General features: G+C 56.9%; 52 protein-coding genes and 1 pseudogene (2 of these 53 only partly in view). 22 read left to right on the top strand and 31 right to left on the bottom strand.

The genetic code is table 11. The annotated features are described in order from the left end of the window. On the top strand, positions 1 to 477 hold the 3' portion of the coding sequence (locus tag ACA043_RS15395) for a nucleotidyltransferase domain-containing protein (RefSeq protein WP_489880445.1). The gene continues 129 nt to the left of window position 1, outside the view; 477 of the gene's 606 nt are visible here — the last part of the coding sequence; the start codon falls outside the window, past its left edge; it ends in the stop codon at positions 475 to 477. Here ACA043_RS15395 and proP read toward each other — a convergent pair. The 5 genes from proP to ACA043_RS15370 form a co-directional block, all read right to left on the bottom strand. Further along, entirely contained in the window at positions 467 to 1,972 is a 1,506-nt protein-coding gene (gene proP / locus ACA043_RS15390; protein WP_187679830.1) for a glycine betaine/L-proline transporter ProP, read from the bottom strand. The genes ACA043_RS15395 and proP overlap by 11 nt on opposite strands. 330 nt (positions 1,973 to 2,302) lie before the next feature. Then, positions 2,303 to 2,662: a DUF6124 family protein gene (locus ACA043_RS15385; RefSeq protein WP_497657329.1), complete on the bottom strand. Its 360-nt coding sequence runs from the start codon at positions 2,660 to 2,662 to the stop codon at positions 2,303 to 2,305. 366 nt (positions 2,663 to 3,028) lie between these two features. Continuing rightward, complete coding sequence (locus tag ACA043_RS15380; RefSeq protein WP_489880446.1) at positions 3,029 to 3,589, bottom strand: hypothetical protein; 561 nt, start codon at positions 3,587 to 3,589, stop codon at positions 3,029 to 3,031. 63 nt (positions 3,590 to 3,652) lie between these two features. Then, positions 3,653 to 4,312: a DUF3313 domain-containing protein gene (locus ACA043_RS15375; protein WP_497657328.1), complete on the bottom strand. Its 660-nt coding sequence runs from the start codon at positions 4,310 to 4,312 to the stop codon at positions 3,653 to 3,655. Beyond that, the gene (locus ACA043_RS15370; protein ID WP_187679835.1) at positions 4,312 to 4,626 is read right to left on the bottom strand and encodes a hypothetical protein; all 315 of its coding nucleotides are present in this window, start codon (positions 4,624 to 4,626) and stop codon (positions 4,312 to 4,314) included. The genes ACA043_RS15375 and ACA043_RS15370 overlap by 1 nt, the downstream gene beginning before the upstream one ends. A gap of 164 nt (positions 4,627 to 4,790) precedes the next feature. Here ACA043_RS15370 and ACA043_RS15365 point away from each other — a divergent pair, with 164 nt between their 5' ends. The 5 genes from ACA043_RS15365 (at position 4,791) to ACA043_RS15345 (ending at position 10,136) form a co-directional block, all read left to right on the top strand. Then, a complete protein-coding gene (locus ACA043_RS15365) occupies positions 4,791 to 5,498 on the top strand; it encodes a response regulator (RefSeq protein WP_497657327.1) in 708 nt (235 codons plus the stop codon). Continuing rightward, a complete protein-coding gene (locus ACA043_RS15360; RefSeq protein WP_497657326.1) occupies positions 5,495 to 6,829 on the top strand; it encodes an ATP-binding protein in 1,335 nt (444 codons plus the stop codon). The genes ACA043_RS15365 and ACA043_RS15360 overlap by 4 nt, the downstream gene beginning before the upstream one ends. Before the next feature lie 75 nt (positions 6,830 to 6,904). Then, entirely contained in the window at positions 6,905 to 8,194 is a 1,290-nt protein-coding gene (locus tag ACA043_RS15355) for an NAD(P)/FAD-dependent oxidoreductase (protein ID WP_489880450.1), read from the top strand. Positions 8,195 to 8,209: 15 nt separating this feature from the next. Next, a complete protein-coding gene (locus tag ACA043_RS15350; protein ID WP_489880451.1) occupies positions 8,210 to 8,767 on the top strand; it encodes a helix-turn-helix domain-containing protein in 558 nt (185 codons plus the stop codon). 22 nt (positions 8,768 to 8,789) lie between these two features. Continuing rightward, positions 8,790 to 10,136: a glutamine synthetase family protein gene (locus ACA043_RS15345; protein ID WP_489880452.1), complete on the top strand. Its 1,347-nt coding sequence runs from the start codon at positions 8,790 to 8,792 to the stop codon at positions 10,134 to 10,136. A 25-nt stretch (positions 10,137 to 10,161) separates the two neighbouring features. Here the strand turns inward: ACA043_RS15345 and ACA043_RS15340 are convergent, their stop codons facing one another. Beyond that, entirely contained in the window at positions 10,162 to 10,914 is a 753-nt protein-coding gene (locus tag ACA043_RS15340) for a methyltransferase domain-containing protein (protein ID WP_489880453.1), read from the bottom strand. Between the two features lie 134 nt (positions 10,915 to 11,048). Then, the gene (locus ACA043_RS15335) at positions 11,049 to 11,726 is read right to left on the bottom strand and encodes a glutathione S-transferase family protein (protein ID WP_489880454.1); all 678 of its coding nucleotides are present in this window, start codon (positions 11,724 to 11,726) and stop codon (positions 11,049 to 11,051) included. Positions 11,727 to 11,879: 153 nt separating this feature from the next. Between ACA043_RS15335 and ACA043_RS15330 the strand changes: the two genes are divergently transcribed. Beyond that, the gene (locus ACA043_RS15330; protein WP_489880455.1) at positions 11,880 to 12,890 is read left to right on the top strand and encodes an AraC family transcriptional regulator; all 1,011 of its coding nucleotides are present in this window, start codon (positions 11,880 to 11,882) and stop codon (positions 12,888 to 12,890) included. A gap of 38 nt (positions 12,891 to 12,928) precedes the next feature. Here the strand turns inward: ACA043_RS15330 and alaE are convergent, their stop codons facing one another. Next, on the bottom strand, positions 12,929 to 13,327 hold the full coding sequence (gene alaE, locus ACA043_RS15325; protein ID WP_489880563.1) for an L-alanine exporter AlaE: 399 nt from the start codon (positions 13,325 to 13,327) through the stop codon (positions 12,929 to 12,931). A 32-nt stretch (positions 13,328 to 13,359) separates the two neighbouring features. On the opposite strand from alaE, the pseudogene ACA043_RS15320 reads away from it, so the two are divergent. The 3 genes and pseudogenes from ACA043_RS15320 to ACA043_RS15310 all read left to right on the top strand — a co-directional run. After that, positions 13,360 to 13,731, top strand: a pseudogene (locus ACA043_RS15320) (isochorismatase family protein); the annotation flags it as partial. A gap of 182 nt (positions 13,732 to 13,913) precedes the next feature. Further along, positions 13,914 to 15,773 carry an ABC transporter ATP-binding protein gene (locus ACA043_RS15315; RefSeq protein WP_489880456.1) on the top strand — a complete coding sequence of 620 codons (1,860 nt, stop codon included), beginning with the start codon at positions 13,914 to 13,916 and terminating at the stop codon, positions 15,771 to 15,773. Between the two features lie 250 nt (positions 15,774 to 16,023). Continuing rightward, positions 16,024 to 16,215, top strand: coding sequence for a hypothetical protein (locus ACA043_RS15310; RefSeq protein WP_187679845.1), 192 nt, complete (start codon positions 16,024 to 16,026; stop codon positions 16,213 to 16,215). Positions 16,216 to 16,321: 106 nt separating this feature from the next. On the opposite strand, the gene ACA043_RS15305 is transcribed toward ACA043_RS15310, so the two are convergent. Further along, positions 16,322 to 17,608: a carbohydrate porin gene (locus ACA043_RS15305; protein WP_497657325.1), complete on the bottom strand. Its 1,287-nt coding sequence runs from the start codon at positions 17,606 to 17,608 to the stop codon at positions 16,322 to 16,324. A 103-nt stretch (positions 17,609 to 17,711) separates the two neighbouring features. Then, positions 17,712 to 20,117, bottom strand: coding sequence for a glucose/quinate/shikimate family membrane-bound PQQ-dependent dehydrogenase (locus ACA043_RS15300; RefSeq protein ID WP_497657324.1), 2,406 nt, complete (start codon positions 20,115 to 20,117; stop codon positions 17,712 to 17,714). Between the two features lie 355 nt (positions 20,118 to 20,472). Here ACA043_RS15300 and solA point away from each other — a divergent pair, with 355 nt between their 5' ends. Together solA and ACA043_RS15290 are read left to right on the top strand one after the other, a co-directional pair. After that, positions 20,473 to 21,645, top strand: a complete 1,173-nt coding sequence (gene solA, locus ACA043_RS15295) for an N-methyl-L-tryptophan oxidase (RefSeq protein WP_497657323.1) — start codon at positions 20,473 to 20,475, stop codon at positions 21,643 to 21,645. A 211-nt stretch (positions 21,646 to 21,856) separates the two neighbouring features. After that, positions 21,857 to 22,789 (top strand): GGDEF domain-containing protein, encoded by a 933-nt coding sequence (locus ACA043_RS15290; RefSeq protein ID WP_497657322.1) that lies wholly within the window; start codon positions 21,857 to 21,859, stop codon positions 22,787 to 22,789. Positions 22,790 to 22,900: 111 nt separating this feature from the next. Here the strand turns inward: ACA043_RS15290 and msrA are convergent, their stop codons facing one another. The 17 genes from msrA to rfaH form a co-directional block, all read right to left on the bottom strand. After that, positions 22,901 to 23,407: a peptide-methionine (S)-S-oxide reductase MsrA gene (msrA, locus tag ACA043_RS15285; protein ID WP_187679850.1), complete on the bottom strand. Its 507-nt coding sequence runs from the start codon at positions 23,405 to 23,407 to the stop codon at positions 22,901 to 22,903. A gap of 107 nt (positions 23,408 to 23,514) precedes the next feature. Next, positions 23,515 to 24,417: a bestrophin family protein gene (locus tag ACA043_RS15280; protein ID WP_187679851.1), complete on the bottom strand. Its 903-nt coding sequence runs from the start codon at positions 24,415 to 24,417 to the stop codon at positions 23,515 to 23,517. Positions 24,418 to 24,453: 36 nt separating this feature from the next. Further along, entirely contained in the window at positions 24,454 to 25,566 is a 1,113-nt protein-coding gene (locus ACA043_RS15275; RefSeq protein WP_497657321.1) for an acyltransferase family protein, read from the bottom strand. Positions 25,567 to 25,691: 125 nt separating this feature from the next. Beyond that, a complete protein-coding gene (locus tag ACA043_RS15270) occupies positions 25,692 to 27,167 on the bottom strand; it encodes a family 16 glycosylhydrolase (protein WP_497657320.1) in 1,476 nt (491 codons plus the stop codon). Next, complete coding sequence (gene galE / locus ACA043_RS15265) at positions 27,164 to 28,219, bottom strand: UDP-glucose 4-epimerase GalE (RefSeq protein WP_305443825.1); 1,056 nt, start codon at positions 28,217 to 28,219, stop codon at positions 27,164 to 27,166. The genes ACA043_RS15270 and galE overlap by 4 nt, the downstream gene beginning before the upstream one ends. A gap of 30 nt (positions 28,220 to 28,249) precedes the next feature. Next, a complete protein-coding gene (locus ACA043_RS15260) occupies positions 28,250 to 29,668 on the bottom strand; it encodes an oligosaccharide flippase family protein (protein WP_497657319.1) in 1,419 nt (472 codons plus the stop codon). A 13-nt stretch (positions 29,669 to 29,681) separates the two neighbouring features. Further along, entirely contained in the window at positions 29,682 to 30,635 is a 954-nt protein-coding gene (locus ACA043_RS15255; protein WP_497657318.1) for a glycosyltransferase family 2 protein, read from the bottom strand. A 17-nt stretch (positions 30,636 to 30,652) separates the two neighbouring features. Beyond that, positions 30,653 to 31,966 (bottom strand): O-antigen ligase family protein, encoded by a 1,314-nt coding sequence (locus ACA043_RS15250; protein WP_187679857.1) that lies wholly within the window; start codon positions 31,964 to 31,966, stop codon positions 30,653 to 30,655. Beyond that, positions 31,963 to 33,075, bottom strand: coding sequence for a glycosyltransferase (locus tag ACA043_RS15245; RefSeq protein ID WP_401264111.1), 1,113 nt, complete (start codon positions 33,073 to 33,075; stop codon positions 31,963 to 31,965). The genes ACA043_RS15250 and ACA043_RS15245 overlap by 4 nt, the downstream gene beginning before the upstream one ends. Next, a complete protein-coding gene (locus ACA043_RS15240) occupies positions 33,072 to 34,154 on the bottom strand; it encodes a glycosyltransferase (protein ID WP_489880467.1) in 1,083 nt (360 codons plus the stop codon). The genes ACA043_RS15245 and ACA043_RS15240 overlap by 4 nt, the downstream gene beginning before the upstream one ends. Positions 34,155 to 34,156: 2 nt before the next feature. After that, positions 34,157 to 34,861, bottom strand: a complete 705-nt coding sequence (locus tag ACA043_RS15235; protein ID WP_187679860.1) for a WecB/TagA/CpsF family glycosyltransferase — start codon at positions 34,859 to 34,861, stop codon at positions 34,157 to 34,159. A 13-nt stretch (positions 34,862 to 34,874) separates the two neighbouring features. Continuing rightward, positions 34,875 to 36,215, bottom strand: a complete 1,341-nt coding sequence (locus ACA043_RS15230) for a UDP-glucose dehydrogenase family protein (RefSeq protein WP_497657317.1) — start codon at positions 36,213 to 36,215, stop codon at positions 34,875 to 34,877. Positions 36,216 to 36,284: 69 nt separating this feature from the next. Beyond that, the gene (locus ACA043_RS15225) at positions 36,285 to 37,676 is read right to left on the bottom strand and encodes an undecaprenyl-phosphate glucose phosphotransferase (RefSeq protein ID WP_497657316.1); all 1,392 of its coding nucleotides are present in this window, start codon (positions 37,674 to 37,676) and stop codon (positions 36,285 to 36,287) included. Between the two features lie 144 nt (positions 37,677 to 37,820). Beyond that, positions 37,821 to 40,130, bottom strand: coding sequence for a GumC family protein (locus tag ACA043_RS15220; protein ID WP_497657315.1), 2,310 nt, complete (start codon positions 40,128 to 40,130; stop codon positions 37,821 to 37,823). A 2-nt stretch (positions 40,131 to 40,132) separates the two neighbouring features. Continuing rightward, complete coding sequence (locus tag ACA043_RS15215; RefSeq protein ID WP_489880471.1) at positions 40,133 to 40,666, bottom strand: polysaccharide biosynthesis/export family protein; 534 nt, start codon at positions 40,664 to 40,666, stop codon at positions 40,133 to 40,135. 12 nt (positions 40,667 to 40,678) lie between these two features. Continuing rightward, positions 40,679 to 41,782, bottom strand: coding sequence for an outer membrane beta-barrel protein (locus tag ACA043_RS15210; protein WP_497659651.1), 1,104 nt, complete (start codon positions 41,780 to 41,782; stop codon positions 40,679 to 40,681). 96 nt (positions 41,783 to 41,878) lie between these two features. Next, positions 41,879 to 42,412: a transcription/translation regulatory transformer protein RfaH gene (gene rfaH, locus ACA043_RS15205; RefSeq protein ID WP_497657314.1), complete on the bottom strand. Its 534-nt coding sequence runs from the start codon at positions 42,410 to 42,412 to the stop codon at positions 41,879 to 41,881. A gap of 607 nt (positions 42,413 to 43,019) precedes the next feature. On the opposite strand from rfaH, the gene ACA043_RS15200 reads away from it, so the two are divergent. Further along, entirely contained in the window at positions 43,020 to 43,997 is a 978-nt protein-coding gene (locus ACA043_RS15200; RefSeq protein WP_497657313.1) for an NAD-dependent epimerase, read from the top strand. Positions 43,998 to 44,577: 580 nt separating this feature from the next. Here ACA043_RS15200 and ACA043_RS15195 read toward each other — a convergent pair. Together ACA043_RS15195 and ACA043_RS15190 are read right to left on the bottom strand one after the other, a co-directional pair. Then, entirely contained in the window at positions 44,578 to 45,138 is a 561-nt protein-coding gene (locus tag ACA043_RS15195) for a fasciclin domain-containing protein (protein ID WP_489880564.1), read from the bottom strand. Between the two features lie 421 nt (positions 45,139 to 45,559). After that, on the bottom strand, positions 45,560 to 46,336 hold the full coding sequence (locus tag ACA043_RS15190) for an alpha/beta fold hydrolase (RefSeq protein ID WP_497657312.1): 777 nt from the start codon (positions 46,334 to 46,336) through the stop codon (positions 45,560 to 45,562). A gap of 536 nt (positions 46,337 to 46,872) precedes the next feature. Here ACA043_RS15190 and ACA043_RS15185 point away from each other — a divergent pair. Together ACA043_RS15185 and gorA are read left to right on the top strand one after the other, a co-directional pair. Further along, on the top strand, positions 46,873 to 47,343 hold the full coding sequence (locus tag ACA043_RS15185; RefSeq protein ID WP_489880475.1) for a chemotaxis protein: 471 nt from the start codon (positions 46,873 to 46,875) through the stop codon (positions 47,341 to 47,343). A 618-nt stretch (positions 47,344 to 47,961) separates the two neighbouring features. Beyond that, positions 47,962 to 49,323, top strand: a complete 1,362-nt coding sequence (gorA, locus tag ACA043_RS15180; protein ID WP_187680556.1) for a glutathione-disulfide reductase — start codon at positions 47,962 to 47,964, stop codon at positions 49,321 to 49,323. Positions 49,324 to 49,348: 25 nt separating this feature from the next. Here gorA and ACA043_RS15175 read toward each other — a convergent pair whose 3' ends face one another. Continuing rightward, a complete protein-coding gene (locus ACA043_RS15175) occupies positions 49,349 to 50,281 on the bottom strand; it encodes an alpha/beta fold hydrolase (RefSeq protein WP_489880477.1) in 933 nt (310 codons plus the stop codon). A 334-nt stretch (positions 50,282 to 50,615) separates the two neighbouring features. On the opposite strand from ACA043_RS15175, the gene cynR reads away from it, so the two are divergent. The 4 genes from cynR (at position 50,616) to ACA043_RS15155 (ending at position 54,295) form a co-directional block, all read left to right on the top strand. Next, on the top strand, positions 50,616 to 51,500 hold the full coding sequence (gene cynR, locus ACA043_RS15170) for a transcriptional regulator CynR (protein WP_497657311.1): 885 nt from the start codon (positions 50,616 to 50,618) through the stop codon (positions 51,498 to 51,500). Between the two features lie 135 nt (positions 51,501 to 51,635). Continuing rightward, a complete protein-coding gene (locus ACA043_RS15165; protein WP_187680557.1) occupies positions 51,636 to 52,265 on the top strand; it encodes a glutathione S-transferase family protein in 630 nt (209 codons plus the stop codon). A 198-nt stretch (positions 52,266 to 52,463) separates the two neighbouring features. Continuing rightward, complete coding sequence (locus ACA043_RS15160; protein WP_187680558.1) at positions 52,464 to 53,384, top strand: LysR family transcriptional regulator; 921 nt, start codon at positions 52,464 to 52,466, stop codon at positions 53,382 to 53,384. Next, the gene (locus ACA043_RS15155; RefSeq protein ID WP_401264150.1) at positions 53,384 to 54,295 is read left to right on the top strand and encodes a LysR family transcriptional regulator; all 912 of its coding nucleotides are present in this window, start codon (positions 53,384 to 53,386) and stop codon (positions 54,293 to 54,295) included. Before ACA043_RS15160 ends, ACA043_RS15155 begins: the two co-directional genes overlap by 1 nt. A gap of 37 nt (positions 54,296 to 54,332) precedes the next feature. On the opposite strand, the gene ACA043_RS15150 is transcribed toward ACA043_RS15155, so the two are convergent. Further along, the gene (locus tag ACA043_RS15150; RefSeq protein WP_401264152.1) at positions 54,333 to 55,109 is read right to left on the bottom strand and encodes an alpha/beta fold hydrolase; all 777 of its coding nucleotides are present in this window, start codon (positions 55,107 to 55,109) and stop codon (positions 54,333 to 54,335) included. Between the two features lie 219 nt (positions 55,110 to 55,328). Here ACA043_RS15150 and ACA043_RS15145 point away from each other — a divergent pair, with 219 nt between their 5' ends. The 3 genes from ACA043_RS15145 to ACA043_RS15135 form a co-directional block, all read left to right on the top strand. After that, positions 55,329 to 55,997 (top strand): DJ-1/PfpI family protein, encoded by a 669-nt coding sequence (locus tag ACA043_RS15145; RefSeq protein ID WP_497613953.1) that lies wholly within the window; start codon positions 55,329 to 55,331, stop codon positions 55,995 to 55,997. 41 nt (positions 55,998 to 56,038) lie between these two features. Further along, positions 56,039 to 56,236 (top strand): hypothetical protein, encoded by a 198-nt coding sequence (locus ACA043_RS15140; RefSeq protein WP_401264154.1) that lies wholly within the window; start codon positions 56,039 to 56,041, stop codon positions 56,234 to 56,236. A 67-nt stretch (positions 56,237 to 56,303) separates the two neighbouring features. Next, on the top strand, positions 56,304 to 57,018 hold the 5' end (the start) of the coding sequence (locus ACA043_RS15135) for a 2Fe-2S iron-sulfur cluster-binding protein (protein ID WP_497657310.1). 1,358 nt of this gene lie beyond the right edge of the window; 715 of the gene's 2,073 nt are visible here — the first part of the coding sequence; the start codon lies at positions 56,304 to 56,306; its stop codon lies beyond the right edge, outside the window.

Here is a 57,018-nt window from a genome sequence, read left to right as displayed (position 1 = left end):
ACCCGGGCTCACGGTGATCTGGAATTCACCGTCCTGCGTGATGATTTTTCCCGCTTCAGGCAAGCGTTGGAGGCTCTTCAGTTCTACACCGTCAGGGACGGAACTCTGGAATTTCTGCCGGCAGATCGTATGCCCGGCGAGGAGGTTTTTCAGGTTTGGGGATTTGATACCGTCGCCAATGCCTGGCGAGTGGACGTGATGCTTGAATCCGGTACTTCGGACACTTGGGTCTATAAAAGAGATGCCTCGATTGTCTACCCACGTACCGAAATGGTGGGCCTGAGTGCCGCAGGAATTCCTTATTTAAAACCTGCGGCAATCTTGCTGTTCAAGGCCAAATACACCCGACCCAAAGATCAGATCGACTTCAGCCAGGCATTGCCGAACTTGTCCTTCGAAGACCGGCAATGGCTGTCTCGACACCTGGCGCTACTGCACCCGGATCACCCGTGGATTAACGATTGTCTTACTCGTTAATCCGCGGATGCTGCTGCACCAGATTCTTGCGCTTGGCTTCCAGCTCGGCTATCTCGGCGTCGATGTCTTCGATCTTCTGCTCGATGTTGTCGTGATGTTCCTGCAGCAGCTCCTTCGCTTCCTCAAGATCGGAAGCCGCCGGAGCCGCGCCGCGCAGTGGTTTGTTCGCGGTTTCTTTCATGGTCACGCCAGTGACCAGGCCGACCACGGCAATCACCATCAGGTAATACGCCGGCATGTACAGGTCGTTGGTGCTTTCCACCAGCCAGGCCACGACGGTCGGGGTCAGACCCGCGATCAGTACCGAAACGTTGAAAGCTGCCGCCAGCGCGCTGTAGCGAATGTGGGTGGGGAACATCGCCGGCAGGGTCGAGGCCATCACGCCGATGAAGAAGTTCAGCAGCACCGCCAGCATCAGCAGGCCGGCGAAAATCAGGCCGATCTTGCCGCTGTTGATCAGCATGAACGCCGGAATGGCGAGGATAAACAGGCCGATACTGCCGACAACAATGAAAGGCTTGCGGCCGATTTTGTCGCTGACAAAGCCAATCAGCGGCTGCACAAACAACATGCCAACCATGATCGCGATGATGATCAGCACCCCACGGTTTTCGCTGTAGTGCAGGTTATGCGACAGATAACTCGGCATGTAGGTGAGCAGCATGTAGTACGTGACGTTGGTCACGGCCACCACGCCAATGCAAGTCATCAGGCTGCGCCAGTGTTTGGTGGCGACTTCCTTGAACGACACTTTCGGGCCGCCGGCCAGACCTTCGCGGTCGCCTTGTTCGAGTTGTTCCACGTGCTGCTGGAAAGCCGGGGTTTCTTCGAGGGCGTGACGCAGATACAGACCGATCATGCCCAGCGGCAGGGCGAGGAAGAACGGCAGACGCCAGCCCCATTCCTCGAACTTGGCTTCGCCCAGCGTGGTGGAGATCAACACCACGACACCGGCACCGAGCACAAAACCGGCAATCGAGCCGAAGTCCAGCCAGCTACCGAGAAACCCGCGTTTGCGGTCGGGTGCATATTCGGCGACGAAGATCGAGGCGCCGGTGTATTCGCCACCGACCGAGAAGCCTTGGGCCATTTTCGCCAGCAACAACAGGATCGGCGCCCAGATGCCAATCGAGGCATAGGACGGAATCAAGCCGATGGCGAAGGTGCTCAGCGACATGATGACGATGGTCGCGGCGAGGACTTTCTGCCGCCCGTATTTGTCACCCAATGCACCGAAGAACAGTCCGCCCAAAGGCCGGATCAGGAAGGGCACGGAGAACGTCGCCAATGCGGCGATCATTTGCGTGCCGGGATCTGCACCGGGGAAAAACACCTTGCCGAGGACATAGGCAACAAAGCCGTAGACCCCAAAGTCGAACCATTCCATGGCATTGCCGAGCGCCGCCGCCGTGATGGCTTTGCGCATCTTCGCGTCGTCGACGATGGTGATGTCTTTCAGGCCGATCGGTTTAACGCTGTTTTTACGTGATTTCATCCGGGTTTTCTCTGTTGCTGATCCATTTGCCGCTTCGATGCCATCTCTTTGATGGCGCGTGCTCTTTGGCTCAGATACATGCGGACACGAAATAATTCACCGCTAACTGCTTTTTTCCCTACCGGAACTGCCGAAAACGACAAAACCCGCCGTCCCGATTGAACGGGGCGGCGGGTTTTTTTCATGTCTGAAGACAGGCGGGACTGTGCGGTCGCCTTCGCGAGCAGGCTCGCTCCCACATTGGAGCGCGGTCAACGGTGGGAGCGAGCCTGCTCGCGAAGGGGCCGGAGTTGACACCGAAAAGCTCAGCTCCTGTTCACCACATCGAGGTCAGCCCGGCAACTCCAGATTATCCAGCACCCGATTCACCGCCAGTTCTCCCAACATGATCAGTTGCGCAATGCCCTGCAACGTCCTGCGCTGCGGCGCGGGTTCGAGATGAGCGAAGTCATTGGCGATGGTTCTTGCCGAAGCCAGAGTTCCGCAGGCATCGGCCAGCAACTCCTCGTTTTTGAAGTCCGCGGTCACGGCGTACATCCTGCGGGTTTTACGTGGCGGCGGCGTGGAACCGGGTGGGCAGAGGTAGTGATCGAGCGCGCGGTCGGCGGCTTCGTTGAGCTTTTTCGAATCGAGGGATTCGTAGGGGGAAGTGGGGTCGGTTTCGGGCGGGTTAGGTGTTGGTTTGATCATGGTGAAGCTCCTTGAGAAAAATGGAGCCGTCAGCTATCGCTGCTAAACGAAGAGGTGGCGGCTGTACGCGGGTTAGCAGACCAGGCTCAAGGATCCCGGCGCACCGAAGTGCCCCACGCAAAGCCGCCATAACGTAATAGCGGAACCTGCGTGCCTTGAGAATTGCCGGGCTGCTAAACCCGATCACTGAGAAATCAGCGACGGCTCAACAATAGGCCCCATCCCCAAGGCGCACAAGCCGGCGGATTCTGGCGTAGCTGTAGGCAATTACGCAAGGTTGCGTAGCCTCGGACGCGTGTCTGAAGGTGTCTTTTAAACGCGGCTGTTTAAGGTCGCGATCTTTTGATCTTTCTTCTGAAACAACGCCTAATTCGTCAGCGAAACGACGATGTCCAGCGCACAGATCGGCAGGTAAATCAGGGTAATGGTCGTATAAGTCTTGCGTGATTTCGCCGCGAATGCGCAGAGCGGAAGAATGATCATCAACACATCCAACACCCCCCACAGCGCAATCGGCGAGGCTTGAAACAGAAAGACATTGACGATCAGCCCGAGCAACAGATAAGTCGACAACGAGAGCAGGGCGTAGCGACCATCCTGCTCGAAATAGACCCGCAGGCCGTTCTGCTCATCCTCACTGCGGCTCGGCAGCAACAGCGCCGACGAGACAAACAGCGACAGCGCCAATACCACCAGCAACAAAAACTCTGCGAACGAAAATGTCGACTTGATCTGCGGCAGCGAATTGACCGCCCACCAGAAGTCCAGTTGGGTGGCGAACAACGTAATGGCCCAGACCAACGCCACCCAATCCGGCGCGGCCGCCCGGCGGATACGAAACACCGTCAACGCGCCAAGCAGCAGCCGAGTGACGGACAGCCCCAGAATCATCGAGAGCACCGTTGCAACGATAGGGAAGTTGCTCATCATCAGTCGTGGCCCGTGTTATGCAGATAGCTGCACATCACGGTAGACGAGAAAACGGGCGCACTAACGCCCAATTGCCAAATACGATTGCCCCAAATCGCTGGCCCAACCCTCCAGCACCACCTTCACGTCATCGGCCGTCAGCACCTGTTTGTCGTTCTCCAGCGGCATGCCGGTGCCCTTGCGCACGACCTCTGCGACGACTTCCCCGGTCGAGCCGTCCTCGAACGACACTTCCGTGAAAATTTCACTGTCCTGATCGCGGATCCCGACGGCGGTGCTTACCCCGGCCGCGACCAGCGTGACCGGCAGCCATTCATAAAACCGCAAGCCTTGGGTGCTGGCACTGACCCGGGTGATAGCCGGCCTGACGATCAGCGTATTCGGACCGGGTAATGACACCAGTTGCAGCACCTTGCCCAATTCGTGCCTGAGGGCCGCATCGTAATAGTCAGTCACACCGGAGAGCGTGCTCATTGGAATCCGGGCGGTCGGCTCTACGCTGGGGTAAAACTGGCTTGGTGCAAGATAGGCCTGGGTGTAACGCGCCCTGGCCAATGCCGGGCTGACCCAGACCATTACATCCTGTCCCGACGGCGACTTGCGCTCCTTCAATACGCTGTAGTCGTGCAGAAACCCGGTATGTTCGACCTTTTGGCTGCTGCACGCCGACAGGCTCAGGGATGCCGTACACAACACCGTCATCAGGCAATGGCTTCTCATCAATGGGATTCCTTATGCTTTGGCGGGGTGTCTTGCGAACACTCGATGTGCAACTGGCCGTGGCTCATGATCCAGTGGATGAGCTCGGCGGTCGGAATCGAATGGGCATACTCCACCCATTGCGCGTTGGCCGGGCTGTACTGTTCGAAATAGCGGCGCAGGACAATGCGGCTCTGATCGCTGGCCAGCCCGAGGCAGAACTCCTGAAAGAGGATCGGCGTATCCTCCGTGGGCGCCGTGGTGCGTTGGCTGAGGATCAACGGATACTTGGCGTTATGGCCGTCGGCGGTGTAGCGGCTATGTAAAACCTTCATGAAAAGCCCCCTGAGTTGGAAGGCGTGCAGGATGCCCCAGGGATTTTGCCGGACGATGTCAGGTTGATGTCCGTGGTGAAGGAATGTTGCTCGATTGAAATAAATGACCTGAGCGTCGGAATGGTTTTAGATGCGCTCTTTTCTGGTCTGAGGAGCCTGTGACCGTGAGCAGACTGCTGTTCGTTGACGACGATGTGGAAATTCTCTCCCTGCTGAAGAAGTTCTTCGTCCAGCACGCCTACGAAGTCGACGTCGCCGCCGATGGCGAGGCGATGTGGGCGGCAATCGCGCGGCAGCGCCCGGACACGATCATTCTTGACGTGATGATGCCCGGTGAAGGTGGGCTGAGCCTGTGCCAGAAAGTGCGTGCGCAGATGGGCATTCCGATCATCATGCTGACGGCGATGGCCGAGCTGAGTGATCGCATTGTCGGTCTGGAACTCGGCGCGGACGACTACCTGACCAAACCGTTCGCCCCTCAGGAATTACTGGCCCGCGTGCGCGCCTTGCAGCGGCGTGCCGGTGAACAAAAGACGCAACTCGAACCGTCAAGGCCGGTGATCGCCTTCGCCGGTTGGCATCTGGATATCACCTGCCGCGAATTGCGCTCCCCGGAAAACGTGATGATCCCGTTGTCCGGCGGCGAGTTCGATTTGCTGGTGGTGTTTCTTGATCATCCGCAGCGCATCCTCACCCGTGAGCAACTGATCGACTTGACCCACGGCCAGGGTCACGACGCTTTCGACCGCAGCATCGACGTGCAGGTCAGCCGGTTGCGGCGCAAGATCGAGCCAGACTGCAAGCGACCGGACTTGATCAGAACCGTGCGCAACGGCGGCTATATGTTCAGCGCCAAGGTCACGCGTTCATGATCCGTCAATTCCTGCGGCGCGACCCGCTGAGTCGGCGAATCGCGCTGACCATTGTCGCGGCCATGCTTGCGGCGCTGGCGCTCAATTTCCTGTTCGTGGAGGTTGCGGGAACCTGGGCTCGACCGCCCATTGAACGCACCGGGTTGCTGGAGCAGATTGCCGCTACCGTCAAGGTGATCGAGGCCGCACCGGCACCGTTGCGCACGCAACTGGCGCTAGCGGCAAACGGCCTGACACAGGAGGTGATGTGGAGTGCGCAACGCGACGAACTCGGATTGCCCCCGGGAGGTACGCCGCTCATGGCAGACAAGACATCGGTGTTGCATCAGTTGTTGGGCGATGATCGACAGATTCGGGTGTTCAACCCCGCTGACTGGCCGAGCGGCAGTCAGCAGGGCCGATATGCGGCGCTGATTCAACTGCCGGATGCCAGCTGGTTGTTGTTCTCTTCGCGAGAGCGCTCCTGGGGACTGGACATTGGCACACGCATCGCGATCATCATCGCCCTGGGCCTGATCGCCACGGTGCTGGTGGCCTGGCTTGCCACACGCCAACTGGCCAAACCTCTGCAGCGTTTCGCCAGCGCCGCCCGACGCTTTGGCGGCGACCTGCGCGCACCGCCGATCAAGATTGAAGGCCCGGACGAGATTCGTCAGGCGATCATCGCCTTCAACACCATGCAGGCGCAGATCCAGCACTACATCGGCGAGCGCACGCACATGCTCGCATCCATTTCCCACGATTTGCGCGCGCCGCTGACGCGCATGCGCCTGCGCAGTGAGTTCATGGAAGACCTCGATCATCAGGGCAAACTGATTCGCGACATCGAAGAGATGCAATCGATGATCAACGCCGCGTTGGCGTTTTTTCGCGAAGACACTCACCGCGAGCAAACTACCGCGTTCGACCTGTCCGAGTTGCTGCAAACTATCGTTGACGACTACCGCGACCAACACATCGGCGTCGACTTCAACGGCCCCGCGCATCTGGTGTACAAAGGCCGCCCGCTGGGTATCAAGCGGGTGATCGTCAACTTGCTGGAAAACGCGGTGAAGTATGCACACAACCCGCGCGTCGCCTTGAGCTGCACTGATTACTCGATACACATCGAAGTCCACGATGAGGGGCCGGGTATTCCTGAAGAGGCGCTGGAGCAAGTGTTCGACCCGTTTTTCCGCCTCGAAGCCTCACGCAACCGCGACACCGGCGGGGTCGGCCTCGGACTGTCGGCGGCGCGGGCCATCGTGCGTGAGCAGGGTGGCGAGTTGACGCTGAGTAATCGCGAGGGGACAGGGCTGGTGGCAAGGGTGGAACTACCCTCTATCCGTTAGGCGGGGGTTGTCGGCATGAAATTAACTCTGTAGATTTTCATGAAATTATAAAAAGATAATTTCATGAGGCCGTGAATGTTTCAGCAATCCCAGCGCCATGTCGACAGTTACTACGCCCACAGTTGCGCCGATATTCTGAGCCATCGACCCGCGCTGGAAGGGCAGCACGACACCGACGTGGTGATCATCGGCGCCGGCTTCAGTGGCCTGCACACCGCGTTGCGCGTGGCGCTAGCCGGCAAACGCGTGACGCTGCTGGAGGCCAGTCGAGTGGCGTGGGCAGCCTCGGGGCGTAATGGTGGGCAGGCGATTCTGGGTTGGTCGTGTGACATGCCGCCGCTGGAGGCCGCGCTGGGGCATGAGCGGGCAAGGCGATTGTGGGACGGCATGCGTTGGGCGGCTCGGGAATTGCGTGAATTACCGGGGCGCCATGGCTTCGACTGCGATCATCGGCCGGGGCATTTATGGACGTCGGTGATGCCGCGTCGCGTGAGCCTGTTGACCGAGTGGCAACATGAGGCCAGCCATAAGTGGGGCCACGATGCATTGCAATTCATCCCACGCGAAGAACTGCCGCAATGGGTGGCCAGCGAGCGTTATCAGGCCGGTCTCTATGACCCGGAAGGCGCGCACCTTAACCCGTTGAAACTTGCCTTGGGTCTCGCGGCTGCCATCGAGCGGGCCGGCGGGTGTATCCATGAACAAACCAAAGCGCTGAGTTATCAGGAGGAGGGCGCAGGTTTTCGGGTGCACACTGAATGCGGCTCGATTAAAGCCGATGTACTGGTACTCGCCTGCAATGCCTATCTCGATGAACTCGACCCCAAACTCGCCAGTTGCATCTTGCCGGTCGGCACCTATCAAGTCGCCACCGCGCCGCTCACTCTGGAGCAAGCCACCGCACTGTTGCCGAGCAACGTCTGTGTCACTGACAACCAATTCGTCCTCGATTACTTCCGTCGTACGCCGGACAACCGCTTGCTGTTCGGCGGCGGCTGCACTTACTTGGGCGGCATGCCCAAGGACATCGCGGCGGCCACGAGGCCGTTTCTCGAACGAGTATTCCCGCAGCTCAAAGGTGTCGCGGTGGAATTTGCCTGGGGCGGTCATATCGATCTGACCCTGAACCGCACGCCGGATGTTGGCGGCGAGGGCAATCGTTATTGGCTGCAGGGTTATTCGGGGCATGGCGTGCTGCCGACACTGGCCGCCGCCCGCGCGGTGTCAGACGCAATCCTCGGCGATGCGGATGAATTGGCGTTGTATCAGGGCTTGAGTAATGGCAGTTTCCCCGGCGGCAAATACCTCGCGGCGCCGCTGGAAGCCATTGGCAAGGCCTGGTATCGATTGCGCGACAGCATCTGATTTGGAATCCCTGTCATGAACAAGCAAGAAGAAATCGCCGCGCTGGCGATCCTGATCCACGACCTGCGCAAGCACAAGAAGTGGACCCTGAAGGAACTGGCCGACAAGATCGGCCGCTCCGTGGGTTTCCTCTCGCAAGTCGAGCGTGGCCTGTCGCGGCCGACGGTGGCGGACCTGACGGCAATCAGCGAAACCTTTGGCGTGCCGACCACCTATTTCTACAGCCTGCCTAAAGCCAAAGAGTTGCCGTGGGTCACCCGGCCGGACGAGCGCCGCACGCTGTATTACGCCAACGGCATTACCGACATTCTGGTGTCGCCGCAGATCCGCGCCTCATTCTCCATGCTCGACAGTCACCTTGAACCCGGCGCCAGCAGCGGCGATCGGCACCTGAGCGACAGCTCGGAGCAGGGCGGTTACGTGCTCGAAGGCGAACTGACCCTGTGGCTGGGCGATGACCAAGAACCGGCGACGTTAAAGGCCGGCGACAGCTTCCAGTTCGACAGCCACACCCGTTGCCGCTACGGCAACCTCACCGACCAGCTCACCCGCGTGCTGTGGGTCTACACCTGATAACAATAAAAGGATGAACACGATGGACGCTGTCTGCGCAGACTTGCTGGCTGAAGTGCGTGCGTTTCGCCAACGCTACCCCGAGGTGCGTTATGTCGACCTGATCTCCCTGGACATCCCCGGGCACTTCTACGGCAAGCGCTATCCCGTGGACATGCTCGAAAAAGTTGCCGCTGGCAGCGCGCTGAAACTGCCGCAAAACTGCGTATTACTCGGCGTGCAGGGCGGCTTGTTCAAGATTGGCGATTACTGCTTCAACGACGGCGACCCGGACGCGGTGCGCCGACTGGTGCCGGGCACGCTGAAACCAGTGACCTGGGAAGCGCAGCCGCTTGGGCAGATGCTGATCACTTCCGACGGCACGGAAAAACCGATCGAATTCGAACCCCGTGAAGTCCTCGCTCAAGTGCTGAACCGACTTGCACGCAAAGGCATTCACCCGGTCGTAGCGTTTGAACTGGAGTTCTACCTGTTCGACAAAAAACTGCGCGACGGCCTGCCGCAATTCCCCCGCGACGACCTGACCGACGACGCCGATGACCAACCGAACATGCACATCGAGCGCCTGTCACGCTTCGCGCCGGTGCTTGATGAAATGGTCGAAGCAACACGCGCCCAAGGCATCGACGCCACCGTCATCACCGCTGAACTCGGCCCCGGCCAGTTCGAAATCAATTTCGACCACCTCGACGACGGCTTGCGCGCTGCCGACTGGGCGGCGCTATTCTGTCGCAGCACCCGTGGCGTCGCGCTTAAACACGGCTATCGCGCCAGTTTCATGGCCAAGCCGTACTTGCAGCATCCGGGCAGCGGCATGCATGTGCATGTCAGCCTTTATGACGCGGCCGGCAATAATCTGTTGGCGGCGAATCAACAGCAACCACTGCGCCATGCAGTTGCGGGGTGTCTGGAGCTGTTGCCGCACAGCATGCCGATCTTCGCCCCGAATCAGAATGCGATGCGGCGATTGGGCGGTACGGTGAACACCGCCACCAAAGCAAGCTGGGGCTTTGAGGATCGTGATGCGTGTTTGCGCATTCCCGAGTCGGACGAGAAGAACCTGCGCATTGAGTACCGACTGGCCGGCGCGGATGCCAATCCGTATCTGGTGTTGGCGGCGATTCTAGTGGGACTTGAGCATGGACTTGAATCCGGCAAAGTACCGATCCCGCCGCTCAATGATGATCGCAACAGCGGGATTGGTTTTCCAACGGAGATGTTTGAAGCGGTGAGGGCGATGCAGCATCAGGCGCAGTTGCGCGAGGGGTTGGGCGCAGAGTTTGTCGACGTGTATTGCGAGAATAAACGCCAGGATCATCTAGCGTTCATGCAGGAGATCAGTGCGCGGGAGTATCGGTGGTATTTGTGATGGGGTGGCATTGGCGGGGGGTAAGTTATGCTTTTCGCGCCCAGCTTCCGAACATCACATCACCGATGTAGACGCCAGAAGAGGCTGAACGCTCCTGATCCAGACGCTCTTGCAGCGTTTCAATGTCGACCTCTTCTGCACTGGCCACCCCTAATGCAGTGATTCGCGGCAAGCAGGCTCGAACAATGTAACCAAGGCCGTAGGGAGTATCCGGTGTTTGTATAAGACATTCGGCCCGAACGCTTTCGACGGTCAAGCCTGCCTTGGTAAAAATGCCATGCAGGTTGAAACCCATGTGTAGGTCGGCCCCTTCACGAGCAATCATTTCTTGTATCCAGGATTGCGCTCTTTTATGCAGAGGGAAAGGGTCCAGGCTTGCAGGCACCATCGTCGTATCGTGTTCTTGAAAGACCACGATGCCATTGGGGCGCAAATACTTCGACAGCGCACGGATCGTTGCCACCGCATCCTTCTGATACATCAGCACGCGCCGTCCGACGATGGCGTCAAACGTACCGATAGAGTCCTGCAGCTCTAGAAGCTCGCACTGGAGAAATGTCAGTGAAGGGTGGTTTTGTGCTGCGGCGCGCTGGCGTGCAGTGGCGATGGCTTGGGCGTCATGATCAACTCCGATGACCTCTGCGTCTGTTCCCACCAGATCGCACAACAGAAAAGAAACATCACCCGAACCACAGCCCACGTCCAGGATTCGCATGCCTTTTTCAATTCCCGCGTCGATCAGCAAACGCGTGGTGAAGTCGGGTAGGTTGGTCGACATTACTAAGCCTCGCTGAGTTTTCCGGGAAGTCTATTGCATACTCTTCGGCCATCATGCCGCTCGGGTCGATAGCTGCCCGCTGCGATTGACTGCTACCGACCATTGACGCCTTTGGGAAGGCTCCATGTTGTGTATCAGCCCATGGCGCCCAGCAGCGCTTCATCCTTCGCCACCGCACGTTTGTAGGCATCGCGGCTCATTAGCTTCTCGGCGTAAGCGAGAAACGCTGCTCTGTGTGGCAAGGTGCCCAAGCCAAGCCCCCAGCCGATGTGGGAACCAACATAAACGTCGGCAGCGCAGAAGCGCTCTCCGGCAATGAACGGATTAGCCAACACGGCGCGTTCGAGTTGGTCCACGGTGCGCTCGTAGCTTCCATAGCCAAAGAAGAACTCCTGATCCGGCGTTGGGTTGAAGCCGGCGCGGTGGTTGGTCACGGCCTGCTCCAGGGGGCCTGCAGCGAAAAACATCCATCGGTAGTAGGCCGCCCGCTCCGCTGCTGCAGGAGCCAGGTTCGCTTCGGGGAACGCATCAGCCAGATACGCACAGATGGCGGCCGTTTCTGTTATGGTTTGCCCGTTATGCACGAGTGCGGGGATCTTCCCCATCGGGTTCACATCGCGAAAAAAAACTACGCGTGGATCATCAGGGTCGGCCACCGTCGGCGCTGCCAGCGCAGCACCTCCCCAACGGTCAGACTCGCTGGTCGACTGGTAATCCAAGATGACCGATTCATACGTGCAGCCGATTTCTTCGAGCATCCAGCGCACCATGCGGCCGCGAGAGTTGGGATTGGTATAGAACGTCATTGTCATCGTGAGCTCCTCTTGGCTCGGTTCGTTGACGACAATGGTAAGAGCGACGCTGCATAACCCCTTGGGCGGTTTGCGCCAGAATACTTGCTTAACGCGCCATTAATGGAGCGTTGCGTTACGCGCTGCCGCTCACTTGCGGCTCGGAGCATATAAATGTCCCACCTTCATACCAGCACCGAGCGGTGTAAATTGCCCAGAGTATTCTGGCAATCGATAGAGCAACTGGGACTCGATCCCGCGTTGATTCAACAGCACGCTCAGTTGCCCCATGACCTTCACCTGAACGAATCTGCCTTTGTCAGCACGCATCAGCTCTTTGCCGTCTGGAACGCCATCGAGGCGATTTCTGCAGACCCTGCCTTTGCGATAAAAATGGTCCGTGATACCCCCAGTGCGAAACACAAACTGGCGTTCCTCGCGGCGTTATATGCGGCTGATTTTCGCGACGGACTTGCGAGGTTGTCTCGCTTCCAGCGCTTATGCAGTCCCGACAAAATTTGCATCGACGAGCACAAGGGCAATGTGTCATTCACGATTATGTGGCCCTCTGGCACGGGGCCGGCGCCTTATCTCTCGGTGGAGGCGTGTTTTGCTTTGGTACTGGAATTGGGTCGACGAGGCACCGGCAAACACATTGAGCCCATTGCATTGAGTCTGAGACGGCCAAGGCAAAAACTGGAAACCCATTCAAGTTACTTCGGTTGCCCCATTCACTACGGCGCAACCCGTGACGAGTTGACTGTAAGCGCCACCGACATCGATCTACCGTTTCTTGAGCACAATCCGGAAGTGCTGCACATGATGACGCCCGGCCTTAGTGCCGCAATCCGAGAGATCGAAGCGCCCCTTGGATTCTGTGAGCAGGTCATTGAAGTGCTGAAACGAGGGCTGGCGGCGGGGCGGCCAAGTTTGCAGTATCTTGCCCAAGAGCTATTGCAGAGCGAGCGGACGCTGCAACGACGATTAGCCTCAGAGGGTACGACATTCAGCGCGCTGCTCAACGAGGCCCGGCGCCAAGTCGGATTTCACCTGCTTGCTGATACGACCCTTGAACTGAAAGAGGTGGCGTATCTGCTCGGTTACGAGGACGTCAACTCTTACTACCGGGCTTTCCGGCAGTGGGAGAAGGTTTCACCGAGTGAGTGGCGACGCCTCAATACGTGAAGTATGCCGCCAGGGGGCGATAACCCGATGCCGCTCCCTCAACTATTCAACGACATCGGCTTATCGCCACCCGGCGGCAAGCCAAACAGCTTGCGCACCACGTTCAGAAACGCCCCATAAGGCCGTCCCAGAAACAACATCATCAACGCCGCGCCGAGTGTGCCGCGCACCAGGCCGTCTCCCGACGCGCCACTGAAGGCAATGATCGCTGCATAGATGGGCACCTGAAAACTGACGAGGGCAATACTGTCCCACAGCAACTTCGAAACCCGACGCTCACTGGCTCGCGTCATTAACCAGTCCCGCCAAAGGCCGTAAGGTCTCGCGACTGGAACCATCAGGACCGCACCCAGAAGGCGAGCATGAAGGACCTGATCCCACGTCATGCCGGCAATGAAGCGTTCATTACGTTCACTACACCACTGCTTCGTCTTGATCCGACACCGCCAGGTGTGGAGAGTCGCCGAAGTACTCGATCAACAGTTGGGAGGACACCGAGTTCAAGCAGGCGGTCAAGGCGCTCGGGCGCAGGAAGCTCATCATGACCGCGCTTTGGACCGAAGCCTGCCTGGCATTCCCGGTACTCGACGCAATCCAGGAAGGCTATGAAGTCTATGTGCCGGTCGATGCGGTTGGCGGCACGTCGCTCGCCGCGCACGAGGCGGCGCTGCGCAGGATGGAACAGGCGGGCGCGAAGCTCATCAGCCGGGTGCAGATGTACTGCGAACTGCAGCGCGACTGGGCGCGAGAAGTGACCGTGCCAGGCTTCTTGGGTGTGTTCGAGAACTTTGACGGGTTCAACGCTGAAAAAGCTCTGGAGGAGGCGGCCAAGAAAGCCTGATTAGCCCGCAATTGATGAAGGTGGCGTTCGCAACAGCGGGCGTCATCTTCATTTGCAATTTAAGGAACGGACCACACTCAGAAGCGTGGCATGCCCCATTTAAACGCACACTTTTTCACAAAGACCTCTCCGCAACCATTCAATGGCAGAATCCCCTCAACTTGAAAGTTTTGGAGATCACCATGCTTCGTGCGTTTGAACGAAGACTCGACCCTTTTCCTCCTGACGAGGTTCCACCGCCACCCAACGGTCTGGCGCGTTTTCTGTGGGCCTGCACACGGGGCGCCCGCGGTTACATCCTTGTGCTGGCGCTGCTGAGTGCCGGTGTTTCGATTTATGAAGCCTGGCTGTTTTCCTTCCTCGGCCAAGTCGTGGATCTGCTCTCGACCTGGCAGGCCGGCGGTGAAGCCGCTGCGCAGGAGAGCCGCGTGCTGTGGGGCATGGGCATCGTCATGGGCACCAGTGTCGGGCTGGTGGCGCTGCGCACGATGGTGCAGCACCAGATATTGGCGATTAACCTGCCGTTGCGGCTGCGCTGGGACTTCCATCGGCTAATGCTGCGGCAAAGCCTTTCGTTTTTCTCCGATGAGTTTTCCGGCCGGGTCACGACTAAGGTGATGCAGACGGCACTGGCAGTGCGCGACGTGCTGTTCACCATGATCGAGATCATCCCCGGGATCGGTGTGTATTTCATCGCGATCATCGCGCTGGCCGGCGGCTTCGCTTTGAAACTGATGCTGCCGTTCATTGGCTGGGCGGTGTTGTTCGCGCTGGCCATGTGGTACTTCGTGCCACGCTTGGGCAAAGTCGGGCAGGAGCAGGCCAATGCGCGCTCGATGATGACCGGGCGTATTTCGGATGCCTACACCAACATCACGACGGTAAAGCTGTTCTCCCACTCCAATCGTGAAGCGCACTTCGCCCGCGCTGCGATGGAAGATTTCAAACTCACCGGTTTTCGCCAGATGCGTCTGGTCAGCATGTTCGAGATCGTCAATCAGGCACTGGTGGTGGGGCTGATCATGTCGGCCGGTGGTTACGCCCTGTGGCTATGGCACCAGGGTGATGTCGGCGCCGGTGCCGTGGCGGCGATCACCGCCATGGCGTTGCGGATCAATGGCATGTCGAACTGGATCATGTGGCAAATGACCTCGCTGTTCGAAAGCATCGGCACCGTTCAGGATGGCATGGCGACCCTGACCCAAGGGGCCAAGGTGCAGGATGCGCCGGATGCCGGTGAGCTGGTGACCAAAGGCGGCGCGGTCACCTTCGACAAAGTGCATTTCAACTACAACGGCGAACGTCAGGTGCTCGATGGCCTGAACCTGAACATCCGCCCGGGCGAAAAAATCGGTCTGGTCGGTCGTTCCGGTGCCGGCAAATCCACGCTGATCAACTTGCTGCTGCGCTTCTATGACGTCGACAGCGGCGAGATTCGCATCGACGGGCAAAACATCGCGCACGTTACGCAAGACAGCCTGCGCAGCGCCATCGGCATGGTCACGCAGGATACTTCGCTACTGCACCGTTCCATTCGCGACAACATCGCCTACGGCCGTCCCGATGCAACCGACGCGCAAATCCGCAGCGCCGCCGCCAGCGCCCAGGCCGATGAATTCATCAGCCAACTCAGCGACCGGCAAGGCCATAGCGGCTACGACACGCTGGTAGGTGAGCGGGGCATCAAGCTGTCGGGCGGCCAGCGCCAACGGGTTGCGATTGCCCGGGTGATGCTCAAGAATGCGCCGATCCTGCTGCTGGACGAGGCCACCAGCGCGCTGGACTCGGAAGTCGAAGTGGCAATTCAGGAAAGCCTCGATGACATGATGCAAGGCAAGACCGTGATCGCGATCGCCCATCGGCTGTCGACCATTGCGGCCATGGACCGGCTGATCGTCATGGACGAAGGCCGCATTATTGAACAGGGCACTCACAGCGAATTGCTTGAGAGAAACGGCGTCTATGCGCGGCTTTGGCAGCATCAGAGCGGCGGGTTTCTGGGAGAGGACAAGGGCGTGGTCGAGGCGATGGATCAGGTGTGAGCGGGAAGGGCGCACGGAGAGTTCAATCCTGGCGCCCGTTAATTTCGCACGTGCATTCAGCGTTTAGGCGAGCGCGTCTAAAAGCGGTTCATATTTTTTTGAGGTGGCCATATTTGCCGCACGCCAGGGGTGAGTGCACGGAGGGACGCCAGAAAGCAGTTCACCATTCGTCCAATAGCCGGCACTCGCCACGCCTGATCGCCTCTCAACCTTAAGCACGGACTTCCCGCGCCTTGGTAGGAGAGCCAGCATGGAAATCGATGAAAAAGCCCCAGGCAACACGTCTCAGCAGGAAGTGACGCGCACTACGGACAATGAAACCGGCCATGATCCGCGCCGAGATGAGTCTTCGAACCCGTTGCCGGCGGACGATGAAGCGGCGGTCGATGAAGACATGAGCGATGTGGATGCGAACAACTCGGTGTCGAGTGAGCATCCTTAGCCAAGTTAAAACGAAGGCAAAAGAAACCCGGCGTTCAGGCCGGGTTTTTTATTGGCCCTCAGCCTGACCCTCGCCCAGAGAGAGAGGGGACTGATAGGGGGAATGCTCAGAGCGCAGCCTTCACCTGCAGGCCAAACAACAGCGCATTGTCGATATCCTGCCCGGAAAACGCCCCCGGCTCGATGATGTATTGCAGATTCGGGCGCAGGGTCAGCCAAGGCGTGGCCTGATAACCGTAACCGAGTTCGATCAACTGTTCGGCGCTGTCCAGGTTCGGGAACGCCGTGCCATTGTTCAGCGCAGCGTCTTGCAGCACGTCGCGACTGCGCGGGTTGGGCACGGCGCGGCCGTAGCCCAGGGCCACGGTGTCACGCGGGCGACCTTCGAACGGTTTGTACAGAACCACGCCAGTGCCGTACCACTTGCTGAATGGCGAAGCCGCTTCGCTGGCAGCCGAGTATTGGCCGAAGACATGCAGGCTGCGGCCTTCGGACGATTTCGAGCTCCACACAGCTTGGTCGACCAACAAGTAGTGACCACCACGCCCGGACACTTCCTTATCGCTGCCGATGCGTTTTACGTCAGAGCTGTCGTAGTAGTAGCCGACCTTGTACTCGCCGGGCAGCTTACCCGCGTGCTTGTAGACCAGCTCGATCGGCACCACGGTGCCAGTGGTGTGTTTCGGGCCCAGGTGCCAGGCGCGGCTGGAGTTGCCGTTACTGTCCGGGTCGACGTTGAACGCCGCCACGCGCAATTGCCAGGACGGCGACAGGTCGTATTTCACACGCACGCCGAGATGGGCGTTGGGATAGTTGGTCCAGCCGCTGCCGCCGGACATGTTCAGCGGGTGCCCGCAGAAGCCGGCGTTCATGAAGTTACAGAGGATGCCGCTGTCGAGGCCGCCGAGGTCGTTGCCCATGGCCATGTAACCGAGCTTGACGTTCAGCGCCGGAGTGAACAGCGTGCGCTCGTAGCTGAGTTCGGTCAGGCGGGTGTAGAGACCGCCGTAGTTTTCCTGAATCGGCAGACGGTTGCCGACCAGATCCTCGGAAGCGCTGTTGCCGCGCCGGTCGTTGATGCTCAGTTGCACCTTGCCGGCGTTGTCGACGCCATACAGTTTGCTCAGATCGAATTGCACACCGAGCTTGATGTTTTGCGAGTAACGGGCCGAACGATGCAGGCCACCGTCGGCGTTGTAAGCCGTTTCGCCGGTGTAGTCGCCGGTGAACTTAATGCCGTCTTCGTCCATCTGGTGGCGCAGCCCACCCCAATCACCGGTCAGGGTGTTGCGGGTCATCAGGTTCGAATCGGCATCGGCGAAAGCGGGCAGGGCAGCACTGCAGGTCAGGCCCAACAGCAAGCCGGCATGAGAAAAGCGAACAGGCAAAAGCATGTGAATCTTCCAGCTGAAATTTTAGCGATAGCGCAAAGCAGCGCGGCACCCTAAGGTGCCGCGCTATAAATGAAATGCCCATGTTCACCATGGGCATGGCGGCTTACGGCAAGGCGTAAGCCATCACGTAGTCGCCACGATCGGTCGACTGACGAGCGCCACCGGCGGTGATGACGATGTATTGCTTGCCGGTTTTTGGCGAAACATAAGTCATCGGGCCGCCCTGGCTGCCGACCGGCAGACGGGACTTCCAGACTTCCTCACCGTTGCCGCTGTTGAACGCGCGCAGGTAGAAGTCCTGGGTGCCGGCGATAAAGATCAAGCCACCTTGAGTCGACAGGGTGCCGCCCAGAGTTGGCAGACCAATCTTGATCGGCAGGTGCATGCGGATACCCAGCGGACCGGTGTCTTCAACGGTGCCGACCGGAACCTGCCAGGCGACTTTTTGCGTCTTCATGTCGATGGCGGTCAGTGTGCCGAACGGCGGCGCCTGGCAAGGAATGCCGGCGACCGACAGGAAGCGGTTTTTGTTCACCGCGTAAGGTGTGCCTTTGAGGGGTACGGCGCCCATGCCGGTGTTCAATGCTTCGCCACCGGAAGTGGCCTGGCCCTTGTTCTGCGACGGGATCATCTGAATCCACAGACCCAGACGCATGTCGTTGACGAAGATGAAACCGTGCACCGGATCAGTCGAGATGCTGCCCCAGTTCATGCCGCCCAGCGAGCCCGGGAAGCTCAGGGATTTGTCGGTGCCCGGCGCGGTGTACAAGCCGTCATAACGCATCGACTTGAAGTCGATACGGCACAGCAATTGGTCGTAAGGCGTCGCGCCCCACATGTCCGATTCGGTCAGGTGCTGGGCACCGATCTGCGGCATGCCCACCGATTTTGGCTGGGTTGGCGAGTAAGGCTCGTCAGGAATGTTCGCCGCTTTGACCGGCACTTCTTTCACGTCAGTCAACGGTTTGCCGGTGGCGCGATCCAGTACGTAGATCTGCCCGGCCTTGGTACCGATCACCAGCGCCGGTACCGATTTACCGTCCTTGGTGAAGTCAATCAGGCTCGGCTGCATCGGCAGGTCGAAGTCCCAGAGATCGTTGTGAACGGTCTGGAACACCCACTTTTCTTCGCCGCTATTGGCGTCCAGCGCCAGGATAGAAGCGCCGTAGGTGTGATCCAGTTTGCTGCGCTCGACACCATAAATGTCGGTAGAAGAGCTGCCCATCGGCAGGAACACGGTGTTGGTCGCCGCGTCGTAAGACATGGGCGCCCAGCTGTTCGGCGTACTGCGCACATAGGTGCTGCCGTCTGCCGGTGCCTTCTTATCCTGCGGATTACCCGGGTCGAACGCCCAACGCATGGCGCCGGTCATCACATCAAAACCACGAATCACGCCGCCCGGCATATCGGCTTGCACGTTGTCGGCAACCCGGCCGCCAACCACAACGGTGGTGCCTGCCATCAACGGTGCGGACGACAATTGATAGTAGCTGTCCGGGACATCACCCAGACCGGCCTTCAGGTCCACTTGACCGTTGTTGCCAAAGCCCTGGCAGAAATCACCGGTGTCGGCATCGACGGCGATCAGGCGCGCATCAATCGTGTTGGTCAGCAAGCGGCGCTGGCAGTTGGCGGCCGGCGCTGGCTGGGCCTCTGCGACTGGCGAGCTGCTCGGCTTGGCGACTGCGGCAGTGGCGTCGAAATAGGCCATGCCACGGCAACGCTGCCAGACTTTCGACTGCGCGTTGATGGCGTTTTTCCACAGTTCCTTACCAGTGTCGGCATCCAGCGCGATCAGGTTGTTGTGCGGGGTACAGATGAACACTTTGTTGCCGACCTGCAGCGGGGTGAGTTGGTCTTCGGCACCGTTGCCGTCGCTCACGGCGACATCACCGGTGTGATAGGTCCACGCCACTTTCAACTTGTCGACGTTGTTACGGTTGATCTGGTCCAGCGCGGCGAAACGGCTGCCGCCTTCAGTATTGCCGTAGTGAGCCCAGTCTTTCTGGGCTTTCTCCGGCTCGACCGGCGTAAGGCCCGGGCCAGTGCCCGTAGCAGCAACAGTCGGATGAGCGACGAACATGTTGCCAGCGGCTACGGCCAGACCGACCGCCAGTACCGCAGCAAGGGCATAAGCACCACGCCCCGGAACGCCACCGCTGGCACGTTTCAACAACGGGTAAACCAGCGTGACGGCCAGACCCACTGCGCTGAACATGAACAGGCGCGAGAACACCGGCCAGAACACCAGCCCTGCGTCGCTCACTGCCCAGATCGCTGTCCCCACCAGGAACGCCGCGAACAACCACGCACCGGCCGGTTTGAAGCGAGCAATCAGCAGGCCGGAGACTGTCATCACCAGACCACCCACCAGGAAGTACCAGGAGCCTCCCAGGCTGACCAATTTCACGCCGCCAGCAGCAAGCGTCAAGCCGAGCAGGGCGATGATCACGCCCAGCCCGACCAGAATGAATTTTGATATGCCCGAGAGGCGTTGACTCTGCTTCACGTTGAATGTCCCGTTGAAATGAGGCGAGCAGTATATAGATAGGTAACTACCTAGTTAAATCACTATTTCTGAGTGAAGCGTAGTTCTCTGCTCGAGCACGCGCCAAGAAGGGCAGCCGGGCGTTCCGCATAGGGTCGATGCAATTATCCATAGGTCGGTGAAAGCGTTGTTTATGTCAGAAGGATCGTCAGTTTTGACAGTTCTAAAATTGCGATCAGAAATCTTTGATTTGCCGACGTACCGCAGCTAACGAAGCGGCTCGGCCACACGATCATGCATATGCATATGCTCATTTAATCTTTGATTCGCGATCGGTTTACCGCTCAACTGGCGCTTTTTTGATAGGTGGCTAATGATGTCGGAGCGGTGTGACGTAGTGGTATTGGGCCTGGGCGCCATGGGCGCCGCCACCGTGTATCAGTTGGCGAAGGCCGGTGTGAATGTCGTCGGCATTGACCGCCATCACCCGCCGCACAACCTTGGCTCCAGCCATGGCGATACGCGCATCACTCGGCTTTCGGTCGGAGAGGGGGCGCAATACGTACCGATCGTGCGCAATTCCCACCGGATCTGGCGCGAACTTGAAGTGCTGACGGGGGAGTCTCTGTTCGAGCAATCAGGTCTGCTGGTACTGACCTCAAGCCCCGAGTTCGACCCCAACGACAAAACCGACTTCACCCTGCGCACCATCGGTTTGGCGCAGGCCTACGGTATCGAGCACGAAGTCTTGTCCGCCGCACAGATTCGCCAGCGTTTCCCGCAATTCGCCCACGTGCATGACTCGGCCATCGGCTATTTCGAGCCCGGTGGAGGGTTTGTGCGACCCGAGCGCTGCATCGACGTGCAACTCAAACTGGCCGAACGACACGGCGCGACCCAGTACAAAGGCGAGACGGTCACCGGGATCACATCGGACGAGCAGGGCGTCACTGTCAACACCGACCAGCGCACGCTGCAGGCCAAAAAACTGGTGATCAATGCAGGCAACTGGAGTGGCGAATTGCTCGGCAAACCGTTTGAAAATCTGCTGAGTGTCTACCGGCAAAAGCTGTTTTGGTTCGAACTGGAGGAGCACGCCGGGCTGGTCGGCCACTCGCCGACATTCATCCTCACCCACGGCCGTGGCGACGACAAAATCAACTACGGCTTCCCCGCATTGTCCGGCGAAGGCTGCATGAAGATCGCCACCGCCCAGTACCACACCGCCTTGTTGCCGCAAACGATCGACCGCACCGTCTCGACTGCTGAAGAGCAGGACATGTATGCACACCAGGTACACGGCCGCATCGCCGGCGTGACTTCCAAAGTGATCAAGTCTGCGGTCTGCGCCTACACGGTAACGCCGGATCGCCACTTCATCATCGACCAGCATCCGTCACTGCAACACACCTTGTTCGTGTCGGCCTGCTCCGGCCACGGCTTCAAACATTCCGCCGCACTGGGCGAGGCGTTTGCGCAGTGGTGCATGCGCGGTTCGACCGACCTGGACCTCTCGTCTTTCTCCCTGAAACGCTTTGAAGGCTGCTGAACCCGCTACTGTGGCTTCAAGATGAGCCGATGGATCGTCAGGTGACACATCACGATGTGATGTCAGTTCAGCCGGGTATTTACTTGAGTCAAAATGGGCTATTTCCAAAGCAATAAAGCGCCAAGATGGTTTTCAACTACACTGAAGAAGCAAAAACTATTTTAATAATCTTGGCTGCGGGTTGTTTATTCATGCTGGCGGTGAGGCCTATATGGACATTGAAATCCTTAAACAGGCTGTCATGGATTCGCGCGATGGAATCACCATCTCCGACAACTGCAGAGATGACAATCCGTTGATTTTTGTCAATCCCGCCTTTGAACGCATGACCGGCTATTCTCTCGAAGAATCCATAAATTTTAACTGTAGATACTTACAGGGAGATGATCGTGAACAACCTGAATTAGAGGTCGTTCACCACGCCATTGCAAACGGGGAGTATTGTCTGGTTGTGTTGCGAAACTATCGGAAGGACGGAACAATGTTCTGGAATGAATTGAGCATATCGCCAATTCATGACGAGGCGGGAGCGGTCAGCAATTTTATAGGGATACAAAAAGATGTCACATCGCGAGTTATTTTGCAGCAGCAACTCAGTGACGAAATTCATTCCCTCGAAAAAACAAAATCGCATCTCGAGCAGCTATCGATAAAAGACGGGCTTACCGGGGTTTATAATCGGCGCTTCTTTGATAGTCAGTTTGAGATTCAATACAAGATCGCTTGTCGGAACAGTGAGGCGCTCACGCTGATCATGATTGATGTTGATGACTTCAAGTCATTCAATGACATATATGGGCATCAAGCAGGTGATGAAGCATTGATAGGTGTGGCGAATGGTTTGAGTAAGTCATTCCAGAGGGGCTCTGATTTTGTTGCCAGGTACGGGGGCGAAGAGTTTGTGATTTTATCCAGCGGCATGACGATGGATCAGTCATCTGTTTACGTGAACTCTCTGTGTCAGCGTGTGCGCGACTTGAGAATTGCGCACTCCTCTTCGCGCACGGGCTATTTAACGATAAGCATCGGATTTTCTGTTCATCAATTCACCCCGACAAACACGTCCAACTTACTGCTTACGCAAGCTGATAAAGCACTTTATCTAGCGAAAGAGCGAGGAAGGAATCAGTGTGTAGGTTTTTAGGCGCGCTTTTCGGCCTCTTAATCATCGCCAACCCGACATGTCTGTCATGATCTTCCTTGAAAAATCTGCCTCACCTCAACGTCTCACTCGTCGAGGTGGGCAACCCTGCTCTCAGCCCCGCTTTGGCAACTTCCAGTTCGGGCGAATGAAGTGGCAGGTGTAGCCATTCGGAATACGTTCCAGGTAATCCTGGTGCTCAGGTTCCGCTTCCCAGAACGGTCCCGCCGGTTCGATTTCGGTGACGACTCGGCCTGGCCACAGCTTTGAAGCGTCGACGTCGGCGGCGGTGTCTTCGGCGATGTCGCGTTGCTGTTCGTTCAGGTAATAGATCGCCGAGCGGTAGCTGGGGCCGAGGTCGTTGCCCTGACGGTTGGGCGTGCTCGGGTCATGGATCTGGAAGAAGAACTCAAGGATCTGCCGATAGCTGATCACCGCCGGGTCGAAGACGATCTCGATGGCTTCGGCGTGGTTGCCATGGTTGCGATAAGTGGCGTTCGGCACCTCGCCGCCGGTGTAGCCGACGCGCGTTTGCAGCACGCCGGGATAGCGCCGCAGCAGGTCCTGCATGCCCCAGAAGCAGCCGCCAGCGAGGATGGCAGTTTCGGTTTGGCTGGTCATGGTCTGTGCTTCCTCTCGGGAATTTTGGGTGTAGCCATTGTTATGCGGGCGTGTCCGGCAATTCCAAGTCTGGACGATACAAATAAGTCTGCTGATCACTCGCCACTTCAAGCGTGCTCTTCAAACCTGCGCACATCACCCAAAGAATCACGCTGCATCGATTGCAGGTTTTTCTCGATGGTTTCGCACAGGGCTTCCATCTGGATCTGGTGTTCGCTGTGGCGAAACGGGCTTTGCAAGTCGGTGCCGATGCGCTCAATGGCCAATAGCATAAAGCCCACCACCGTGGAAGCCAGTGGGGTGAACCAGCCCAGGGATTCCACCAGACCTACGGGCACGATCAGGCAGAACAGCGAAATAAACAGCCGCGGGAAATACACATAGGGGTAGGGCAGCGGGGTATTGGCGATGCGTTCCATGCCGCCCTGGCTGTTGGAGAGTTCCACCAGCGTCGACTCCAGCCTTGCCAGGCGAATGCTGTCCAGGCGTCCGGCCTTGTATTCCCGGGCGAGCAGGGCGGCGGAACCGGTGAGGATGTCGTTGGCAAAGTTGTTGGTGGTGCCGCTGCGGGCGAATTCATCAGCGGGAATGAACGCCCGGACTTCCTCCGGACAAGGCTGACCCTGCAGATGCGCCGCGAGGCAGTTCACATACGCCACATGGCGGCGCAACAGGGTCGACTTGACCGGATTGACTTCGCTGTCGGGGTCATCCAGCAACGTCAGGACCTGGCGGGCAAAACTGCGCGAGTTATTGATCATCGTGCCCCACAGCGTCCGCGCTTCCCACCAACGGTTGTAGGCGCTGCTGTTACGAAAACTGATCAGCACCACCAGCGCCGAACCCAGCAACGTCAGGGGCATCAGCGGCAGGTTCATCTTGGCGTTCAGAAACAGCATGAAGTCCACGGTGACGGCGATGTCCCAGAGCAACAGCCAGAACAAGGCCCAACCGACATAGCCCATGGTCTTGATGATCAGACGGTATTTTTTGACGATGGCAGCTTTCAAACGGAAACCTCGTGGCGAGCGGTAAGCATTGATGCCTTAGCTCGGACGGTGTTTTCGGGGTAAAGGTTCGGTCAGTCGCGCAGGTTCTTCACTGGCTGGCTTATCAGCTCTGACACGATTGAGGGAGAAGGAAAGGAATCTTTTCATGAATCTGGCAATCGGCGTTTCTACTTTTTTGTGGATGAGCCACGACGCACCAATCATCAGGATGAGGGTTCCCCACAGCAGCAGATGCGGATTCACAGCCGGATAAGCAATGTTGAAAATCATGAACCCGATCATTTGATGTAATAGGTAAAGCGGGTAAGTCAGTGCCCCTAATGCGGTCCAGTTCAACCTGCCTATGGCCGCTGTTTTGTTGGTCACAATCAAAAGAAACGTCATGAAAAACAGGAAAATCACGCCGCAGATAATCAGAGGGTCGTATTCGGTCGAATACTTGCTTTCGATCGATTCGGCCCATGCTATGGCGGTGAAACAGGCCAATGCCAATGTCCCCAGCAAGAGGAGAATCCGGGCAATTGTGAATCCTTTCGCCCATATGAGGTAGAACGTGGCACCTGCGATGAAATACGCCGCGTAGTCGGTGATCAAGATCGAACGCAGTTTTTCAAATACGAGTATTTCTGCTGTAGCAGAGACCAGTAGCCAAAGCACGAGGCAGGGTTCGATTTTCTCTATTTTCTTCAAGCCCAACAGTATGGAGATCATCAGGTAGAACTTGATTTCCACAAACAGCGACCAGTAAACGCCGTCTATTTGCTCGACACCCATCAAGTCGCCAAGCAATGTCATGTTGATAAGGTATTGATAAAGAGTGGCCGTAAATCGTGGCTGGCCGATGGCGAGGATAAAAAGAAAAGTCAGGGTGCAGCACACCCAGAACGCCGGGCAGAGCCGAACGATGCGGGAGATGAAAAAAACTTTGAGGTTATTGCTCGACGCGGTCATCAGAATGACGAATCCGCTGATCATGAAAAAAAGTTCGACGCCCAAATAACCGTACTTGGCGGGCTCAGCCAATAACGGGTAAGGCATTACAGACATGTCGCCCTTTGCATAGCCGCGAAAAGCATAGTGAAAAAACACTACGGCGATCGCAGCAAGGAATCGCAGCAAATCCAATTCCTTCAATCGTCGGTCGTTCATGTATAGGCGCTCCAGACTTGTTAGCGCTGATTGAAAACTGACGACTCTGGCGAGTGAAATTCGACCCAAGGCGAAAGCTGTTACAGCAAGGGCTGCTTATGGACTATCCAGGCTCCGTGAGACGGTTATGGACTGCGTTGCCACATGTAGAAGTAGTCAACTTCGAAGGTGGACGGCAGGTCAGCATCGTCGACCACCCCGAACCATTTCCACATGGCCTCACTGTCAAAGTTCACCTCCATCGGGAAGAAGAAGTAGTTGTTCTTCGACTCCCTGACCAGCACGCCATCGACGTACCAACGCAGGGTGTCGGGCTGCCAGTCGAAGCCGTAGATATGGAACGCATCCGCCAGGCGCCACGGACTGACCCAGATGCTGCCATTGTCGATATGTTCAGTGCTTTGTGGCGTCGCCCAGAGGTGGGCATTCATGTGATACGAGCGGTCCAGGGCCGCGTCTTTGGTCTTGCCGGCGATTTCAAAGATGTCGATCTCGGTGGCGTTGTCGAGCATGCCTGTCCAGGCGAGCCAGAATGCGCTGGAACCTGCGGAGTTCATGGGTTTGGCACGGGCTTCGTAGTATCCGTAAAAACCGCGTTCAATTGTCCGCACCATCGCTGAGGTGTAGTCCTTGAAGCCGAGTTTGACGTACTTCTGCGGCAAGGTTTCCTTGCGGAAAACAATGTTCAGATTGCCATTGCTGACGGAGGCATTGTTCGGCGTGTAAAGCGCCGGTTTGCGTCCGAGCGACTCGTTCCCGATGGCGTTGTTGACGTGCCAGCGTGTGCGGTCGAGAGTGCTGCCGTTGAAGTCGTCGGACAGCTTCCTGTTGAGCGTCCACTGACCGGCATTGGCCTGGTCGGACAACGGCAGATTGGCGCGGGTCCGGGTCGGTAGTGCGCCGAGTGGTCCGACTCGGGTCCAGGTATCGGCTTGTTTGGGAATGGCAACGGACCATTTTTCCGCCAGGTACTGAAAGGCACGCTGGCGTTCTGCGAGTGAGGCAAACGCACGGTCGTACACCATCACTTCGGCGATGTCGCCGCGAAAGTTATCGGACTCACCCACGGCACTGCGCCCGATTGCATACGGACCGATCGGCACATCGTAAAGCTCCAGGACGGAAACGGTCGGCGCATACGCCGTGGTCTGTTGCAGGCTGATGGCGAAATTCGGCAAGACGTTATCGTTTTGGGCGGTTTGCGGGACTGAGCTGAACAAGCGTTGCCAGGGATCAACCTCGGCTTGTTCGGGCAATCGGCGAGACACGATCAATACCGTCACCGGGCCTTTGGCGCTGCGCAGGGCTTTGCCCAGAAACGCCGACGCGCCACTGAAATGCACGACGGAATGGCCATTCAAGGCGTTTGCCATCCGCTGTGGCGGCGAGGCGGCATTGTCGACTGTCGCGTGATTGGACTTGCCGGATTTGTCATTCCAGCGCTGGACCCGGTTCTGCGCATCCAGGTTCATTGTTGACGCATCGTCCGCGTCCAGCCACAGCACCAGCCCGGTGGTGGGGGCACCGGGAGGCGCTGGTGCTGCGTTGCAAACCATCGAAACCGACAGCAGCAGCAGCGGCAGCAATCCTTTGAACGTCATTTAACGGCAACCAGCGCTGGAATTTCGAATGACGACTGATATCCCTGCGGATTACACGACTGCCAGCGCCAGGTATCGACAATCATCTGTTGCAGATCGCGTTGCGCGGTCCAGCCCAGCTCTCGTCCGGCCTTGCCGGGGTCGGCCCAGCATTTGGCGATGTCACCTTCGCGTCGCGGTACAAACCGGTAGGGAATGGTAATGCCGGTGATGTCTTCGAAACTCTGGATGATTTGCAGCACGCTGTAGCCGATGCCTGTGCCGAGGTTCCAGACATTGATGCCGTTGTTGTACTGCAACACTTGAAGCGCTTTGAGGTGGCCGATGGCGAGGTCGACCACGTGGATGTAGTCGCGCACGCAGGTGCCGTCCACGGTGGGATAGTCGTTGCCGTACACCGTGAGTTCGGGAATCCGGCCAATCGCGACCTGCGTCAGACACGGCAACAGATTGTTGGGGCGGCCTCGGGGGTCTTCGCCGATCATCCCGCTTTCGTGAGCGCCAATCGGGTTGAAGTAGCGCAACAACGCGATGCTCCAGCGTGGATCGGAATGGCACAGATCGGTCAGCAACTCTTCGATCATGAGCTTGGTGCGGCCATACGGATTGACCGGTTTGCCGGTGCCGAAATCTTCGGCGATCGGTGTGCGCGTGGGCTCGCCGTAGACTGTGGCCGATGAGCTGAACACCAGTCGGAAGACGTTATGGCGAGCCATTGCCCGGCACAGGTCAAGCGTGCCGGCGACATTGTTGGCGTAGTAATCCAGCGGTTTGCGCACGCTTTCTGCAACGGATTTGAGGCTGGCAAAATGCACCACGGCATCGATGTCATAGCGGCTGAAAATGTCGTCCAGCACGGCCGAATCACGGATGTCGCCATGGATGAAATCGACCCGGCTCAGGGTCAGTTGCTCCAGGCGCGCGATGCACTCTCGACAGCTGTTACTCAGGTTGTCGAGCACCAACACATGGTGTCCGGCATTGATGAGCGCCAAAGCGGTATGCGAGCCGATGTAACCGGCCCCGCCAGTAATCAACGTAGTTTTGCGCATGGTGAGCTCTTCCTGTCTAAGGGACTGAATTCAGCGGGAGGTGAAAACCGATTTGAATTCTTGCGGCCAGCGCGGGTGCATGACGCTATACGCCACGGCATAGCTCAGCGCGCCAACCACGATGTTGCAGATCAGGTGCAGGTAACCTTGAAAACCTTGCAGCGGTGACACGTACACGACGGTCGTGGCCATGACGAGTGAGGCGATCACGCTGCGGTAATTGGAGTCGAAGAACCGACCCCAGCCGTAACCAATGGCCTCGTTGAGTCCACGGATTTGCAGCGGTGTGATCAACAGCATCCTGGTCAGCAACGCGAGGGCCGCGGCCATGCCGCCGTACACGCTGCCGAACCCGTAGACCAGCGCCAGCGCCAGCACGGTGGTGACCACTTCAGCCTTGATCGTCAGGTGGCTGCGATTTACCGCAACCAGTGCGGTGGTGGCGTACATGGCGGTGTTACCAATTGCCGCCGTGCAGGCCAGTACTTGCAGCAAGGGAATGGCATCGGCCCATTTGGCGCCGAATATCAACAGGATGAGGTCGTTGGCCGTGAGCGCGATTCCGATGAACAGGGGCGTCAACAGAAAGCCGCTGACGGCAGTGGAGTCGCCAATGATCCCGAGCAGTCGCGATGGCTCTGCGCTGCGCCGGGCGAACACCGGCAGCGCATAGCTCAGCAGGCCGTTATAAATCGCCGTGCGAGGCAGATCGATGATGCGCATTGCCATGTTGAACATGCCGACCGCGTTCGCGCCGGCCGTCATCCCCAGCACCACGTTGACCCCGCGCTGAAGTGTTTGTGTACTCAGCGCGTTGATGGCAACCGGTGTGCCGGCCTTCAACAGCTCCCGCAAGAACGGACCGTCGATGTAAAAGGCAATGCGCCGCGGGTCCGAGCGCATCAATACGATGATCGACACGAACTCCATGATCAGCACCTGGGCAATGACCGCCCAGGCCCCCCATCCCCAAAGCGCGACAGCGATGCCGCCGACGCCACCAAACACTTTGCCCAGTAACGTGCGCGACGCCAGCGTCTTGAAGTTGCCGCTGCGGCGCATTTGCGCCACATAGACACGCGCCATCATGGTGAAGAGGATTTTCACCGAGGCCACCGCCGTCATCGCTTGCAGCATCGGGTCGGGTGTATACAGCATCACCGCGCCCGAGATGACGACGATGGACGCCAGGCTGACCAGCACCGAGGCCCAGAACGCGGTAGAGATGTGTTTGTCTTCCAGTCGTTCAAGCCGTACCAGCGGATCTTCCAGCACCGAGGAGTAGATGAGACCGACCAACTCGACGATGGCAATGATGATCGTGCCGACCCCCAGTTCGGCGGGCGACAGCAGCCTGGCATACACGACAAAGGTAATCATCGACAGGAAAATCAGGCCGAATTTTTCGGTGAAGATCCAGCCCAGGGAAATGAGGCGTCGATTGGCCATGGCGGATACCGGTTCAATGAGCGGTGGTTGACACCGTTGGCTTGCGCAAGGATCTGGCGCGGGCATAGAGGTAACGCAGGGTTGGTTTGCCGTGGTCGAAGAACAGCGTTTGCCAGGAATGCTTGAGCATTCGCTGGTACACATCGATCACCTCGCCATGCCAGCCGCCTCGGGAAAAGGTATTGAGAAAGTCGGTGTGGTTGGCCAGCACGAAATCGATCTGTTGCTGCTTGCTGAGCTGCGCGCCATAGCGGGCGAGATAGACTTCGACGAACTTGATCTTGTTCTGGTAGTGCTTTTTCGGTTGCGCGGTCATGTTGCCGCTGTTGATCGTGCGCTCCAGCAACACCTGCGGCACCGTGTGGATCTCCCAGTGTTCAGCGATTCGGGTCCACATGAAGCGATCCTCGCAATAACGCAGGCCGGCATCGAAGCAGCCGAGTTGCATCATCACGTCGCGCTTGACCAGCGCGGCGGATACGCCATTGAGGACGTTGGCGTGGATGAAATCGTAGAAATGCATGCCGTTCTTGCGGATGTTGTCCAGTTGCCGCCTGCCGTCGCTGTAGTTGACCTGGCAGTAGCAGTCGATCAGCCCCACCGGCCGTCCCTGAAGACGGAGCTCGTCATACAGCGCCAGTTGCAGCTCCAGCTTTTGCGGGCGCCATTGGTCATCGGCATCGAGCATCGCCACAAACGTCTCTTGAGAGTGCCGAATTCCATGGTTGCGGGCGCTGGCCTGACCTTCGTTGGCTTGCTGCAACAGCGTCAGGCGAAACGGCGCCGCGAAGTCTTTGACCCGTTGTGGTCCGTCATCGGTGGAACCATCGTCAATAACGATGACGTGATCGGGCAGTCGGGTTTGCTCGGCCAGGGATACCAGCGTTTGCTCAATGCTGTCGGCGCCGTTGTACATCGGGATCACGACGCACACGGTATGCGGTGAAGGGGAGGCTTGGTTTATCACGGGTGTTTCTCCTTCTGTTACGCCTTGGCTGAATCACGCGGTAATGCCCTGCCAGACGGACGCTGACGCAGGGTGGCCGGTGATAACTCGGGAAATATCGCGCAGTGATGTCGGAAGGACAGCGCCAGGGTGCAGAACACCAAAAACTCGGCGGAGCGGTAGTTGGGGATCACGTACGCCACATAATTGGTGACGGCGAACAAGCCGATGATCACCAAAGCGCTGGCACGAAACTGCGCGGACTGGTTCGCCGTCACAGCGCGGTATTGTTTGAACAACGCTTCGCCCAGCAGCAGCACCAGCGCAGTCAACTGGATAAAACCACCGTTGAGCAGCGTCTCCATGTAGCCGCTGTGGGCGTTGCCGATGTAGCCCCAGCGAGTGATGAACGCATCCGCGTCGGGGCTGGCCCAGAAGGCGCCGAAGCCATACCCCTTGAGCCACTGCTGGTCGATAAACGGCGCGAGCAGCTCCCAGATCAACGTGCGATCCGTGAGAGACGGATCGCGACCGGCGATTTCCAGCAGCCACGCAAGGTGGTTGTACAGCAACAGGCAAACCAGCAGAAACACCAGCGTGCAACCGAAGAACAGCCACTGCGAGCGATTGATACGCAAGCGAATCAGAGTGAGGAAGTACCAGTAGCTCACCGTACCAGACACTATCAGTGCCACGCCGGTCGCCGATTGGGCGAGCAGGATGGCGATCAGCGAAGAAAACGAGCAGAAGAGGGCCCAACGGTTGCCCTGGCGGATCATCGGCAGCAACAGCAGGATGGCGATCGCGTTGAGCCGTGCACCGGCATTTTTTTCGGCAAAAATCCCCTTGAAGGCGCCGTCGCGAATACCCCCGGACAAGAATGCGAGGTCAGGCCTGACCACGGCGAGTATCAAGCCGACCAACGCCGCCACGCCGATGGCGCAACCGAGCATGTAGGTGATTTTTTCGAGGGGGTAGTTATAGGCAATGAAACCGGCAAAAAAGACCACGCTGAGCATCGCGATAACCCGCTTGAACGTCAGCATCGGGTCGTAGGACCAGCCAATCGAGGCGATCACACAAGCCATGAACACCAGCAGAAAGAAGTTACTGCGGTAAAAGGTTTTGCTGAGGAAGACCTTGTTGCGGATGAAGAAGAACAACGGCACCAGCAGCGTGATGAGGCCGCAGACCTGGTTGGCGACGCTGCCTTCGAGGTCTTTATCGACGTCACCGAAACTGAATGCGCCGCCCAGCCCAAGGACAAACGTGATCACCTGGATGTAAAACAGCACGCCGAACAGGGTGAAGCCGTCGCGTAACGTCGAGTATCTGATCGCCAGTGTGCTCATGATGTTGGGCTCCCGAGCAACGCGTCGAGGTAAGTCTGCACCGCGCTGGCATTCATGAAACGGGCGGCTGCTTCAAGGCGCGAATGGCGCTGTAGATCCCGCGGTGTGGCGAGTTGCAGGGCAATCGCCTGCGCCAGCTCGAGCGGGTCGTCGACAGCGACGAGCGGTGCCACCAGGCCGCCGATCAAAATATCCTGGGGGCCATGGGGGCAGCGGGTCGCCACCACCGGCGTGCCCGTGGACAAGGCTTCTACCAGCGCGTTGGGACTGCCCTCGAAGCGCGACGACAGCACAAAGCAATCGGCCGCCGCCACTTCTGCCAGGGGATCACTGGTGTAACCCGGCAGGTCGACGCGATCGGCGACGCCCAATGTGCGTGCGAGTTCAAGCAGTCGAAGTCTGAGTGCGCCTTCACCAAAAATGATCAGGCGTACGTCGGTATCCGGCAACGCGGCGAACGCTTTTATCAAGGTGTCGAAACCTTTTTGCGACGCCAGGCGACCCACGGCGACAATCACCGCGCCAGACTTTTCCAGCAGCCAGCGGTGATTTGGCAGGCCCGGTGGCTTCTCGCGGAAGTTGTTGTCGAGCACCGGGTTGTCGGCAATGGTCACGTCCTGGCGGCGCGCGATGGTGGTATCGACCAGATCCTGGGCGACACCGCGCGACACGCAAATCACCGGGTTGGGAATAAGCCGATAGAGCAGGGGGGCCACCAGATAGGCGGCCCGCACCATGAAGTCGGGGTTAACGTGTTTGTCATGGGAAAAGGCATTGCGCTCGCTGACGTGCAGCCGCGCCAGCGTGCCGGACAGCATGGCAGCGGCGATCGCCACGACGTTGACGTGCGTGAGCGCCGCCAGTTGCGCATCAAAGCGATTGGCACGCAGAAATCGCGCAAGCGCCGGCACTGCACGAGAGCTGCGCGGACTGCGCAGTTCAACCTTTTTGACGCGTGGGTCGAGGTGCGCTGCATTGATGCCGCCGCCGGTGAGCATCAACAGCGTCACGTCATTGCCGGCGTCGACCAATGCTCCGGCCAGGCGCGTCATCATTTTTTCAGCCCCGCCCGCGCTGAGGTCATGCAGGATAATCAGCAATTTTTTCATTGGTTCCACACCTGGTAATACGCCTGCGCCGCGTGCTGGCTGGTGTACTGGCGGAGGGCGTCAGTGACCATTTTTTCGCTGGGAGCCACGTGATCCGTTGATGTCAGGCTTCGCAGCATTCCATTGGCCAATGCCGGGATGTCGTTGACCTTGACCAGTTGGCCGAGCTGGCCGTTGTCCAGCAGTTCTCTGGGCCCCGTCTCGCAGTCGCATGCCAGCACGGGAGTCCCCAGCGCCAACGCCTCGATCAATACGGTCGGCATGCCTTCGTGAAGGGAACTCAGAATGAACAGGCGTGCTTGTCTGAGCAGTGAATAGGGGTTGCTCAGGAAACCGGTAAAGTGCACCCGGTGGGCGATGCCCAGCCGCTGCGCCTGAGCGATCAGCGCGCCGCGCAACGGCCCGTCGCCAGCGATCACCAGATCGGGCAGTGCCTGGCGGTGCAGCGCCATGGCGTAGGCATCGAGCAGCAGGTGAAAACCTTTCTGTTCCGTCAACCGGCCCAGCCCCAACCAGTAGTCGTCGGGTAACCCGGCGGGCAGCGGCGCGCGTGAGGCTTGAAATAGTTGCTCGGTGATGACCGCGTTGGGGCAATAGCAAACACGCTGCTGACCCCATGGCAGTAAGTCGGCCAGAGACTGGCGCAATGCCGTGGAGACCGTCACCACTTTTCCGCTGCCACACAAGTACAAGGCATAGAGCAGGCGCAGGCTTGAAGGGCTGGTTTTCTGCTCAGTGCAATCGAGCGTGACGTGCCGGCTATAGATGACTTTGCAGGCACTGCCCAAGGTGGCGAACCAGGTGCAGACGTTGGCCTGTTCCTTGGCGGAAATCAGGTGAGTGACGCCCTCGCGACGAATGAGCCGACGCAACAGGACGATTGATTTGAGCAGCCCGACGATGCCGTTGCCACCGCCGCTGTTGTGGCGTTGATCGCCGTCAGTGTCCGGCGTTTCACCGTTCATGACGAAAAAGCTCACCCGCTTTCCATCCTTGTGAAATTGCTCGGATAACCGTTGCTGTACCCGCTCGACGCCGCCGCCGGTCTTGAAATCTTTGAGAATGAACAGGATGTGCATAGTCATTCCCCAACGCTGATGGCGACTTTGTGCCGAGCGAGCATCGTCAACAGGTGCACAAAGTTGCTGGGGTAATCGATGAGGTAGCGTTTGATCGTATGAGGCTCGCGATACATTCGATAAAACGCGCGCAGGTGCAGGCGATTGATCATCGCCGGGTAGTACTGCCGCGTGGCCAGGGCTTCCTGGCGAATGAACCCGCCACAGGTGAAGGCGACACCGCGAAAGCCTGCGCGCAACGCATCCTGTTCGAACTGCTCTTGCAGTCCCGCGCCCAGGCCAACGATCAGGATGTCCGCTTCGCTGTGGCAAATGTCGGCCTGAATGGCCTCGGCCTGCGAGGTATCAAAGTAGCCGTTGTGGTAACCGGCGATGGCCAGTTGCGGGTAGAGGCTCTTGATCTTGCTGATGAACAGATCCAGTTCAACTTGCCGAGCGCCGACGAAATACACGCGCTTGCCCAGTTGCTCAGCGCTGCCGAGTACAAGATCGGCAATCGAGGTGAAGTCAAAGCTGACCCGGCCGATCGTCTTGCCGGTTACGCGAGACATGAAGGTCGACATCAGCATGCCGTCGCAAAAATAGTTGATGGTGCTTGGGGTCTGCCCGAACACGCTGCCGATGGAGGCGAAGTTGATGAAGGAGTAGGCCTGGTTGGCCTCCAGTAATTTCGGTGAGTACTGCCCGACTAATTCCAGCTTGAACATGGCGCGGCTCCTTTCAGATGACTGAGGGGGTCTGCCGCCCCACGGAAACGTAGGTGAAGCCGCGTTTGCTCAAACGCTGTGGATCGAACAGATTGCGTCCGTCGAAGATCAACGGCTGTTTGAGCCGCTGACTGAGCAGGTCGAAGTCCGGTGCCCGAAACGATTGCCACTCGGTGACGATGATCAGCGCGTCGGCATTTTTCAGTGCCGCTTCCTTGGTGCCTGCCAACGTCAGGTCATCGCGCGAGCCATAAATGCGCTGGGCTTCTTCCATGGCTTTTGGATCAAACGCCTGAACGTTGGCGCCGGCCTGCCACAAGGCCTCCATCAATACGCGGCTGGGGGCTTCGCGCATGTCGTCGGTGTTGGGTTTGAAACTCAGCCCCCAGAGGGCAAAGGTCTTGCCGCGAAGGTGGCCGTCGAAGTGATTGAACACTTTGCTGTACAGGCTGGTTTTCTGTTCCTGGTTGCGCGCCTCGACGGCCTTGAGGACCCGGGCATCAATGTCGACGCTGGTGGCGGCATGTATCAGCGCTTTCACGTCTTTGGGAAAGCACGAGCCGCCGTAGCCGAGGCCGGGGTAGATAAATTGATAACCGATGCGTGGGTCGGAGCCGATGCCGTGGCGGACATTCTCGATGTCGGCACCGAGTTTTTCGGCGAGGCAGGCCATTTCGTTCATGAAGCTGATCTTCGTCGCCAGCATGCAGTTGGCGGCGTACTTGGTCAGTTCAGCGCTGCGAACGTCCATCACAATGATTTTTTCGCGACTGCGATTGAACGGTTCATACAGCTCGCGCATGACCTCTTCGGCACGCGAGCTGTCGGTGCCGATGATGATCCGGTCGGGCCGCATGCAGTCTTCGACCGCGCAGCCTTCCTTGAGAAATTCCGGATTGGAGACCACGTCGAACGTCAGGTCGCTGCGATTGTTGTCGGCCAATACCTGCTCGACACGCTCACGCACCAGGTCCCCAGTGCCGACCGGCACCGTGGATTTGTTGACGATGATGTGGTGCCGATCCATGTTCGACGCGATGGTTTGCGCCACGCTCAACACGTATTTGAGGTCTGCCGAACCGTCTTCGTCTGGCGGTGTGCCGACGGCAATCAACAGCACATCGCCATGGTGAACGGCCTCGGCCAGATCAATACCGAAGCGCAGCCGGCCACTTTGATAGTTGTCCCGCACAAGGTTTTTCAGACCCGGCTCGTAGATGGGCAGCGCGCCTTCCTTCAGCGCCTCGACCCTGGCAGCGTCGACATCGACGCAGAGCACGTTATGCCCAACCTCGGCCAGTGCGGCGCCTTGAACAAGGCCCACGTAACCAATACCGAATACGCTCACATTCATGGTCAAACCTCAGGTCGTCGTGACGGTTGTCAACGCAGGGCAGGGGGGGCTGTAGAGCTGGGGCAGGGGTCAGTAGATGTTTTTCGAAAACAGCGTGAAGGGCGTCTTGATGAGGATTTTTATGTCGAGCCACAGCGACCATTGGTTGATGTAGTTGAGGTCTTGGGCGACGCGCAGCTGCATTTTTTCCACCGTCTCGGTTTCGCCGCGATGCCCGGTGATCTGGGCCAACCCGGTGATGCCCGGCTTGAGACGATGGCGGGCCATGTAGGCGCGGACTTTGCCGGTGTAGTAAATGTTGTGAGTGACGGCATGCGGGCGCGGGCCGACCAGGGCCATCTGCCCGGACAGGACATTGAACAACTGGGGCAATTCGTCGATGGAACTGCGGCGCAGCAAGCGTCCGATCGGGGTGATGCGATCATCGTCACGGGTGGCTTGGCGCACCTCGTGGTCGTCGTGGACGCGCATCGAGCGAAACTTCCAGACCTTGATCACTTCACCGTTGCAACCGTGGCGGTTCTGCTTGAACAGCACCGGGCCTGCGGAGGTCAGTTTGACCGCTGCCGCCACCACCAACAGCAAGGGGCTGAGCAGAATAATCGCCACGGTGGCCAGGCTGCGTTCGAACAGGTCCTTGCAAAACAGGCTGGCCGGATGCGAGCTGATCAGGCTTTCATTGAGGTAGATGGCCGGCATCCGCTCGATTTCCGAGATCGAATGGTTGAGCAACACCATGCTGCCGAAATCCGGGATCCACACCACGTCGACATTCATGTCCAGCAGGTCGATGTAGAGCGCTTCGATGGTGGCGGCATGCGCCATGGTCAGCACGACGTAGACGCGACGCACTTCCAGGCGCGTGATGATTTCGCGAATCGCGTCAACGTGACCGAGCAGCGGCAGAATGCTCGGGGCCGGGCCGCTGTTATCGGCGGCGGCGATGAAACCCAGTACCAGCGCGCGATTTGGCCTGGAGAGTTTTTTCGCCAACTCATGGGCCGTCGGGCAGGTGCCGATGATCACTGAACGACGCTCGTTACAGACCTTGCGCGAGTGCAGTCGGGCCAAATAATGAAGGGGCAGAAAACTCGCCGCCTGCACCACGAAACCCAGCACCGCCCAGACAATGATCACCTGGCGCGAAAACGTCGCACTGGTCTGGGTGATGAAGGCAATCGCCGCGAGCACGGCCAGCAGGATCAACCAGCCGGCGAGCAATCTGCCGAGCCCGACCAGCAGGCCATGGCGTTTGTGGTAGACCTTCATCAGACTGTAAATCGGCACTGAACCGAGCACCGTCAGAATGATCAGGACGCGGTATTCGCTGGTCAGACTGCCGACGCGCCAATACACGAGCAGCATCAGCAGCGAAGTCACCAGCGACAGCGCACACAGCCACTGGCCCCAGAATGTCAGGCCACGGCGTTGCGTCATATGAGCGGTATAGAGCGGTGTCATCGGCTTAACCTCAGGCAACAGTCATCCATCAGCGCTAATCAGGCAGACACGAGGTGTCTCCTGAAGGCTGTTCCGTAGTTCGGCAGAGGTGAAGCGGTTGTGTGATGGCAGAACGGGGGCAACGGCAGGCTTGTTCGCCCGACGTTACCTGGGCGCGAAGTCGTAGTTATAGAACGCCCGGGAGTGGTGGTGGCCATACTTGCGCGCCTTGCGCAGGTCCACCTGATTGAGCACGGTGCCAAATACCGGCACATGGCTCTGTTGCAACATGGCAAGGCCCCTTTGCACTTGGCTGATGGGCGTGCTGTCGGCCTTGACTACATAGATCACCGCATCCGAGTGCTTGGCCAGCAACAACGCGTCGCTGATCATCTCCGCAGGGGGTGAGTCGATGATGATGTGGCGGTAACGCGATCTGAGTACCTCAAGCATGCGCGCCATGCGCGGCGAGCTGAGCAAATCCTGTGGTGGCGGCTGCAACGCGTTCGGCGAAGTGGCAGGGGAAGGCAGGCGCGGTGCGGCGAACATATCCAGCGAAGGCGGCAGAACCTTCCCGGCCGGCAGCATGTCCAGGTTGCCCACCGAAACGATGCAGTCTTCGAGCCTGGCGGTGCCTGCAATGACGTTCGCCAGTCCCGGACTGTCCGGTGGGAAGTCGAAGTTCAGCGCCAGGGTTGGCTGACGCATGTCAGCATCGATCAACAGCACCCGCTCCAGCGAACTCAGTGAACTGGCCAGGTTGTTGGCAATGGTGCTTTTACCCTCACCGGCAACGGTCGACGTCACCAGTACCACCTGCGAGGGCATTTCGCTGCTTTGCAACATCAGCCAGGTGCGCAGATTGCGAATGGTCTCGGAAAAACGCGGGTTGTCGTTGTCTTCGAACAAGCGCGCCAGTTGCCGGCGAGTTTTCTTCGTTACCAACGGCACGACGCTGAGCAGTGGAATGTTGAGCGCGCTTTCGATCGACTCGTCGGTTTTGAAGGTATTGCTCAGGCTCTCGAAGAGCAGCGCCAAAGCAACGCCGATCACCGCAGCGATCAACCCGACGATCCCGACAATCAAAGTTTTACGGGGCTTGCTCGCCTCAACTGGAACAATGGCCGGGTCAACGATGCGCACTTTGGTCGAGTCCATGTCGGCGGTGGCCGTGGTCTCTTTCAAACGGGTGACGAACGTTTCATAGAGCGCGCGGGAGCTGTCGACCTCACGCTGGAACTCGCGTAACTGGAACTCTTTGCGAGCGATGTCCTGGATTTGCGCCTTGTTGCTGTTGAAGGATTGGCGCAGCGAGGCTTCACTGGCCGTCGCGAGCTGGTATTGCCGTTCAATACCGGCCACCACTTGCTGGACTTGCAATTGCAGGCTGGTGGTGGCGGTGCGCAATTCGGACTGCGCAGACACCAGGCTCGGGTGTTTTGGACCATAGCGTCCCGCCAGTTCATCAACCTTGGCCTGGGCCAAGGCGCGGTCCGCCTGAAATTTCTGCACCAACGGGTTGCTCAAGACGGCAGGCACGCTGGAGAGCCGACTTAGATCGCCATTGCTCAGAGACTTCGCCTGGCGGTACTCGCTCTCGGCTTCAGCGCGATTACGACGGGCGTCAACCATGCGATTACCGGTCATTTCCAGTTCGTTGGCGCTGATAGTGGCAACCCCACCAACGTCGACCAGGCCTTGCTCTTCGCGGTAGCCCTGAAGCTTTTTCTCGGCCGCACGCAAGTTGTCACGCAGCTTGACCAGCCTTGTGTTCATCCACGCCGTGGTGGTTTGCGACGACTTCTCGCTGGTGTCGAGCTGGCTGTCGGTAAAACCCTGGGCCAGCGCATTGGCTGCTGCGGCCGCCAGATCAGGGTCGGGCAGCTCCACCTCGATTTCGAGCAATTGGCTCTTGCCGACGAACTTGACGCTGGTGTGCAGCATTAGGTTCTGCGTGACCTGATTGAAGACGTCTTCTTCGGTGAGCACATCTTTGAGCGGCATCAACATGCCCAGCCCCGGAACCCACTGCTCGAGATCAAGTTTGGTCAACCATTGGCGCGGTGTGAACCAGGGCTTCGGTTGCTGCCGCGGGTCGGTGACCGGGTGAGTCGTCAGGCCGAGTTTTTTCACCGCGCGTTCGGCAAGATCCCGCGATTGCAGGAGCGCTTGCTGGGTCTGCAAGTAATCCGTGGCGTTGCCGCCTGAATCCTTGACTTGCTGGAAGGACATCAGCGGAGGCGTTTTATCGTTGAACAGCAACGTGGTGCTGCCGATGTATTGCGGGGTGATGGTCGAGACCACCACGGCCGCCAGCAGACCGCTCACCAGAACCAGCCATCCGATGCTCCATTTGGCACGCCAGATCACCCTCCAGAGCTTTAAAAGATCAATGGTGTCCTTGTCTTCGCTGTACTGCTGATGCAGATGCGCTTGAAGAGGACGTTCGACGTAGGTGCTAGGGCTGTTGTCCATGATTAGAAAAAGCCTTGTGCAATGGAAATGGTGTCGCCGGGGGCAATCGTGGTGTTTCGCGTAACGTCATCGGTGAGGGTCGAACCACCGTCACCGCGCAATATGGTCACGCGCTTGATTGAGGCCCGCTCGGTCAAGCCACCGCCCAATGCGATGGCTTTCTCTAGCGTCAGGCCGGGCACGAATGGATAGCTGCCGGGTTTTTTCACTTCGCCATTGATGTAGAACGAGCGGTATTCGATCTGGCTCAGGCTGACTTTCGGGTCGATCAGGTAACCCTGTTTAAGCCCGTCCACAATGATTTTTTCGACCTGGCCGGGGGTGAGTCCTTTGGCGGAAATCTCGCCCAGAAAAGGGTAGGAAAAGGTGCCGGCGTCGCTGAGACGGATCTTTTTCAGGCTCAACTCCGGCTCACCGAACACGATGATGCGCAAGACATCACCAGCCGCCAGTTTGTATTGAGTGCCGGGGTCTGCTGCATACGCAGAAGGGACAAAAACCAGCGCGAACAACAAGACAAAGGTGTGTGTGTTCATGTCGAGACCCTCTTAAAGGCTGACGTTGAAGCTGATCTGAAACACGTTGCGGCTGAAGCTTTCATTGTCGGCATCAGAATCGTTGTCGCGGAAGCGATAACCGAGTTCGATATCCAGCCATCGGCGCATCGCGTACACCACCGCCAGGTTGTAGTCCTGAAGATTGTCGGTTCGGTTTTGACCTTCGTAGACATAACGCCCGACCCCGGCTTGTGCCACCGTGGTGATGCGTTCCGTCCAGCCATGACGCCAACCCACCTGGGTGAACGTCGACTTCACGGCTTCAGCGCCATCGTCACCTTCAGCGAGGGCCTGGCGAGCAACAAAGGTAAACGTCGAGTAAGTTCGCGGCTTCCATTGCAAATCCACTTGCCAGGTGGGGTTGTTGAGGTCATTGGATTCGTCGCTGTCGAAGTTCTTTCGCTCATAACCGAGGCGGACTTTGCCCGTGGTGCGAGCCGTGAAATCCCATACGGCACCGGCCAGCACGGCATCTGATTTACTGCTGCGCGGACTGTTGGCTTGCTGGTAATCAAAGTTGGTGTGGTCATATTCCAGCAGGCCTCGGGTATTACTGCCGATGCGGTGGTACCAGGTGCTGGTGAGTGCGGTGGTATTGCGTTCTTTGTCGTCGTTGATGCCATCGGCATTGTCGTAACGCAGTTCGGCGTAATTGGCCCCGAACTCGAGTTGATTGTCAGCGCTCTTGGCGCCAAAGGTGTAGAGGCCACCGACCTTTTTGTTGTTGAGCTTGTCGTTGACGCCTTCGACCGCCGTCGATTCCGTGCGCTCCCATTTCCGATATTCGGCTTCGAGTTTCAGCCGATGCCGGTCGGTGAACTCCATGACGCTGTCCGCACGCACACGTTGCGCCGTGTTCGAGGCATCCGACTCGTCGTGATAGATGTAGCGAGTGGGCTGCCAGATCAGCCGAGTGGCGCTGTTGCGATCTTCGGCTTTGAGTTCGAAGGAGGGCGCCAACTTGGTAATCATGGAAGACTGCGTATTGTTTTCCACTTCGCGAAAGTTGTCGTCATAACTTTCTGAAAACAAAAAAGACGGAGTGAAATCGAATCCGTAAACATTTATCGCTTGCGGTTCAATACTCCAGGCCATTCCGGAATAAAGAGAGGCCGTCATCAGTACAACAGGGCAACGTGACATCAAGGCCATGTTATAGCTCCTGAGGAAAAGGCATATAGAGGCAGGCAGCTAGTTATAGTTTTGATAGCTGGGTTGTTGACGTTCAAGAACGCTGAGTGGCAAGCAGACAGATTGCTCCCGGTTGAGAAACTGCAGAAGGATCATCACCCGGTCGGTACCGTGCGCAGCAACGAATACGCCTTCCAGTGTCGACAGTGGGCCGCTGATGATCTGCAAATGCTCGCCGGGTTTGAGCGCTTCGTCCGCGTCCGACTCTGATTCAAGACAGCGCCCACGCAAATGCTCGATGACGTGCTCTGCCACCGTCGCAGGACCATGGTTGAATTCGACAATGCGACTGACACCGCGAGTGGAACGCAAGGGCGCCCAATTGTCGTTGCGGCTGAGTTGGATAAACAAATATCCGGGGAAGAGGGATTCCAACACCCGCTGTCGTTTCCCGCGAATGACGCGTTCACTGACTAGCTGGGGGTGGTAGACCACATAATTCTGTTGGAGGAGGTTGAGGTGGGCACGTTCATCCTGACGTGGTTTGCATTGCAATAAGTACCAATTAGGTCGATCTGAGCTGGTTGCTGGCATGCTGGTAAACTCTGTAATGATCGAAAGTTTATGCAGGCAGTAGCTCAATGGTGGGCTAAGAAGAGACCGTTGGCAGAAGAGTGTTTTTATTATGATGTAACGCAAGGGTGTTTCAATAATGAATCACATAAGGTTTCATTAAGGTGCGTGACGCCAGGGCGTGACGCTATATTGTGCAGCGCACTAGGAGCGATTAACCGTCTAACTTTTACAGAGACAAAGCTACCGCACGGTCTGCATATCGCAGCGTTTATGATAGGTAGCTAAGTAGTTGTCTCTAAAATGTCAGCTGTCGAGTAAATTAGCGCTCGCGCCTTGTTCGACGAGACCTTGGTAGTTATCGGCCAGTCTTCACGGTCTGTCAAACGTTCCTTGTCAAAAAACACGCCATTAATCCAATAATGAATTCGGCCGATTACATCTTTTTGTTTTTATTGAGTATTTATTTCTGACGGATGGCTCGGAATTTTTTCGTCTTTCAAGGTGAAGGCTAATAGGCAAGATCAACAGGCGAATCCCCATAGTTGGGGATTATTATAAAGTCTGGACTGCGTTTCCCGATCAACGCTATAAGTATTCACCTATTGAGTTGATTGGAGCAGGGACTATGACCGTTCTTGTGACAGGTGCTGCGGGCTTTATTGGATATCACACGGTCAAACGATTGACTCTGGACGGTCACACAGTAATAGGCATCGACAACCTCAACGATTATTACAGCGTGGCGCTCAAACAGGCGCGCCTCAAGCAGTTGAGCGAGCTGCAAGGTTTCCGTTTCCACACGATGGATATTGTCGATAAGCCGGCCTTGATGGCGCTGTTCGATGAGCACGATTTCACCGAAGTCGTCCACCTGGCCGCTCAGGCGGGTGTTCGCTATTCACTGGATAACCCGGATGCCTACGCGCAGTCGAATCTGGTGGGATTTTTGAATGTGCTGGAAGCCTGTCGACATTATCAGCCCGCGCATCTGATCTACGCGTCTAGCAGTTCGGTGTACGGTGCCAACAGCAAGCAGCCTTACCGTGTCGACGACGCGGTCGAGCAACCGGTTTCCCTGTACGCCGCCACCAAACGCGCCAATGAATTACTTGCCCACAGTTACTGCCATCTCTACGGGCTGAAGGCCAGCGGGCTGCGGTTTTTTACCGTTTACGGGCCATGGGGTCGACCGGACATGGCGCTATTCAAGTTCACCGAAGCGATCCTGCAGGGCCGTCCGATAGATGTTTACAACCATGGTCAAATGGCGCGGGACTTTACCTACGTCGATGACATTGTTGAAAGCATCGTGCGGCTGTGTCCGAAACCGCCGGTAGCCGACAAGGAGGGCGAAGGCGTCAACCGGATCTTCAACTTAGGGCGCGGCAGCCCGGTAGCGCTGCTGGATTTTGTCGATTGCCTGGAGACGGCATTGGGCACAAAGGCTCAGCGCAACTTTATGCCGATGCAAGCGGGCGATGTCATCAATACCTGGGCCGATGTTTCGGCGCTGGCAGAATGGATCGGTTTTTCTCCGCAGGTGGAGGTTGAAGCAGGGGTGGCGCAATTTGTGAAGTGGTATCGCCAGTATTATCAGGTTTAACGCCTATGGCTGATTCGTTCTGGTCAGTGGCACCAGCGTTTCACAACCCTCTCGAGTGGAAAGATCAGCCTCTACGCAGAGGTCTTGCGGCATATCGATGTTCGCCTGACGCGCTGAAGTCAGTACTTTCGCGCCTTCAGCGAGAAGCAGGTTGACCAACGCTTGCCGACACCTTTCGTGCCGCCGGTTACCAGGATCCGCTTGCCGCCCAAATCAAGATTCATGGCGTAATCTCTAGAGAGTGAATCCGACCATCTTGCAGCGTAAACGCGTGGTTCAAATTGATTGGACTGCCAGGGAAGTTGCCAGTAACGCGAGCCGTGACGGTCAATGTGCCAGCGTGCTCGGCCACCTCAATTGGCTCGACCTGGTAGGTAAACGCCTGCCGGGCTTCGCGCTGCCATGATTCGATTGCCTCGAGCCCTTCGTGTGTGCGGTTTTCGTCAAACATCTACCCTAGGAGGGCGGTAGGGCAATCGAGCGAGTATGAGTGTCAGCCACTCGCAGTTTTATGTCGGTCGCTCAGGTCAGCAGTTAATCCCCGGCGGACATTAGATAATGTCCGCCGGGTTTTCAGCTCTTACTTAGGCATCAGCACTGTGTCAACCACATGGATGACGCCGTTGGACTGCATGACGTCAGCAATGCTGATCGCGCTTTTGCCACCTTTGGCGTCCATCACCGATAGTTTTCCATCGTGCGCCATGACGGTGAATGACTCCCCCTGCACGGTTTTCAACACAACCTTGCCGCCATTCATTTTGGCGTCCGCCATCAACTGCTTGGCGGTGTGAGTACCAGCAACCACGTGATACGTCAGTATCTTCGTCAAGTCTGCCTTGTTTTCCGGTTTGACCAGTGTGTCTACGGTTCCGGCGGGTAATTTGGCAAAGGCTTCGTTGGTTGGTGCGAAGACGGTAAATGGACCTTTACTATTAAGCGTGTCCACGAGGCCGGCGGCCTTGACCGCCGCCACTAGGGTCGTGTGGTCTTTCGAGTTGACGGCATTCTCGACAATAGTCTTGTTCGGATACATGGGGGCACCACCTACCATGACGGGTTCGGCGGCAAAGCTTGGTGACGCAGCAAAAAAGAGGGTAGCGAAGCAGACCGCGGCGATGCGTTGAGCAAGGGTAAGCATGGTACTTCTCCTAGATTCTTCGGTCCTTCGGATGAAGGTGATAAATGTACGGAGCAAGTCCCTGAACGGATGCATCAGGGCGACCATATTTTCCCTTGGGCGATGACCGGTCTGGTCGGCACCCTGATAGGTGAGCCGTTCAAAGATTCTAGAGAGAATGTAGGCATCGGCTGACAGTAGGCACAGTGAACGAGGTTTGCCATCAGCGTCGACCGGCTTGAGCGCTCTTATTCTGCCAATAGGCGGATCGAGTGCGGACTGCACGTTCGTCGGCTCTCCGGCTATGTATGATTGACAACACTCCTACTCCGGCTCCGCGAATCTGTCGATTGCATCGTCTAGGGCTTCAAGTAAGCATCCGTAGTACGACCGGATGCTCGTTTAATGATGAAGCGGCTCAACTCTAAGCCGCGACTTGTCGTCATTTGGCGTTAGCTGCTTTTTCGATCAAGCTGGCAACGATTTTCGGGTTGGATACCATCACCACATGAGAGGCGCCCTTGACTGCGACGGTTTGCTTGGCATGTGCCCGCTCGGCCATGAACACCTGGGCTTGTGCCGGGATGTTCTTGTCGGCGGTCCCATAGACGAACCAAGAAGGAATGGTTTTCCAGGCCGGCTCGGTCGATGCTTCGTTTAGGGCGGCGACAGTGACGGGACGTTGAGTCGCCGCCATGACGCGTGCGTCAGCGTTTGAGACGTCCGCCGCAAACTGGTCGTGAAATTTGTCTTGTTGGATATACAGATCCTTACCGCCGTCAGCCAAGGCTACTGGAGGGGCGAGGGTAGGGCCCAGCGTACCGCCTGGGAAACGTCCAGATAATTCTGCGGTGGATTCACCTGCTTCGGGTGCAATGGCTGCGACGAATACCAGCGCTTTAACATTGGTGTTGCCATAAGCCGCTTCGCTGATGACCGGACCACCATACGAATGCCCGACCAGCACAACGGGCGTTTTGATGCTGGCGAGCACGTCGGCGACCGACTGAGCATCACCTTTGAGTGAGCGCAACGGGGTCGACGCTGCGATCGCTGGGTAGCCATCTTTTTCCAGAATTTTGACGACGCCATTCCAACTGCTGGAATCGGCGAAAGCGCCATGAACCAATACGACAGTCGGTTTGACCGGCGCAGCCATCGCTGCGGTGGCTGTAACCATTGCGGCCGCTAAGGCCAGGCCTGAGAATAACTTGTTCATCTAGAGTTCCTGTGTGTGACGAAGGTTGACGCAATTCCATCAATTTGTGCCGGGTACAGAATCAGCCCTCCCTTTCGGGTGGGCACGTAGTAAGTCTTTGCAACGATTCAGAACCTTCTTTGCATCATCAAAAAAACGAATTTCATCAAGTTGATGCCTCTGCGGCCGGTTGCAAATCAATGCACTGCGTGGCCCATGGTCTGCCCTAAACAAACCCGGGAGAACGACCAAAAAAGACAATCTACTGTTCCGGTTTTTGAAATGGCCGCGATTATTTCGGTCGGGAGAGGCGTTGCGCTTGAGGGGTTATTGAATTCAAAACTGATGAAATTCGACGGAATGCGTCCCTGCACAACCTCTAGAGAAGATCCTTTGATTTTGATCAGTTCGCGCAAAATCAATTTAGAGTCCTCGATGCCCTGTAGGCCAGATGCCGATACTCGTTAGCCCGCTCACTCCCAAAGGCTTTTTCTCACTACTGCCTTCAAGTACTTTTCGCGAACGTCGATACAGCAAAGACAAAAAGGGAGAATCTCATGCAAATCAATGCCGCTGCCCACGCTTCGATTAAAATCATAGAACCCTCAAATGCTGCGAAATCAGTGCCGAGTGAGACGTCAGGCGACTCCGACGTACCAGCAGTTACCGAAGGTGTAAAAGTGACTTTGTCCCCCGAGGGGACTGCGAAAGCGTCAAGTGAGACCGACAAAAATGCGGATATCGACGCTAGCAATCTACCGGATGGCGTTAAAAAAATTCTCAAAGCGATAAGAGACATCCAAGAGAAAATTCAAAAGAAAATGGAAGAATTGGATGCCATCAAGAACAATCACTCTCTGAGCGAAAAAGAGCGTGAGGGGAAGGTACAGGGCATTCTCGGGGAGTTAGGTATTCTCACTAGCCAGCTCACTACTACCACGAATGATCTGCACCGCACAGAAAACGAGATGAAGCTCTCGTCTTCGATGAAAAAGCTTTCGAACTCCCTTTCAGCTCCTAGAGATTGACATACACCGCCGCGCATGGAGCCTTCACTAACATCACCGCTTTCGACCACTTTGACACGGTAACGCTCCTCCGCGAGTTCTGACCAGCCAAGCAGGTCGGCCCGCCTCAGGCTTGTCGGCACTCGATTCGGAAGAGACCTCCAGCTGCGTATTGCTCTAAATCCTTCCTGAATAGATTGATTGCCTGTTCAGAAGCCTCTACCAACATTGTTTCATCCTGCACAATTAAGCCATGACATCTCTGCTCATTCTCTAAACCCCATTTATTGGTGAAACTGTTCCCAGAAGCGATCAACTATTGGAGTTGTCGCAGCGTTCTCCATTAATGGGAGATTCCAATGTTTGGCACTCATCAATCCTGTCCTGGCGTCTCCCATCCGGATACCTCAATGGTGCTTCATCGTGAGCACGAAGCCGGCTTCTTGCTTCCCCAATTCATGGGGGGCTTGGCAAGTGAGACCAGCGGATTAGGCATGACTGATTTGTGCCAACCGCAATCAGGCGGAGGTTTTTTTTCGAGGCTTTGTACCTCACTGATGCATTCGCTGAAGCTCCGGTCGTTATTCCTCAAATGAAATTGGACAGCCGGGCGCTGTGCATTCCCTGCAGAGAACTGAAATGAGCTACGACTTCGATCTATTTGTCATTGGTGCCGGCTCGGGTGGAGTGCGTGCTGCAAGGTTTGCAGCAGATTTTGGTGCAAAAGTAGCGGTTGCCGAAAGTCGATACTTAGGCGGCACGTGTGTGAATGTCGGCTGCGTTCCAAAAAAGCTGTTGGTTTACAGTGCCCATTTTTCTGACGACTTCGAACAGGCCGAAAGCTTCGGCTGGACAGCGGGCAAGGCGAATTTCGACTGGTCATCGCTTATTGCGAACAAGAACCGTGAGATCGATCGTCTCAATGGCATCTACCGTAAGCTTTTGATTAATAGCGGCGTCACGTTGCTCGAAGGCCATGCGCGATTAGCAGATGCGAACCATGTTGATGTGAACGGCCAGCGTTTCAGCGCTGAGCGGATTTTGATTGCGACTGGCGGTTGGCCGCGGATCCCGGAGATTCCGGGACACGAGTATGCGATCACTTCGAATGAAGCATTCTTCCTGGAAGAGTTGCCTAAGCGAATCCTGGTGGTCGGCGGTGGTTACATTGCCGTCGAATTCGCCGGCATTTTCAACGGGCTAGGAGCTGATACTCGGCTGCTGTACCGAGGCGATATGTTTTTGCGAGGATTCGATCAGTCGGTTCGTACTCATCTGGCAGAGGAGTTGACTAAGCGCGGGTTGCGATTAGATTTCAACACTGACGTTGTCCGAATTGATAAGCAGCCAGACGGAAGTTTGCTAGCGACGCTTCAGGATGGAACGCAGCTCGAAACTGATAGCATCTTCTACGCCACTGGTCGAAGGCCTATGCTCGATAGTCTTGGGCTGGAAAACACGCGCGTCGAACTCACCGAGGCTGGCTATATTGACGTGAATGAGCACTTTGAAACTCGCGAGCCTTCCATATTGGCTCTGGGTGATGTTATTGGCGGTGTCCAGTTGACACCCGTTGCGACAGCAGAGGGCATGGCAGTCGCCCGTCGGTTGTTCAAACCTGAGCAATATCGTCCGGTCGATTATCGGCACATTCCGACCGCTGTGTTCAGTCAGCCGAACATAGGCACGGTGGGGCTTACCGAACAGCAAGCCGTTGATCTGGGCCACAAAGTAGTTGTGTTCGAGAGCAGGTTCCGCCCTATGAAATTGACTCTCACCGAGTCGTCAGAACAGACGCTGATGAAGCTGGTAGTGGACGCAGAATCTGATCGAGTTCTGGGATGCCACATGGTCGGTCCGGACGCGGGGGATATCATTCAAGGCTTAGCGATTGCTCTTAAGGCGGGTGCCACCAAACGACTTTTTGATGACACTATTGGCGTTCATCCGACCTCCGCAGAAGAGTTCGTTACCCTCCGTACGGCGGTGAGCAGCCGGTGACTGATCAGGTCAGGGTGCGCTTTTTTCATTTTTGCTTGATCAGGAATTTTCGAGTGAGGTTCGCGACGTCTTCCAGCCGGGTGTCCATAACGAAATGTCCCCCGTCGAGAATCGCAATCTCTGCATTGGGCAAGTCCCGGCGAAAAGCTTCAGCGCCTGCAACGGTAAAGGCCAAATCATGCTTGCCCCAGATAACCAGTGTGGGTAGCTGATGTTCACGCAGCCATTTCTGCCACGCCGGGTAGGCATCGATATTGGTGCGATAGTCGTAGATCAGTGCCATTTGAATCGCGCCTTCACCGGGGCGGTTGAGGAATGCCACTTCGTCCTGCCATAAATCGGGGTTGTACGCTGTGACGTCTGGATCGCTGCCGACATGCCGCTGTCGGGTTACGTCCAGGGATAAATGAGCAGCCTGAAATTTGGCCTCATAGGCGTTGCGATCAGCCCAGTAGGCTTTGCGGCTGTCCCACATCTTACCCAGGCCTTCTGCATAGACATTGCCATTTTGGAACACCATTGAGGTTATGGCTTCGGGCCTTGCCATCGCTAATCGCATACCGACGGGAGCGCCGTAGTCTTGCATAAACAAGCTGTACCGTTTGAGCCCGACTGCATCTGTGAAGTGCTCAATCACCTTCGCAAGGTGATCAAATGTGTAGACGAACTTGTCTGGTGGGGGCGCATCGCTGTTACCGAAGCCTGGGTAGTCCGGAGCAATGAGGTGGAAACGGTTACCCAATTGCTTCATGAGATCATCGTACATGCGAGACGAGCTGGGCACTCCATGAAGGAGTAATACGGAGGGGGCGCTGGGATCGCCAATTTCTCGATAGGCAATATTTACGCCATCGACTGTCACTTGGCGATACTTCATTTTTGGCGTTTCTGCTTGGGCATGTCCGAAGCCCAAAAGCATCGTCAAAACGAGAAAGGAGAGGTATTTAAGTAAGGGCATCACCGGTACTCCAGTGGTTGCAGAGCTAATCTGCGGAGAAGTTTGGTCTGCGCGTTGATGTTGTTTTGCGCTGTATCCAATACTCGATAAACCACTGAATCTGAGGAATGACTAATAATGACAATGCGGTATTTCACCTGGTGAAAGAATCATGAGGACGGGAGTACTCTAATCCCGACACAGAGCTGGGCATCTGCGCGGCAGCGGTGCTCACGGAAGATCCATTCCATTTTGGGAGACTCGGTTGAGAAAAATAAGCTGATACCTGCTCTGCCAATCGCTGCGCAACGGTCAGAGATACAATGCATTACGAACCCAATCTTGCGGTGATCCAATGCTTCTAAGACATTTGCGGTATCTGTTGGCAGTAGCTGACCACGGTGGTTTCACCCGAGCCGCAGAAGTCCTTCATGTGTCTCAGCCGACACTGTCGCAGCAGATACGGCAGCTGGAAGAAACGCTTGGCGTCAGCCTTTTTGACCGAACATCCCGGACTGTCAGACCCACAGATGCTGGGCTCGCCTACATCGAATGCGCCCGGCGCGTACTGGTGGAGCTGGCGGCGGGTAAACGGGCATTGCACGACGTGAAAGACTTGTCCCGTGGCACGTTACGGCTTGCCATGGCCCCAACCTTCATGGCGTACGTCTTAGGTCCACTAGTGCGTGATTACATCTCCCAATTCCCGAACATTCGCTTAGAGATTTTCGAGTTGTCGATGGGCGACATCGAAACGGGATTGGTCGATGACTCGCTGGATATAGCTGTTGCATTTGACCAAGTGAGAAACGCCGATATCGAATCAATCCCGGCCTTCGTCGAGACGCTCGGTCTGATGGTTGGGCGCGCTCACCCACTCTATGACTGCCAGGAAGCACTCACGACGGGCCAGTTAGCTCAACTGGATTTTGCTTTGCTGACCCCTGACTTCGCTACGCGCATTTGTATCGATGAGTACTTCACCAAAGCGAAAATCACGCCCAAGGTGACGATCCAGGTCAACTCCGTAAACACGTTGCTTGAAGTCATTCGAAACACCGCGGTCGCCACCATTCTTCCTGAACCCATCGCCACGCAGGATCGCGCTCTGCACAAGCTAGCCTTGCTCGACAAGGCGCCTCAACGGGGAGTGTCGATTCTAAGGCGAAAAAATAACTACCACAGTGCCGCGTCGGTCGCATTCATGAATTTGATGCTTGGATCCGCGGCAGTGGACTGAGAATAGGGTGCTGACCATTACGCCCAGTGAAATGCTGGATTGTAAATAATGGTAATTCCTCTGTTTGGTAGGGGAGAGCAAGATGACTCCATCGACACGATCACCGGGTCGAATCCAGAACAACCGGAGTACGTCATGTCCCAACAACCAATCAAGCTTTATCGTCATCCATTGTCTGGCCACGCGCATCGTGTCGAATTGATGCTCTCACTCCTCGGCCAGCCAACAGAATTGATATTTGTGGATCTGATGAAGGGCGCGCACAAAATGCCCGAATTCCTAGCGCTCAACAGCTTCGGCCAAGTACCGGTGATCGATGATAACGGCACCGTTCTAGCTGACTCGAACGCCATTCTGGTCTATCTCGCTGCTAAATACGGCAACGGTGAGTGGCTGCCCACTGATCCTGTAGCGCAAGCAAAAGTACAACGCTGGCTGTCCGTTGCCGCCGGGCAGATCAACTCAGGCCCCGCTACCGCTCGACTGATCACGGTGTTCGGTGCCGGTTACAATGCGGAGGATGCGATCAGCAAGTCCCACACCCTGCTGACAGTGATGGAGCAAGAGTTGGGTAAAAGCAAATTCCTGGCTGGCGACAAACCGACCGTTGCAGATGTCGCAGCCTACACGTACGTCTCCCATGCTCCAGAAGGCAATGTTGCACTGACTGACTATCCTAACGTTCGGGCCTGGTTGAGCAGTATCGAGGCATTGCCAAATTTCGTAGGTATGCAGCGTACTGCCAAGGGTTTGCAACAAGCTTGATCCAGCGGCCGGAGCTACCCGGGAAAAATTCCGGGTAGTCTTCGCTCATTCAACTACGATCTCTTCGAATTTTCGCCTGTCGCACTAGTCATCTGGATAGGGTTTGCACTAGTCGCTCTAGGCGACACTTTTTTGCATCTACGTCTGCTCGCTCTCGCGATCAGATCTTGCTGTCCCTACACCACGGCTGAGTCGCCTATGGATCGCTTTCAGGAAATGCAGATATTCATGACGGTGGCCGAAGAAGAAGGTTTTGCGGCCGCCGCCCGTCGTTTGAATATTTCTCCCCCCAGCGTTACCCGTGCCATTGCTGCTATGGAGGAACGCATCGGCACTCAGTTGCTTTCACGCACAACTCGTAGCTTGCACTTGACTGAGGCAGGGCAACGGTATCTTGATGATTGTCGGCGAATACTCGGTGAGGTCAATGAAGCGGAGGAAGCTGCTGCCGGCAGCTACTCAATTCCGTGTGGGCACCTGACGGTGACAGCTCCCGTGCTTTTCGGTGAGTTGTACATTGCGCCTTTGCTGGCTGAGTACTTGGATCAATTTCCTTCTGTACATCTCAACGCGTTACTGGTTGACCGCGTGACAAGCATGGTTGATGAAGGTATCGATGTGGCGATCCGTATTGGCCATCTGCACGAGAATAATCAGCACGGTATCAAAGTTGGCGAGGTGCGCCAGGTAATTTGTGGCGCCCCCAAGTATTTCGAGGAATTCGGCAGACCCCGCCATCCTGGAGAATTAGGTTCTGCCAAAATCGTTATGTCTTCCGCGAGCCATTTGTTGAGCGATTGGCAATTTGAAAATGAAGGAAATGCACTAAGCTTTCGTTTCGATCCGCGGCTAGTCGTTACCGCAAATCAAGCTGCCATCAATATTGCTTGTCTGGGCTGGGGTGTGACACGCGTGTTGTCCTACCAGGTGGCTAGTCAAGTAGCCGCCGGTGAACTGGAGGTAGTACTCCAAGATTTTGAACCGCCCGCTTTACCCATCCAGGTCGTTTACCTCAAGAGTAACCGCGTACCAGCGAAGATACGTACGTTCGTGGATTTCCTCACGGAACGTCTGGGACGTGATACCGCGCTTCGACCTACTATGAAAAGCGCGCTCTAATGGACCGCTTTCATGAAATGCTTATGTTTGAAGCGCTCTCAGAGCGGCCAAGCCTGGCGGCAGCTGCGCGCCGTTTGAACGTTTCTGGCCCGACAGTCGTTCGCGCGATTGCCCGATTGGAGGCGCGCCTAGGGGTGCCGCTATTGCAACGAAGCACTCGTGGAGTTTCGTTGACTGAGTCGGGTGCTGCTTTTATGGCTGATTGCTCCCGCATCCTCAAAGAAATCGAAGACGCAGAAGCATCAGCTAAAGGCCTTCATGTTCAGGCTCAGGGAAATCTGACTGTATTGCTTCCACTCCTTTTCAGCCGCTATGTAATGACGCCTTTGCTTGCGAATTACATGGAGTTTTATCCCGAAGTCAGAGTATTCGCCCATTATCATGATCGTTTTCCGAACATGAACGAGGAGGGGCTTGACGTGGCCGTGCTGGTGGGGAATTTGCCCAGTTCATCGTTGATCGCCAGGCCTGTTGGTTTCGTTCGTACGATCGTTTGTGGCAGTCCTGCCTATCTCGAAGCCCATGGTGTGCCCGCCGAGCCTGAGGATCTTAAAAGTCACCGGCTGATTGGCATTCAAGCTTATCGGGAGAAGATCAACTGGGATTTTTCCAACCAAGGCTTTCAATCCACCATTAAGGCCCGATCACGCGTCAGCTGCACCACTGTTCAATCTGCCATCGATGCGGCGGCTCATGGCGCGGGGCTTACGCGCTGCCTCAGTTATCCCGCCTACGATTATTTAAATGGCGGTCGGTTACGCAGGGTGTTGCAACCTTTCGAGCTGCCAGCGCTTCCAGTTCATGTCGTTTACCGAGAAGGGCGTAGAGCTTCAATGAGAGTGCGCAGTTTTGTCGACCACATTGTCGAGGGCCTGCGCGAACATCCGGCAATGTTGCCGGATGTTCATTGAGCGTTCGGCGATCGCGGACTGAGGTCGCCGACGAGCTTCATTTGGCGTTCGCTGCCTTTTCGATCAGGCTGGCGACGACTTTCGGATTGGACACCATCACAACGTGCGACGCGCCTTTAACTACGACGGTCTGCTTGGAGTGCGCTCGTTCAGCCATAAAGGCTTGGGCTTGTGCTGGGATGTTCTTATCAGCGTCGCCGTAGACAAACCAGGAAGGGATGGTTTTCCAGGCCGGCTCTGTGGATGCTTCATTGAGTGCTGCAACCGTTACGGGACGTTGAGTCGCAGCCATCAATTTGGCGTCTGCGTTGGAAACGTCGGCTGCGAACTGGTCGTGGAATTTGTCTTGTTGGATATACAGATCCTTACCGCCGTCAGCCAAGGCTACGGGGGGGGCGAGGGTAGGGCCCAGCGTGCCACCCGGGAAACGTCCAGATAACTCTGCGGTGGATTCACCTGCTTCGGGTGCAATAGCGGCGACGTATACCAGTGCTTTGACATTGGCATTGCCGTAAGCCGCTTCGCTGATGACCGGGCCACCATAGGAGTGCCCAACCAGCACGACCGGCGTTTTAATGCTGGCGAGCATGTCGGCGACCGACTGCGCGTCACCTTTGAGTGAGCGCAGCGGGTTCGAGGCTGCGATCACTGGATAGCCATCTTTTTCCAGGATTTTGACGACGCCATTCCAACTGCTCGAATCGGCGAAAGCTCCGTGTACGAGCACTACAGTCGGTTTGACCGGCGCGGCCATCGCTGCGGTGGCTGTAACCATCGCGGCTGCCAAGGCCAGACCTGCGAATATCTTTTTCATCTGATGTTCCTGTGCAAACGGGAGATGGGTGGTGGAGCGACAGGAATATTTAGAACGCTAGCTGTGTCCCGTATGTGTCCGGTTTTCCAGTGCTATGCATGGAAACGTGTCTGATACGGCCTTTGCTACAAACCGATACAAACGTCCCCCAGCATTTCAGCAGGCGAAACATTGGATTGTGTTTTGTGTTCGTTCTCACCAAAGCGATTAAAGCGGAGCATGCGTTTCAAGCACTTTATTAAACGCCTGACCGCGGAGACAACAATGAAACGAGTACTCATGCTGTTAGCCAACGGTGTAGAACCAATGGAAATGGCGGCCTTCACTGACGTGCTCGGTTGGGCCGATTTGCTCGGCGATTGTCCTCTTGAGTTAGTGAATGCAGGCCTACGCAAAAAAATCATCACCACATTTGGTCTCGCGCTTAATCCGAGCTTTCTGCTCCGTGATCTAGACGTGAGTAGCTTTGATGCACTGGCTTTGCCGGGGGGTTTTGAACCTGCAGGATTCTATGAGGAAGCTCTTAGTGAGCCTTTTCTTGAAACCATTCGACAATTCGTTGAAGCCGGCAAACCCGTCGCCAGCGTCTGCGTGTCATCGGTGTGTTTGGGGGTAGCAGGCGTGTTACGTGGCAAGCATGCAACCACCTATCACCAAGAGGGAGGAAAAAGGAAAAACCAGTTAGTGGAAAGCGGCGCTCTCTTCGTAGATCGACCAGTCGTTGTTCACGACAACATCATTACTTCCAGCGGTCCTGGTACCGCCACAGAAGTCGCTTTTTTGCTGCTGGAAAAACTAACCAGTTCAGAAAACGCGACTTATATCCGTCAAAAAATGCGTTTCGCTACACCCGATCGTGATTGGTACGACGCGCCGCAAGTAGCCTAGCCCCACTGAGTATTCTGTATCGACTTTCTGGAGGCAATTGTATGGCTGACACCGCACTCATCCTCGTTGGTATTCAGAACGACTTTTTTTCCGGTGGAAAATGGGAACTCAATTCGAATATCTGTCCTGGTTTTCCCGTCGATGTGTTCAGAGGTTATACCGATGTCAAAACCATCCGAAGTATTGGACTACTACTACTGGCCAACACCGAACGGGCAAAAGGTGGCGATTTTTCTTGAAGAATCTGGTCGACTTTATACAGCCCACCCGGTCGATTCACCTGTTTAAGAATACGTAGAGGTGATCATGAATAATACTGATGAGCAAAGGGCCTCACCCTGGCATGCTGGTGAGCGGCAGTTGCAAGAAAGTGTCGGCGTGGCGCAGCAGATGGAGCAATTTGGGCGAAAGGTTGTTCGCGACTACATGCCGGATCAGCATCGCTCGTTCTACAGCCAGCTTCCTTATCTAGTGTTGGGTGCGGTTGACGAAAAAGGCATTCCTTGGGCGACGTTGATAGAAGGCCCTCCAGGTTTCGTTCACTCACCCGATCCACGCATTTTGCAACTCGACCGCCTTCCCGCAGAGGGTGACCCAGTCAAAGCAGCTTTGGTAACGGGTGCCGCAGTCGGGCTGCTCGGCATCGATTTGAAGACCCGAAGGCGCAATCGAATGAATGGCAACATCAGTACCGCCTTATCTGGCGGTATTGCCGTTTCTGTCGTGCACGCTTTCGGCAACTGTCCGCAATACATCCAGTTGCGGAGCGTAGAACCGGTCAGCGTTGGTCGGCCCTCATCCAATGTTGCAGCGGAATGCTTAAGCGAATTGGACGAGGCCGCAAGCGAGATGATTCGCAAGGCCGATACCTTCTTCCTCGCCAGCTACATCGACCTCGAAGGAGATTCATCCAGACGCTCGGTGGACGTCTCGCACCGCGGAGGTAACCCCGGCTTTGTCAGGGTCCAAGGCAATGTTCTGACGATTCCCGATTTCGCTGGCAATCTGCATTTCAATACAT

This window comes from Pseudomonas sp. LBUM1648 (assembly GCF_059716145.1).
Note: the sequence above shows the minus strand (reverse complement) of the source record. Positions and strands in the feature narration are given on the sequence as shown.

What these genes read in the sequence shown, in the direction of transcription:
- proP (WP_187679830.1), bottom strand. Translation starts at nt 1,972, where the DNA reads ATGAAATCACGTAAAAACAGCGTTAAACCGATCGGCCTGAAAGACATC.
- ACA043_RS15385 (WP_497657329.1), bottom strand. Translation starts at nt 2,662, where the DNA reads ATGATCAAACCAACACCTAACCCGCCCGAAACCGACCCCACTTCCCCC.
- ACA043_RS15380 (WP_489880446.1), bottom strand. Translation starts at nt 3,589, where the DNA reads ATGAGCAACTTCCCTATCGTTGCAACGGTGCTCTCGATGATTCTGGGG.
- ACA043_RS15375 (WP_497657328.1), bottom strand. Translation starts at nt 4,312, where the DNA reads ATGAGAAGCCATTGCCTGATGACGGTGTTGTGTACGGCATCCCTGAGC.
- ACA043_RS15370 (WP_187679835.1), bottom strand. Translation starts at nt 4,626, where the DNA reads ATGAAGGTTTTACATAGCCGCTACACCGCCGACGGCCATAACGCCAAG.
- ACA043_RS15360 (WP_497657326.1), top strand. Translation starts at nt 5,495, where the DNA reads ATGATCCGTCAATTCCTGCGGCGCGACCCGCTGAGTCGGCGAATCGCG.
- ACA043_RS15355 (WP_489880450.1), top strand. Translation starts at nt 6,905, where the DNA reads ATGTTTCAGCAATCCCAGCGCCATGTCGACAGTTACTACGCCCACAGT.
- ACA043_RS15350 (WP_489880451.1), top strand. Translation starts at nt 8,210, where the DNA reads ATGAACAAGCAAGAAGAAATCGCCGCGCTGGCGATCCTGATCCACGAC.
- ACA043_RS15345 (WP_489880452.1), top strand. Translation starts at nt 8,790, where the DNA reads ATGGACGCTGTCTGCGCAGACTTGCTGGCTGAAGTGCGTGCGTTTCGC.
- ACA043_RS15340 (WP_489880453.1), bottom strand. Translation starts at nt 10,914, where the DNA reads ATGTCGACCAACCTACCCGACTTCACCACGCGTTTGCTGATCGACGCG.
- ACA043_RS15335 (WP_489880454.1), bottom strand. Translation starts at nt 11,726, where the DNA reads ATGACAATGACGTTCTATACCAATCCCAACTCTCGCGGCCGCATGGTG.
- ACA043_RS15330 (WP_489880455.1), top strand. Translation starts at nt 11,880, where the DNA reads ATGTCCCACCTTCATACCAGCACCGAGCGGTGTAAATTGCCCAGAGTA.
- ACA043_RS15315 (WP_489880456.1), top strand. Translation starts at nt 13,914, where the DNA reads ATGCTTCGTGCGTTTGAACGAAGACTCGACCCTTTTCCTCCTGACGAG.
- ACA043_RS15310 (WP_187679845.1), top strand. Translation starts at nt 16,024, where the DNA reads ATGGAAATCGATGAAAAAGCCCCAGGCAACACGTCTCAGCAGGAAGTG.
- ACA043_RS15305 (WP_497657325.1), bottom strand. Translation starts at nt 17,608, where the DNA reads ATGCTTTTGCCTGTTCGCTTTTCTCATGCCGGCTTGCTGTTGGGCCTG.
- solA (WP_497657323.1), top strand. Translation starts at nt 20,473, where the DNA reads ATGTCGGAGCGGTGTGACGTAGTGGTATTGGGCCTGGGCGCCATGGGC.
- ACA043_RS15290 (WP_497657322.1), top strand. Translation starts at nt 21,857, where the DNA reads ATGGACATTGAAATCCTTAAACAGGCTGTCATGGATTCGCGCGATGGA.
- msrA (WP_187679850.1), bottom strand. Translation starts at nt 23,407, where the DNA reads ATGACCAGCCAAACCGAAACTGCCATCCTCGCTGGCGGCTGCTTCTGG.
- ACA043_RS15275 (WP_497657321.1), bottom strand. Translation starts at nt 25,566, where the DNA reads ATGAACGACCGACGATTGAAGGAATTGGATTTGCTGCGATTCCTTGCT.
- ACA043_RS15270 (WP_497657320.1), bottom strand. Translation starts at nt 27,167, where the DNA reads ATGACGTTCAAAGGATTGCTGCCGCTGCTGCTGCTGTCGGTTTCGATG.
- galE (WP_305443825.1), bottom strand. Translation starts at nt 28,219, where the DNA reads ATGCGCAAAACTACGTTGATTACTGGCGGGGCCGGTTACATCGGCTCG.
- ACA043_RS15260 (WP_497657319.1), bottom strand. Translation starts at nt 29,668, where the DNA reads ATGGCCAATCGACGCCTCATTTCCCTGGGCTGGATCTTCACCGAAAAA.
- ACA043_RS15250 (WP_187679857.1), bottom strand. Translation starts at nt 31,966, where the DNA reads ATGAGCACACTGGCGATCAGATACTCGACGTTACGCGACGGCTTCACC.
- ACA043_RS15245 (WP_401264111.1), bottom strand. Translation starts at nt 33,075, where the DNA reads ATGAAAAAATTGCTGATTATCCTGCATGACCTCAGCGCGGGCGGGGCT.
- ACA043_RS15240 (WP_489880467.1), bottom strand. Translation starts at nt 34,154, where the DNA reads ATGCACATCCTGTTCATTCTCAAAGATTTCAAGACCGGCGGCGGCGTC.
- ACA043_RS15235 (WP_187679860.1), bottom strand. Translation starts at nt 34,861, where the DNA reads ATGTTCAAGCTGGAATTAGTCGGGCAGTACTCACCGAAATTACTGGAG.
- ACA043_RS15230 (WP_497657317.1), bottom strand. Translation starts at nt 36,215, where the DNA reads ATGAATGTGAGCGTATTCGGTATTGGTTACGTGGGCCTTGTTCAAGGC.
- ACA043_RS15225 (WP_497657316.1), bottom strand. Translation starts at nt 37,676, where the DNA reads ATGACACCGCTCTATACCGCTCATATGACGCAACGCCGTGGCCTGACA.
- ACA043_RS15220 (WP_497657315.1), bottom strand. Translation starts at nt 40,130, where the DNA reads ATGGACAACAGCCCTAGCACCTACGTCGAACGTCCTCTTCAAGCGCAT.
- ACA043_RS15215 (WP_489880471.1), bottom strand. Translation starts at nt 40,666, where the DNA reads ATGAACACACACACCTTTGTCTTGTTGTTCGCGCTGGTTTTTGTCCCT.
- ACA043_RS15210 (WP_497659651.1), bottom strand. Translation starts at nt 41,782, where the DNA reads ATGGCCTGGAGTATTGAACCGCAAGCGATAAATGTTTACGGATTCGAT.
- rfaH (WP_497657314.1), bottom strand. Translation starts at nt 42,412, where the DNA reads ATGCCAGCAACCAGCTCAGATCGACCTAATTGGTACTTATTGCAATGC.
- ACA043_RS15200 (WP_497657313.1), top strand. Translation starts at nt 43,020, where the DNA reads ATGACCGTTCTTGTGACAGGTGCTGCGGGCTTTATTGGATATCACACG.
- ACA043_RS15195 (WP_489880564.1), bottom strand. Translation starts at nt 45,138, where the DNA reads ATGCTTACCCTTGCTCAACGCATCGCCGCGGTCTGCTTCGCTACCCTC.
- ACA043_RS15190 (WP_497657312.1), bottom strand. Translation starts at nt 46,336, where the DNA reads ATGAACAAGTTATTCTCAGGCCTGGCCTTAGCGGCCGCAATGGTTACA.
- ACA043_RS15185 (WP_489880475.1), top strand. Translation starts at nt 46,873, where the DNA reads ATGCAAATCAATGCCGCTGCCCACGCTTCGATTAAAATCATAGAACCC.
- gorA (WP_187680556.1), top strand. Translation starts at nt 47,962, where the DNA reads ATGAGCTACGACTTCGATCTATTTGTCATTGGTGCCGGCTCGGGTGGA.
- ACA043_RS15175 (WP_489880477.1), bottom strand. Translation starts at nt 50,281, where the DNA reads ATGCCCTTACTTAAATACCTCTCCTTTCTCGTTTTGACGATGCTTTTG.
- cynR (WP_497657311.1), top strand. Translation starts at nt 50,616, where the DNA reads ATGCTTCTAAGACATTTGCGGTATCTGTTGGCAGTAGCTGACCACGGT.
- ACA043_RS15165 (WP_187680557.1), top strand. Translation starts at nt 51,636, where the DNA reads ATGTCCCAACAACCAATCAAGCTTTATCGTCATCCATTGTCTGGCCAC.
- ACA043_RS15160 (WP_187680558.1), top strand. Translation starts at nt 52,464, where the DNA reads ATGGATCGCTTTCAGGAAATGCAGATATTCATGACGGTGGCCGAAGAA.
- ACA043_RS15155 (WP_401264150.1), top strand. Translation starts at nt 53,384, where the DNA reads ATGGACCGCTTTCATGAAATGCTTATGTTTGAAGCGCTCTCAGAGCGG.
- ACA043_RS15150 (WP_401264152.1), bottom strand. Translation starts at nt 55,109, where the DNA reads ATGAAAAAGATATTCGCAGGTCTGGCCTTGGCAGCCGCGATGGTTACA.
- ACA043_RS15145 (WP_497613953.1), top strand. Translation starts at nt 55,329, where the DNA reads ATGCGTTTCAAGCACTTTATTAAACGCCTGACCGCGGAGACAACAATG.
- ACA043_RS15140 (WP_401264154.1), top strand. Translation starts at nt 56,039, where the DNA reads ATGGCTGACACCGCACTCATCCTCGTTGGTATTCAGAACGACTTTTTT.